This is a genomic window from Dolichospermum sp. UHCC 0259, from assembly GCF_009711935.1.
GTDB lineage: Bacteria > Cyanobacteriota > Cyanobacteriia > Cyanobacteriales > Nostocaceae > Dolichospermum.
Genome location: NZ_VIKX01000265.1, coordinates 1 through 49,970, shown reverse-complemented (window position 1 = coordinate 49,970; position 49,970 = coordinate 1). Strand labels below are relative to the sequence as shown.

The window sequence follows — 49,970 nt, the reverse complement described above, 5'->3', positions numbered from 1 at the left end:
CCTACTTCTACCTACCCTATAAACTCTCGAAAGTGGGGGGAGAGTGAAAAACTACTAAATTATAAAGTATAAATACAAGGCACGCTATTTATTGGATGGTTTTCTAGAAATATTTTTCATTCTATTCAAGAAATTAATATCATTTTCAATGAAAAATTTCTCGTTAGGATTTTCCGCATTTTCTAACGCTAAATTCAAATCTCTTTCTGCTTCTTCTAGCAATTGTCGGCACATTTCCCATGCTCTTGCCTTTGTTTTTGGATTGCTGTTACGATCTCTGCCTGCATCTATACATTTTTTTGCCATATCCATTTTTGCAGTTGCTCGTTTTTCTAATAATGTAGAATTATGAGCAAGATTAGGGTATTTTAACATAGATTCACTTGCAAATTTTATCACATCTTCTGGTTCACCTATCTTTTTAAGATTTACAACGGCTTTGGCAATTTGACCTTCTTCTATTTTACCAGACATAGCAACAGATAAGGCTCTATTTGCTAGGGTTTGATATTTAATATTGTCTTTATCAAAAGCAAGTATTTCAGCAATATTGATGAGTGTGCTGGGATTAACTAAGTAAAAATCTAATTTCTTCGTTTCCAGGAAATTATAAAGTTCATTGGGAAGTTTTAATTTAGCGATAACTTCACAATACAAATCTAATGATCTAAAATTGTATAAATCTTTTTCTAAGAGTGTTAAAACTTGAGTTTTAGCTTCTTGATACTTCTGTAAAATGACTTTGTCTTGAATTTCTTGTAATTCTCTAATAATTTGATGTCTTGGGTGTGCAGGAAGAATACAAGTTAGACTTTCAGGTTCAATTTCAAAGATTGGTTCGGGACATCCTTCTTCTCTCATTGTCCGAATAATTGTTGGGATACCCTGACCTTCTGATTGAGCTAATTGCAGTTTATTAAATAAGTAAGCAAAACTCTGATTCCTCCATTTAGGACTGGCTTTTCCTTGCAAAAACTTTTCCTTATCAACTCCCCAATGTAAAGTTCCTGGAGATTTAATTTCTACTCTGTCCGCAAATACTGTAATTCTAATTGGTTCAGGCACTTCATAATCACGGTGAACAATAGCATTAATTACTGCTTCTTGCAAAGCACGCATGGGATACTTAACCTGATTTGGTTTGCTGCTTGTTTTATCAAATGCAGTATAGGCTTGAGTATTTAATAGTTCTATGGATCTTTTAGCTTGCTCAACTATTGTTCCAGTTAAAATATAACGTTCTGCTGTTGGTTCACTGCGATCTGTACCTTTATATATTGATAAAATAGTATATGCTTCTGGGAACTTGGATGTAATACTTGTTTTTTTACCAAACATCAATAAGGTAAAATTTCTGGGGCGTAATATACCATCTAAATGTGTCCGCACAAACAATGGAGAAACCAATTCTGCTATTTGTTCTCTATCAGACAAGTAATCTTCTAATGATTTTTCAGGAAAAATTAATCCCATTTCCTGTATACTATCTCTAAATACAAGTACATCAATATCGGCTTCTGTAGCAGCATTATTTGTCCGTTTATCAAAATATTCTATTTTCTGTTTTTTGATTAATAATTGTGTTAAAATACCATTTCTTGCTTCTCTAGTTTCTCGACTAATACGAACATAATATGTAGAGGTTTGTCCGTCTCTATAAACGTGAGCATCAGGACTTGCCAAAACTATAAATACTAAAATTTTTGTACTGTTATTTTCTGGGTTTTCCCTTTCATCCACAAGGGGCGACAAAGCCGGATGAACATAATCCCGACAATGTTGAGTTACCTTACCTTCAATTTCTTTTAATTTATTGGCACTAAGTCCTGTATATTGGACTTTAGGAAAACCATACTCGTCCTTTATCTCTTTTGCTCCGCAAACAACATATCCACCACCAAAGTTGGAAATGTCGTTAGCAAATGCAGAAATAGTTTTTACTATTTCTTTGACTATATTAATATCATCTCCATTTTCCTTCCATTCTACTCTCTCGCTTTCTCTAACAGCAAGCTCTTTTAAATCTATGTTGAAGCTCATAAAGTGAAAATTTGATTTATTGTTTATTTACTATTATAGTTTTTTCACGCCTTTTGACAATTCAAACTTGATACATTGCATGAACATATCCACTTTATATCTACACTTAAATATCATAGAGCGATTCCTGCGAAGCGCTTCGCTATCGCCTTTCTCCAAAAAAACTTAAATCTACTATTGTGAAAAAACGAACTATGGAAAATAAAACATCCATAATTCGTTTTCAAAGAGAGTCGGTAGTAAGCCGGGTTCTGTTCTCTTGCGAGGGCAGTTATCTATCTGGGATGCTTGTTACCAAACACCTCTAGCGGCTCTTTTGACGCGGAACTGGTAAAAGACCAACCGTAGTTCCTCCGGCCTTGCTTCCAACCGGGGTTTACCGAGCCAACGCCTCTCGACGCTGCTGGTGCGCTCTTACCGCACCTTTGCACCCTTACCAACCAATAAATTGACTGGCGGTATCTTTCTGTGGCACTATCCTCACGATCGCTCGCACTGGACGTTATCCAGCAAGTTTGGTCTTTCGGAAGCCCGGACTTTCCTCAAACCAGTCTTAATGACTAATCTGCAACTGCCTACGCCTACTCTCTTCTTTCTTTATTTTACATTTGATTGCCTGAAAATCGCCAGATTCAGATCCCCGACTTCTTCAAGAAGTTGAAGATATTCAGATATCACTTTTTATTCCAAGGTAACGCATAGGTCCAAGGAAGCTTTTTAATCGTAAAAGGACAATTAATAATTGACACTGGAGGAACATTTGTTCCTGGTGCAATACCGACTCTCATTTCCGAAATTCGCAGCACAATTTGTAATGAAAATTCTAAATCTTTTTTGCCATCTATAAAGTCTTTGTATAACTTCTTTTGTTTATCATTCTTTTTGATGGCAGCAACATTAATTAAAGGCGAAGCTGGTTTATAGATTCCTGAGTCTTTATCTCTTTGAAAAACATCTTCTGCGGTAACATTTTCAGAAATTGTCTTTTTAGGAGCAATGATGGTCGGAACTTGAGGTATAGCTAAATCGCGGGTTAAATCTGGGGATTTGCGAATCACGCGCCGAGATTGCTTGGTATGTTCAACAACGAAAGAACTATTATCCCAGTCAACATATATGGCAATACTATCTGATTTATTTTCAATACTCATTGATAACTCTTTGAGATCAGTTTCTACTTTATCCAAACCATAAGTACCTGTTTTGAAGGAAATACCCACAGTGTCTTGGAGATTTTGTTCTTTCAACTGATCATCAACAGCACCTTTTTGGAAATCAACTTTTACTATATCGTCTATAGATTCAATCATGCGATTAAATGTCCAATAGACGGTCAGTATGTAAATCATCAAAATAATCAGATTTTGGTCACCACTTTGCATTTTTATAACCCTGATTTTCTACAAATTCTAAAATTGTAACATAGTCTAAACTATGATTTTTTTGATGAAATGGTATTTAACTTTTTTTATATCATCATTCAAACCATCGTTCCCTTTTACCGACTGCTAATTTAGCATAACAAGTACCAAATAACCAATAATTAGGGTGGAGTAAGCCAATACTCATACTAATTATTCTTCACAATTCATTTATGTATGTCTAATTATAGACGATATTAAAATATTTTTATTTTATCATGAAGAGGCGGCCTAAAAAAGCAACCATTTTTCAAGAAAGGTTATAAATTTAGTTCTTTATGAGCTATGTCTTATTGATTTATTGACAAATATAAAAATATCTCCTTTTGGAGAGATAACCATCTTTCATTTTGGCTAAAATTTTATCACTTTTATCTAAATAGGCAAGAAAAATATGTTGAATCTCATTTGGAGTGGCGTTGTTGTACTTTTCCTTCTTTGGTTGTTAGGATTTTCAATTCACATTGGTGGTAGCTTAATCCACCTACTTTTAGTTTTGGCACTAATTGGCGTTGCCTACAATTTATTTATAGGAAGACGTATTGTATAATCACAGTTGGGAATCAATTTGCTTTTCAGGAAAACTCTGACTCACAAGCAAGTTACGAAGTTTAGCTCAAATTTGTGATATGTTAATTCTCATGAAAGACAACTATCATAACGTTAGGGCTAAACTTAATCAGATCAACATTTTAGATTAGATAAATTTAATGGAAAATACATTGTTTGATCAAGTATTTCGGGATAGTGAAGGCAGAATTGTTATAGCTCAGATGCCAAATCTAACCCTGATTGTCTGGATTGTAGCTAGTTTATTAAAGATAGTTTTTACAACAGGTAAAATCAATCTAGGATTGGACTTAATAGCTTTTGGTTCTTTGTTTACTTGGGCTTGGGAAGAATTATTTCAAGGCGTTAATTACTTTCGGAGAGCATTAGGTTTGCTGGTGCTTATTAGTTTGATGGCATGGAAAATTACTCCATAGCATTCTCTCCTTTTTCTTTAACACCGCAACTGTCGCCATGAATATTAATATCATTGCGGGTTTAGTAATTATAGCTATTGTGAAAGTGTTAAACATCGGGTCAAAAGGAAATTTTAATGCACAGCAATTTACTATTCATTTAACTCGCGTGTTCCCAGTCGCTGAGTGATTCAGACTGTTGATTTTTCGCTTTAGTTTTGCGAACTGGTACTTTAGGAGTACCAATATCAACAGGAATAAAAGACTGTTTTTTCTTGGCAGACTTGCATTTTTCTGTATTCTTCATAACTATTTTTTACTTACTCAAAACTTTCACATCTATTTACATTATCGAATTTAATTGATCAAATCCCGGATAAAAAATTTAATTGATTATTGAAAATTTATCAATCTATAATATTTTATAATTTAGTGGGATTGGCTACAGAAAAACCTTGTTTTTTAGGCTGAATATTTCCTACGTCTACTTGAAATTTTATTTGATCGTGCATCTTACCACTTCTGGCTTCCAGCTTCCAATTACCAGGACGTAAATGCCAAAACATCCCATTAGTTGATTGTGTAGATAAATGCTGATCATTTATCCACCATTCCACAGGCTGATTTAATGTTCCAGCAGCTTTAAATTCTAATTTTTGCTGTCTATCTCCAGATGGATACAGCAGAAATAAATCCCCATTACGAGGAGAGATAATTCGGAAATTATCAGAATTAAAATGCAATTGTGGCTGTTTTGCTAACCATTGATCATACACAGGTGATAAATGAAAATCCGTAGATTTTTCATAAGCAATTTTATCTTTTACAGAGAAATATTCCTGAACTATGGAAGTACAGCTAGGTGTAGGTTTTAACCCTGTTGTCGCACAGATTGGCAATTTTATCATGCCCTCTGGAGGCGGAAAATCAGCCGGGGTTTGATGTTCATGCAGATGTAATATGATTCTGTTCCACAAAGGTGCAGCCCCCGTGACACCGGAAATCTGACGCATGGGTTCACCGTTGAAATTTCCCACCCAGGTAGCCACAGTATAATCACGGCTAAAGCCCACTGTCCAGGTATCACGATAGTTTGAAGAAGTTCCAGTTTTGACAGCGACGGGAAAGGGCAAATTTAACACTGAGTCTACACCAAAAGCTGTGGATCTGGCATAGCGATCGCTTAACATATCAATAATTAATCGCCAATTGCCGGAAACTGAACTTGGGGAAACGGAATTTGAAGAACTGTTTAATGTAGTTACCAATGGCGTATTTTTCCCCATATTAGCCATAGTTAAATAAGCCCTAGCCAGTTCCCACAAATTCACTTCACCACTACCCAAAGTCAAACCCAAACCGTAATATTCAGCATCTTGATTTAGATGTGCAAAACCCAACTCATGCAAGCAATTTAAAAAAGTTGCTACACCCACTTTTTCTAATACCTTTACCGCAGGTACATTTAAAGAATTTGCCAAAGCAACTCTGACTCTCACTGGACCAAGAAAGCTATTAGTATAATCTGTAGGACTATATAATTTGGCTCCCGGAATTGCATAATGGGTAGGAACATCTGGCAAAATCGTATGAGGACTAATTACTCCTTTTTCTAAAGCTAATTCATAGACAAATGGCTTTAATGTAGAACCAGGTTGACGTAAGGCTTGAACTCCATCATTTCGCCCGGATTTCACATCATTAAAATAATCAGGCGAACCGACATAACTTAAAACCTCCCCAGAGGAGTTGTCAATTATCACCGCTGCTGCATCATGGACATTATTAGCCTTTAAAGAGGAAATCACTTGTTGTACTTGTGCTTCCACAAATTGCTGTAAAGGGCGATTTATTGTCGTGCGAATAGGTGATGATTCTTGATTAGGTGTGTTGTTTTGTTTGGCTAACCAAAATAAAAAATGTGGTGCAGCAATAATTCCCTGTTGACGGGGTTGAAATATCACTTTTTCTTGAGATATTTGTTGCGCCTCTGCATCAGAAATATATTTTTCCTGTACCATTCTGTTTAAAACATATTTCTGTCGTTGCTGTAATCTTTTTTGATGTTGATAAGGATTAAAATAAGTAGGATTATTTGGAATTGCTGCTAAAAAAGAAGCTTGGGCTAAGTTTAAATCACTCGCAGGAATAGAAAAGTAAATTCGCGCCGCAGCTTCCACACCATAAATATTTCCCCCCATAGGTAAACGATTAATATAAGCAGCTAAAATCTCATCTTTACTCATTCCCGCAGCTAATCGCCAAGATAACCAAACTTCTTTTAATTTTGCGGTAAATGTCCGAGGTGAATTATCCAACATTCTCGCCAATTGCATCGTAATTGTAGAAGCACCGGAAACAATCTTTTTCTGATCAATTGCTATTTTTATCGCCCGAAAAATTGCTTTTAAATCTAACGCCCCATGTTGATAAAAACTACCATCTTCAGCGGCTAAAATTGCTTTGATAAATTGTGGTGAAACTTGATTTAATTTGACAACTGAGGTATTTTCTTGATCACTGGTTAATACAGTTCCTAATGGTAAATTGTTACGATCTGTAAACTCCATTGCTAATTGATGTTGAACAATATCTATACTATGAATAGGTGCAAAATAAGGACATAATCGGATTAATAAACAGATTAAAATGCCAGAGACAATAATTTTATTTAGTTTGTAGTTGCGCTTTAGCTTCAATAATTTATATGATTTTATCTCACGCAGAGTGGCTAAGGCACGAAGAGTAAGAGTTTTGAGGAGACGAGTTAGTAAATTCATAATAATGTTAAGAATTGTATAGTTTTTAGGAATTTGTCAGGCTAGATTAGTTATCTATATACACAGTAGCGAATTGTTGCTAATATTTTTTGCATTTATTTAATATGAAGATCATAAAAATCTTTAAGTTCCTGGTTATTATCACTCTTGTATTCGGAATGACAGGTTGTAATTTTATTGGGATTAAATCAGGTAATGAAAAATTACCCGCTGTTGAGTCATTAATCACGCCAAAGTTACCAAATTGGATAGAACAAATCAGTCCTGTGGGAGATGCGAAACCTACCAGTCAAATTCGTATTCGGTTTAAAGAAGCTTTAATTCCTGTTGAAAGTCTGGATAGTTCCCAGCAGCAAAGTTTATTAACTAAATTTGCGATTTGGCCTCCTTTACCTGGACAATTTCGCTTTTTAACTCCGCGTATGGTGGGTTTTCAAGCTGATAAAGCCATACCGAAAGCAACGCGAGTTAAGGTTACTCTCAAAGCAGGTTTAGCGGATTTAAAAAATCATCGTTTAAATCAAGATTTGGCTTGGACTTTTAATACTGAATCTATTCAAATCACTAATTTACCAGGAGTTAACCCGATTGAAAAAGCCCCGGTTGAACCAATTGATTTACAACCAAAGTTGCAATTTACCTCTAATTTAGAATTAGATTTAGATTCTGTGCAAAAGCATTTACAGTTAATTCCTGAAGGTAAAACCCAAGGTGTGGTTTTCAAGGTGGAATTAGCGAAGGAAGAAACACCAGAAAATTTAGATCCTTTAGAAAAATTTGATCCTTCAGTTAAGAATTGGGTTTATAATCTTACTCCTGTCCGAAATCTAGAGAAAGCCACAGCTTACAGGTTAAAATTTTCTCCGGGTATTCTTCCTGCTAATGGTAATTTACCCAGTCAGAAAGAATTTGTCAGTAAATTAGCGACTTATTCACCTTTAAAATTTGTGGGAGTTAAACCTTATGGAGAACCAGATTCAGGAGGAACTTATGGCAGATTTATTAAAGGTAGTCCTCAGTTAGAATTTAATAACATTTTATTAGCAGATTCTGTTAAGGACAATATTAAAATTCAGCCAGTACCTAAAAATATTGATAATGTTTTGCAAATTTCTGGAGAAGATAGAATTATCAGCATTAATCCCTATGCTTTAGAACCAGCTACCACTTATACAATTAATATTGAGAGAAATATTAAAGATAAATTTGGACAAACTTTAAATAAACCAGTCACAATTAAATATGATACTGGTGATATAGCTGGGAATATTTCAGCCCCTTCCGAGTTAAATATTTTTCCTACAGATAAAGACTTACAAATTAATATTGATACCATTAATTTACCAGAGTCAAAGTATCAAGCCGCTTATCGCATTGTTAAACCCACAGATTTAGTTTATACAAATACTGCTAATGATTTATTACCCGAACCTGCTAAATGGCAAGAGTTCAAAATTAGGAATAAGCAAAATCAGTCAGTAAATATCAATGTTCCCCTCAAAGAAAAATTAGGTAATCGTCAGGGAATGTTAGCCTATGGAGTGCAAGCGCGAACTCATAAATATCAAGAAGATGGTAAACAATTGTGGAGAGAACCAACAACTTATGGCATGGTTCAATTAACCAATTTAGGTGTCTTTTTTCAATGGTTTCCAGAATCGGGTTTAATTCGGGTTCATCATCTTAGTGATGGTTCACCAGTTAAAGCAGCAAATATTGAAATTTATCAATCAAAATTAGAGGATAAATTTCGTCCTCAACCTGTACCTTGTGCAACGGGAAAAACTGATGAAAAGGGAATTTTGATAATTGACAATAATCAATTAATACAATGTTATCCCAAATTGAAATCTAGTTTACCACAATTATTAGTAATTGCCAGTGAAAATAAAGATTGGGCATTTACTAGAAATGAAGAATATAGTGGTGCTTATGGTTATGGAATTGATGCAGGTTGGGAAACTGAAAAACCAGAATCAAGAGGAATTATCTTTTCTGATAGACAGTTATATCAACCCGGAGAAAAAGCTGCTTTTACTGCTTTTGCAAATTATTTAGAACAAGGTAAAATTCAAGAAGATAAAAATGCAGTCTATCAATTAACTTTAGTCAATACTACTGGGAAAAATATAGATTTAGGCACAAAAACAACTAACGAATTTAGTACATTTTCTTTAGAGTTACCGATTCCTAAAAATCAGCCTTTAGGGTTTTATACTATCAAAGCTACAGGTAACAAGGGACAAGAAATTTCGGGAGAGTTTCGGGTAGCGGAATTTAAACCTCCCAATTTTAAAGTTGATTTACAATTAAATAAAAAATTTGCAGTAATTGATGACAAAATTGATGTGCAAGTAGGAAGTAATTATTTATTTGGTTCCCCAGTGGAAGGAGGAGAAGCAAAATATTTTGTTACTCGTCAACAAACTAATTTTATCCCTCAAGGTTGGGAAGAATTTAGTTTTGGAAGACAATGGTTTTGGCCGGAAGAAAGTCCGAATGTGACTAATGATGTCTTGCAAACTAACACTAAATTAGATCCGAATGGGAAAAGTAATCAAACTGTAACTGTAGCTAAAGATTTACCCTACCCCATGACTTACCGGGTAGACGTGCAAATTAGGGATGTTTCTAATTTATCAGTTGCTAATTCCCAAACTTTTACCGCTTTACCTAATAATAGACTGATTGGTTTAAAAAGTAATTTTGTCGCTGACGCTGGTAAGGATTTTCCTGTAGAGTTTATTGTCACTGACGCAACGGGAAAACCTCTAGAAAATCAAAGAATACATCTGGAATTACAACAGATGAAATATAGCAGCGTTACCAAAATTGTTGAAGGTAGTAAAACTCCACAAAATCAAGTTGAATATCAAACTGTTGGGAAAACAGATATTACATCTAGGAATACTCCTCAAACAGTGAATTTCAAACCTAATGTATCAGGTTCATATCGCATTCGCGCTAATTTTAGTGATAGTAGAGATGAAATTACAGCCACAGATTTACCAATTTGGGTGACAGGAGAAAATCAAGTATTTTGGGGTGAAGAAGAAAAAGATAAATTAGAAATTAAATTAAATAAAAAAGAGTTTAAACCTGGAGATACTGCTACAGCTTTAATTCAATCTCCCTACCCAGAAGGAGAATTATATTTTGCGGTGATTAAAGATAAACCTCTCTATCAACAAGTGATGAAAATTAAAGGAGGTGCGCCCCAAATTCAGTTTACAATTACCCCAGAAATGTTACCTAATGCAGCAGTAGAAGCGGTATTAGTCAGACAAGGTAAACCGCTGAATCAAATAGAACCGGGAAGTTTAGAGAATTTAGCCAAAATTGGGTTTTCACCTTTTAAAGTTAACCTAGAAGATAAATATTTAAAGGTACAAGTTAACCCCGTTGAAAAATCTTTAGAACCGGGAAAAGAAACAACTGTAGAACTGGAATTAAAAGATAATCAAGGAACTCCCACCAAAGGACAATTTACTGTGATGGTGGTGAATGAAGCGGTGTTACAATTAACTGGTTATCGTCCGCCAAATTTGGTAGATACTGTTTATGCAGAACAACCAATTTCTACCCGATTTAGTGATAATCGTCGTGATGTTAAATTAGCACCATTAGCGCAAATTTTACCGAAAGGTTGGGGTTATGGTGGAGGTTTATCCAATGCTTTAGCAAATACTCGGATTCGTGAAGATTTTCAAGCTTTAGCTTATTACAATGGTTCGGTAATTAGTGATGAAAATGGTAAAGCGAAAATCACCTTTAAATTACCCGATAATTTAACCACATGGCGGATAATGGTTGTCGCTACAGATGGAAATTTGCGGTTTGGGAATGGTGACGCAACATTTATCACCACAAAGCCACTCATAACTAATGCTATTTTGCCACAATTTGCCCGTACAGGCGATCGCATTTTGGCAGGTTTATCAGTCACCAACACCACCGCAAACACTGGAAATCTGACTATTAACGGTGAACTTAGCGGTTCTCTCAACTTCGCGGAAAATAACCCCAAAACCACCACATTACAACCAAAAGCCGAGTCAGCAACCCAGGCTTATCGTTTCCCCATGATAGCGGGTAATATGGGCGAAGGTAAGGTGACATTTACCAGCCAATTAAATAATATCGCTGATGCTTTTACTGTCCCGTTGGAAATTAAACCTTTAGAAATTACTGAACAAGTTGTGGAAACTGGTGTGAGTGAAAGACAGGTAAAAATTCCCCTGAATATTGATAAAAATACCTTCCGCGAAGTTGGAGGTTTAGATATTCAATTAGCTAGTACCTTAATTCCCGCAATTAAAGCACCTGCAAAACAAGTTTTAGAAAATAATGATTTACCATTTGCAGAACCCGCCGCCAGTCAATTATTAATTGCTGCAAGTCTGCAAACTCTCACAGAAAAATATAATCAAACCTTTGCCGAATTTAATCCTCAAGAACAAGCAAAATTAGCAATTGCACAATTACAAAAATTGCAAATAGCAGATGGTGGTTTTGCAGCATTTCCAGGACAAGAAAAATCCGATCCTTGGGTTTCTAGTTATGCGGTAGAATCTTTAGTTAAAGCTAATCAAATCTTTCCTGATTTAGTGGATAGTAAAATTATCTCTAGTCTGAAAACTTATCTGCAAAATGTTCTCGCTAATCCTGGACAATATGACTTTTGTAAACAGAAACTCTGTAAATCTCAACTTCAACTAAATTCTTTAATTGCCTTAGCACAATTAGGAGATAAACGCAATAGTTTCTTGTCAGATATTTATCAACAACGTGATAATTTTGATCTAGTTACTCAAATCAAATTAGCCAGATATTTATATCAATTTCCTGAATGGCAAAACCAAGCCCAAATTATGCGAGTGGAGTTTCAAAAAAATATCTATGAAACTGGACGTAGCGCAGTTGTAAATTTACCCAAAACTTGGAGTTGGATGAGTTCAAATACTGTCACCCAAGCGCAAGCCTTACAGCTATTTATTGACCAAAAAACTAACCCAGAAATCATTGATAAATTACTGCAAAGTCTTCTCAATTTACGCAGAGATGGAACATGGGAATCTAGTTATAATAACGCCCAGGCATTCACAGCTTTAGTTGCATATAGCCAACTGCAACCTACACCACCTAATTTTATGACTACTGTAAAATTAGGAAATCAGCAATTAGGAGAAACCCGTTTTAATGGCTATCAAAATCCTAACTTACAAATAAATGTCCCCATGAATAAATTACCTCAAGGTAAACATGATTTATGGTTACAAAAATCTGGCAGAGGTAGATTACATTATTTAGTAGCTTACAAATATCGTTTACAAGGAAATCAACTAGGAAGATTTAACGGTTTACGAGTAACGCGAGAAATTAGTAAAGTTAATGAAGAGAAAATTATCCAAAAAACTGGAATGTATGCTTTTGATAAACCTTTAACCTTACAACCTGGACAAGTCTTTGATATTGGTTTAGAAGTAATTACAGATCATCCTGTAGATCATGTAGTCATAAAAGACCCCTTACCCGCAGGATTTGAAGCTGTAGATGATAGTTTTCAAACTGCGACACCAGTATTACAAGCAAAAGCCGATAATTGGCAATTAGGATATAAAACTATCCATAAAGATCGGATTATTTCCTATGCAAATCATCTAGAACCAGGAGTTTATAGTTTACATTATTTAGTTCGTTCTGTGACTCCTGGAACATTTATTTGGCCAGGTGCGGAAGTTCATCTTCAATATGCACCAGAAGAATTTGGACGCAGTGCAGATTCCACTTTAATACTGGAGGAAAGTAAGTGATCCTTTTATAGCTAAGAGGTTTCAGATAAGTTAGTCAATTTTTCCACTGCTTCCATTGCAACCCTACGCACCATATCATCCTTATTTTCCAGCCAGGGAAGAAGTGCTTGTAACATTGGTTCTGGAGGATTACCTAACTTGCTCAAAGCCTCAACTGTCTTGAGACACACAATAAATTCTGTATCTTCCAATCGCGCTAGTAGTGCCTGTAGCAGTGACTCTGAGGCTATGCCTAATTTGCCCAACACCTCAGCGGCTCTCATACGTACCCAATGATTCTCATCTTTCAGCTTTCCTATTAGCCTTTGTTGTACTAACTCTGAGGTATCACCTAACTTGGAAAAGGCGATGATAGCTCCATCACGTACTGAAGCCTCTTTATCTTCCAGGCGTTTTACCAATCCTTGTATTACTGTCTCTGAGGCATCACCTAAGAGACCCAAAGATATAGCAGCATCAAAGCGTACTCCAAAATCAGAATCTTCCAGCTTAACAAGCAAAGCTTGTATGACTGATTGTGAGCGATCGCCTAACTTACCCAAAGCTGAAGCAGCACGACGACACACTTGATACTCAGGATCTTCCAATTTAAGAAGTAAAGCTTCTATCACTGGCTGTGAGGCATCACCTAACTTTTCCAAGGCTGTAACAGCACTAAGACGCACGTGATACTCAGGATCTTCCAATTTAAGAAGTAAAGCTTCTATCACTAGCTGTGAGCAATCGCCTAAATTCCCCAACACTTCAGCAGCCTTACTACGAACTTGATAGCTATCATTTTTCAAACACAAAAGTAACTCTTGTTGCACTGCTTCAGAGGCATTACCTAACTTGGACAGAGCTTTAGCAGCACAGTCAGCTACCCCTACCCAATAATCATCATCTTTCAGTAATGTCAGTAACCCTTGTAGAACAGACTCTGAATTATTCTGTAAATTTTCTAATGCTCTAACCACCCAAAGACGTACACCAGGATTTTCATCTTTCAAAGCTATCAGTAAAGCAGGAACAGCAGATTTTGCAGCTATGCCAATTTTCCCTAATTCCTCGGCAGCACGTTTTCTATCCTCGACTTCTGGCACAAAAAGGTCATTAATTAAGCGGCGAATACGTCGCTTCATTTGCTCTGTTTTTTCCGCATCTGGATCTATTCCAGTCAGTTTACCCAGTTCCTCAATAACAAAATCAGGTACTTTTGCCTTTGATCCTTTTGCTAAACAACACTCTCTTACTGCAAGTAAAAAGCCCTTAATTTCTTCACCAGATTTACTATCTGCTTGTGCTAAAAACTTGTGCCAGGATTCTTCATTATCCCTAAAATTATCCTCGACTAAATATAGCCCAGCTAAATATTCAGCCAATGGATCTAAAGCAAAACCAATTGTTTTTTTATGTCCCTGCCTAATTAGACGGAGATTTTTTTCAAAATACTCAAGTGATTTTTCTGCATCTTCACCCAAGTCGTTAACTACAGATGTAAATTCTATATAACTTGGCTTATATTTCTGCTCCAAGCATTTCCAAGCAATTAACTTGGCATCATCAATAACTGTAGGATATGGCTTTCTAGTTTCCCTTTCCCCTTGCTGATTTAGCTTTTCTAAGTGATCAATTATTAAATCAGGAATGTTGTCAAGGGAATTTTCAGATGCAGAGAAATTTTCCTTAGCGTTAATCATCCGCTCTGCATATAGTTTAGCTAACAAAACTGTAATTGATTTTTTATCACCAACTATGCGTGCAAGTTGAGCGCACTCTTGTAAAAATTCCTCTTGTTCATCTTCAAAAAGATGCCATTTTTTCGATTCTTTCAAATACTGCTCAATAAAATATGCCAACTTTCCACCATCAAAGCACAGAGTTTCTATCTTCGCATCAATTCCTTTAAGTTTTTCTTCAATTCGAGAGGTAATTATCAAGGCATTAGCAGGAAATCCTCGACTATCTGGATTAATTTTTTTATGGGTTTGTTCACTCATTTCAGAAAAATGATCCACAATCAGCAAAATCCTGCGCTGACGTAAAAGTTGTTCTACCAGTAATTCATCAATAATCGTTTGCTCACTGTCAATTAATTCTTGAATCTCTCCAACAATTGCTTCCATCAGTGGCTTAATGCCCTCTCCAGATTGCAAATCAAGTTCGTCTTCTATCAAAACTGGCAACATCAAGTGTTTAGTCAGGCGTTTGGAATCATCTTTTTGTTCCATTGCCAATTTTGCTATTTGACAAGCAATTGTTGTTTTTCCTGAACCACCATCACCCCAAATTAGAACTCGTACACGCTTTTCTTTTTCAAAAGTTTTCCTCAAAGTTGCTGCTGTTAGTTCTTCAATCTCTTGTTGATTTAATTTCACTGGGAGAGAAACATAATCCTTGCGATCACCAACAGTTTCTTTTTCCAAAAATTTATTATAAAAAGTATCAATATATTTCTTAACCCAAGCATCCAGAACCATAGGACGGTATTTGAGCCAAATTACAACACCAACTGGTAGTTTGTACTCTGTTTCAGTAAATGGTGTTTTTGGAATCTTAACTTCAGCAGGTAGCCTTAGGAGTAAAAGAGGAAAAAACCGAAGCACTCCCAGATATAAAACCACAACAAAGCCAAGTAAAGATAGTTGAAAAGTCCAAGATAAATCCTGCTTTTTATCAGCATCAGATTTATCACCCTCTTCCTGCTTTTCTTCCTGATTTGATGGATTTGTGGTTTTTACATTAGTCGGTTGAATAGGTTGCGGTGTTGAAGGTAAATCCTGCTTTTTATTAACATCAGATTTATCACCCTGCTTCTGCTTTTGTTCCTGAATTGGTGGATTTGTGTTTGTTATATTATTCGGTTGAACAGGTTTCGGTATAGACTGGGTTGGTGTTTGTGCATACACTAGGCTATCATCTTGCCAAGTGTTTATTTTTATCCAATCATTACTTGTTAACAATAGGGGAAATGAACATCCCAAAAGGGCAATTTTCACCAATCCTAAGAAAGTTGGTCTAGCATTCTTGGTCATGAATAATACTTAAAAATTGGGCAGTTAGTCCAATTCTACAGTGATTAAAGCTGAATTTGCCCTTATGGGTGTCAAAAAATCTTACTGTACAATCTGATTCCGACAATATTGTTGCGTCGGTGTCACAGAAACAACTTCCACTTCTACAGGTTTTTCTGGAGTGGGGTTAATAATAAATTCACTTGGTCCTTGATGGGGTTTTAGAGTATTTCCCCAATCGTAGGTATAACCTAAACCAGACCAAGGATAATATTCTTTTTTAGCATTGGTGTAGGAATTGGTGTATATTGCCTTGACTACAGGACTACTATCAGGAACAGGTAAAGGTAAAAGATCACAACTAGAATCGTTAATTTCTCCATCAATACATGGTCTAGTTAAATCTTCCGCTTTTACCCACATTTCCACAAAATGGGTTTTGGTGGAATATTTATTTAAGATTAATCCCAAATACTGTTGTAACCGCAATGATAGTTCAACATTATCAGGAATATTGCTATCAATGGGTTGATATTTTTGACAAAATTCTTGAACTTGTGGTACTGCTGTAAACCAAGTTTGATAAGGTAGTGATTTCTTTGCACCTATTGGCCAATCTGTACTTGGGTTACTTGTGTATTTCCAAGTTGACATCAAATATTCTACTTTGCCATTATTTTCTCTCGATTTTACTTGGGGATTATTTGCAGATAAAGCCCAAAGATTATTAACTACTTCATCTGCTAGTGGTTCTTTGGCATCTTCAATACTATCTGCTAATGTTTTTGTTAGCAAATTATAAGTTTCTGGTTGATATTGCAATAGATAGTCATAGACATTTTGAGTTACTTCTAATTGGGCTAATTCTGCTTTGAGAATTGGAGTATTGTTGCTAGTAATTTCTTCGGCTAATACTCTATTTTGCCACCCGAAAACTAAAAAGGCACAACAAAGTAAGCCTACAAATAATTTGTACTGCCAATTTTTCATGGTTAATCACTTGGTATTTGGAGTTTTGTATCAAAACAGATTCTACATGAAGATACTATCGGTTTTGTAGTAAGAATTGTTAATAAATCATTAAAAATACTGAATTATGTATTATGAATATAGGAATAATATTTGATTTATGAAAATATACGTAGGGTGCGTCAGATATTACAAATCTGTTTGTTGATAGAATTTATGCAGTCTGACGCACCCTACAATACCTAATTTTCTCAAGAATCCAATATGAGTTCTATATAGGAATAATATTTGATTTTAAAAAAGATACTTAGGTTGTGTTAGCGACGATATAACGCACCATGATCAATGAAAAAGACGGAAATTGGCAATGAACAATAACCAATCAATTAGACGCTTACCTAATCAACGTTGGCAAATTGCAGTAACAAATGCCGAAGCTAGTTTAACATTAGCAAATTTAATGAATATTTCCCCCATTATTAGCCAATTGTTAATTAATCGGGGGATGAAAAACCCAGAAGATGCCAAAATATTTTTAGATCCTGAATCTCTGAATTTACCTTCTCCTTTGGAGGAATTTCCTGATTTAGCTGCTAGTGTGGAATTATTGGAAATGGCGATCGCCAATCAAGATAAAATAGCTATCTGTGGCGACTATGATGCAGATGGCATGACTAGCACTGCATTACTACTCCGCAGTCTCCGCGCGTTAGGTGCTGATGTTGATTATGCTATCCCCAGTCGAATGCACGATGGTTATGGCATTAATAACCGCATTGTCCAAGAATTTCATGATGAAGGTGTTAAACTAATTCTCACCGTAGATAATGGAATTTCTGCCGTTGAACCAATTACCAAAGCTAGAGAATTGGGTTTACAAGTTATTATCACAGACCATCATGATATTCCCCAAATATTACCCCCAGCTAACGCAATTCTTAACCCGAAACTAATCGCTGAATCTTCCCCTTATCGAGGTGTGGCTGGTGTGGGTGTGGCTTATATTTTAGCTGTTTGTTTAGCCCAACAATTAGGAGAAATCAAAGGTTTAGTACAGCCACTTTTAGCCCTATTTACATTAGGAACTATTGCCGATTTAGCCCCTTTAACTGGTGTGAATCGTCGCTGGGTAAAAAGAGGTTTAAATATATTACCAAAATCTACATTACCAGGAATACAAGCATTAATTCAAATTGCCGGAGTTCAAGCCAGCGAAGGAGAAAAAAAACAAAATCCCCCATCTTTAAAACCTGAAGATATTGGTTTTCGATTAGGACCAAGAATTAATGCTATCGGCAGAATTGGTGATCCCCAAATTGTGATTGATTTACTCACAACCGATGATTTTAGTATTGCACTAGCCAAAGCTATCCAGTGTGAACAAACTAATACTCAACGTCAACAAATGTGCGAAGAAATTGAAAAAGAAGCTATTGCTATTGTTGAAAATTTATATGTAACCTCTTTACAAAAAGACCGGGTATTAGTTGTTATTAAAGATAATTGGCATCATGGTGTTATTGGGATTGTGGCTTCTCGCTTACTAGAACGTTATGGTGTTCCTGTCTTTATTGGAACTTACGAAAATGAAAGCATAATTCGGGGTTCAGCGCGGGGAATTCCTGAATTTCATGTATTTGCAGCTTTAGATATTTGTCGAGATTTATTAGGTAAATTTGGAGGACACAAAGCAGCGGGAGGATTTTCTTTACCAGCAGAGAATTTACCAGAATTTCGGTTGCGGTTATCCGCATTTGCAAATCAGTGTTTAGAACCTCAACACCTGAAACCGCTTTTGAAAATAGATACTCAAGTTAATATTCACGAAATTAATCAGGATCTTTTCCAACAGTTAAATATTCTCCACCCTTGCGGTATTGATAACTCAGATCCAATTTTTTGGACTCCTAATGTTCAAGTGATTGAACAGAAAATAGTTGGTAAAGGTCACATTAAATTAACTGTATCCCAAACTATAGACAATCAGCGTCAAGAAATTAAAGGTATAGCATGGCGTTGGGGTGACTATTTCCCCTTACCATCAAGATTGGATATTGCTTACAAACTACGAGAAAATAACTTTAATGGCAAAACTACCATTGAAATGGAGTTAATCGGTGCAAAACTCCCAAATCACGTTCTTGAACTTTTCACTAATTCATCAAATCAATCACGCGCTAGTTTTGAATATAAACAGCGTCAATATACCTGTGGAATCTATGAAAATGGTATGAGTCGGGAATTAAGAGTTAAAAATTCTGAAGGTAAGGTTTTAGTCATGCGGCCAGAGGATAAATTTGGTCTGTTAGGTTTCAACCGTGACAATGCAGAACAGGTAAATTTATCTCAACCTGTCTATGAGGGAATTATTCAAACTGCAATTCAGGCTTTGTCTGCCTCTGCGATAACTTAAAAATTACAAACTCTTTTAAACGGGTCATTCAAGATTTTATTATCTTCAACGGGTAATTGGTGATTAGACAAAGCATTATCAATTACCAATTACCAATTACCAATTACCCAATTTACAGGTTGCCGTTGCGAAATGCTAGAAGGAAGATTACTATAGGCCCGGAAACCACGATTAGTCCCACGCAAGTTAATTGCAAGACGACTTCCCAATTGATGTTAGCTAAAATGTCCATTTTTCCTCCCAGTGATTTTAATGGTTTAAAAAGATTTAATAATTCAATCGCAAAACCCGCAACTCATCATATCTGTTTAGGGGATCTAAAATTTAATTTAGTTCACAAAATTATAGAAAAAGTCATAGAAAAGTAGAATAACAGGAATACTAGAAGGTTAAAAATATGGCTACTTGGCAATGTATATCTCAGTGTGGCGCTTGCTGTAACCTAACACCAGCAGATCGTCCAGACTTAGAAGAGTATCTTTCACCACCGGATTTAGAACTTTATCTCAGTATGGTAGGTGAAGGGGGATGGTGCGTAAATTATGATCATGGTACGCGGGAGTGTAAAATCTATTCTACCCGTCCCCGGTTCTGTCGGGTGGAAGCAGAGACTTTTGAAGAGATGTATGGAATTGAAGCGGAGGATGTCAACGATTTTGCGATCGCTTGTTGTCGTCAGCAAATTGAAGGGGTGTATGGCGATCGCAGTTTAGAACAAATCCGTTTTGATCAAGCTGTCGGTTTTTGATGATTCCATAATAATTTATGACTGGAAGAAACTAACAGCCATCATCCTTTTTCCGTCTGCGTGCTTCATAGGATTCTCGAAAACGAGGTTCATCAGGCAATAGTTCCATCGCTTTGCTATAAGCTTGAAGAATCTCAGTTTCAGATGTGCGTAATGAATTTAATGTTTTTGCCAAATCAAACCAACACCAAGCATTTCTGACTTTATCATCAGATAATTGAATTGCACGACGAAGTAATTCTACAGCTTCCCGATTTAATCGTCTTTTTGTGTGCATATCTCTATTAATTTTAGAGAGATTAATTTTAGTTTGGGCATACTCCTGAAGAGACTTAGGATCATCCTTGATAAATTCATAATTATCGGCAAAAATTCTATGAGCTTCCTGAAAACGCTTGGCACGTTTATATAAAATTGCCAACTCTACTGTATCACTAACTTGTATGGGTAAAGGAGCTTGTTCTAAAATTACTGAAGCTTCATTAAATTTTCTTTGATCTAAAAGAATTTTTGCTATAGCAGTGTAAGGCAAATGGCGATCCATAATAGTCAAGTCAGATTCAATATCCCTAAATAATTTCTCAGCGGCAATAAAATCTCCCGATGATGTTTTATATTCAATAATTTGAGCGATTAATGCTCCTGATTTGGGAACTTGACTCAGGGATGATTCTAAATTTAATATAGCTCTTTGTCGTTCACCTACAGCCCATAAATGAGAACTTTCTCTCAGTGCATGAATAACAATATATTGTGGATGTGCGGGTAATATTACGCGGAAGTAAGTTCGTGTTTCATCAAAATCAAAGATTGGATCTGGTGAACCATTTTCTGTCATCTTGCGGCGAATTTTCGGAATACCTGTGCCTCTAGCTTCTGCCAAATGTAAATCCTTTAAAAACTCTCCAATTCTCCGATTTCGATAAGGAACAGGAGGAATCATTACCCCTGGTTGAAAATGTCTCATTTCAATACCTTGCACTGGTCCAGGATAGCTAATAATCTCCAAACGATCAGGGTAAAGATATACTTTAACTGGTTCTGGAACGCCTTCATAGCTGCGATGGTAAACTGCATTCACTAAAGCTTCTTCCATAGCTTCATAAGGAAAAGCGACAGTTCTATGAGCAGTAGCTTGATTTGGAACTTTACGAACCATCCTTGTGCTGAAGTTATTCAAATAATCCAAAGCTTGACGAAGTTGATGATGTAATGGTCCTCGAAATATTTTTTCTTCTATTAAATTGCCTCCGGTATCATCACCAAATTGCACAATTTCAATTCTTGCACCACGAAAATATTGCTCTGGATTATCAATAAAGAATAATAAAGCAACATTTCTTGGTACTTCATGACTATTAATTGGTGCAGTAATTCGCAGATTTCGATATAAATCCAATTCGGGAATTACATGACTAGGTGAAACTAATTCACTCTTGATATCTGACAAAAAATTTCTGACCAGGGTTGGAGAAATTACATCAATAGACACAGCTAAATTCCGACGATCATCAAATGGAACTTTTGCAGCCATTTGCATTAATTGAGTCAATATTTCGCCTTTAGCTTCAATAGTTTCGCTTACTTGGCGAACGTAATAGTAGTTACCCTTATCATCATCACTCAAGGTTCTCATATCTTTTTTATCAATCACGATTTTCGGCGCTTGATATGGACGAACATCTCCAGCCGGAACCCAAATTACTAATATCTGTTTATCTTGATAAATTTCAGGAGAGATTACTGGCTGATATTCTGGGACAATTCGCTTGCAGTTACCACGAATCCATTTCTGAATTGCGTCTAAATTTTGTCCATCTAGTCCATGAGGAGGAAGAATAGGTTGAGCGTTTTTATCTTCGATGCCAATAATGATATATCCACCATTTAAATTAAAAAAATCATTAGCGAAGGCACAAATACTCCGAAGCAATATTTGTTTAATCTCCTCTGACCAACTTTTTTTAAATTCTATCCTCACAGACTCGACTGAGCGAGCGTGGATTAAATCATCAAGATTAATAGGTAATATATTCATACTTATTATAACTTTGGATATTGGGACAAGCAAATCTGGTCATACCAAATCACATTCTACAACTTAAAAATTTTTTCTATCTAAGTCAGTAGCGATCTACTTACAGCCGTAATTAGCTATTTATCTACGAGTAAGTAGTTAACTTGTACTTTGTTTATACTTGTTTATAGCTGTTTTTATTTTTACTCAATCTCACATTTTAATTCAGTCCAGTTGCAATTTATGACAACAATATGAGAAAATGAAAAGAATATGAAAACAAGTTAGAGACAAAAATAGCGCCTGTGAAACTTGATACTCCACCTGCCAGCATTTCCCACTTATCAGAAACTGAAAGCCAGCTACATCAAACTATAGTTAAAGATCATCCTCAACCAAAAGAATCCGCATTTATGGTCTTTGGGACAACCTTTATTACTATCTTTCTCGCAGAAATTGGTGATAAAACCCAACTTTCCACTTTGTTAATGAGTGCAGAATCTCATGCTCCTTGGGTGGTTTTTCTGGGTTCAGCGGTAGCATTAATAACTACTAGCCTACTGGGAGTATTATTAGGTGGCTGGATATCCACAAAACTCAGCCCGAAAACCGTCGAGAAATCAGCCGGGGTGATGTTGCTGTTAATTTCCGTTATGTTGGTGTGGGATGTGATCCAGGGTTAATAGTTGTAAATATTGTGAATTAGGGAATTATGAACTGGCATCTTTTAGGACTAAGCTTTGTCACGGTATTTTTATCAGAATTGGGTGATAAAAGTCAGTTAGCAGCGATCGCACTTTCTGGACAAGGACAATCTCGAAAAGCGATATTTTTTGGTACAGCAGGCGCTTTAGTATTGACAAGTCTCCTGGGCGCATTAGCTGGTGGTGCAGTGTCCCAATTTTTACCTACACGCATTTTAAAAGCGATCGCTGCCGTCGGTTTTGCCATCCTCGCCATCCGTCTATTATTACCCAAAAGTGACGAGGAATAATTCAAAAAGCAAAAAACTCTGACTTTAAGCTTCCCGCCAACACCAATTTAAAAGCACACCTCCTCCAACCACCTTTAAGACTTCCAACAGAAAATAACCGCTGTGCAATAAATTCATTGTTGGTGGCATTGCATCACGAGGGAGTAAGCTAAAATTAGCCGCCATAGCGCACATTTGGGGAGTTAAGAAATAAGTATCTAGAAATACGATTATTAACAGAAGTCCAGATAAAGCAATGCTACCCAAACGCCAATTAGATTGAGTTTTGCTAATAGCTAACACAGCAGTTAAAACCACAGCAGCAGACAATAATTCTAAACGATTAAAATTCCCAAAAACCACATAACCGACTGTAGAAAAATTTGCTTCATTCATCATCCCAGCAACGGCAAGACTAGGCATAATTACCCAATCTAAAACCAGACTAGCACTCAACCAAAAGCCCAAAGTCAACAGAATAGCTGTTTGCCAAGTTGACCTTTTCAAATCGAGGTTAGAAATAACGTTCATAAGAATAATTGCTTTGTTGTATTCTTAGAGTCTAACTAAAACAATGATTTTGACAACAAATATCAATTAACTGTTACAAACAAAAAAATAGAGTTATTAAAGCCGTTTCAGACGATTTTGTAAACAAATTTGAAGTTTAATTAACAAATAATTCACAAATCTGCAAAACTTAATGTCTCTACGTCCAGAAAATCCAATTCAATAGACTGATTATTTTAGTATTGAGGATTTGTTAATTTTAACCAATAGTCTTTTGTTGTTGATATAATTGCTTAAACAAAGCTTGCTGTCGTTTATGATCAACAATTGGCTGGGGGTAATTTGTTCCGTAGTAATCTAACGGGGGAATTTTCCCAGTTACCAAATATTCTGGAGATACATAACGCAATTCAGGTATCCACTGACGAATATATTCCGCTTCGGCATCAAATTTTTGGGTTTGACTGGCAGGGTTAAAAATCCGTAATGGTTGAGGGTCCATACCACTAGAAGCACTCCATTGCCAGCCTCCATTATTAGCAGATAAATCACCATCAATGAGTTTCTGCATAAAATATTTTTCTCCCCATTGGGGATTAATAATTAAATCTTTAGTCAAAAAACTGGCAACAATCATTCTACATCTGTTGTGCATCCAGCCGGTTTCATTTAATTGCCGCATGGCGGCATCTACTATAGGATAACCTGTTTTCCCTTCACACCAAGCTTGAAAATACTTTTCGTTATTTTGCCAAGGGAATGTTTTAAAAGTGTCTCTATATGCACCCTTAGCTAGTTCTGGAAAATGGTACATAGCGTGTTGATAAAATTCCCGCCATGCTAATTCCTTTTGCCATGTTTGGATACTGGCATTTACTTCTTCACTGTTACTATTTGCTAAGGCTTCTATTGTAGCTTGCCAAATATTTCTAATGCCAATAACACCAAATTTCAAAGCAGCACTTAATTGAGATGTACCATCAATTGCGGGGAAATTCCGCTGTTCTTGATATTCATTAATAGCAGATTTAGCAAAATTATCTAATTTTTCTTGTGCTGCTAATTCTCCTGGAGAAATTATTAATTCTGCATCCCAAATAAAACCTAAATCTGCGGCAGAAGGTAAATTAATAGTTCCTGTGAGTTGAGAAATTTCTTGTTCTTCTGCTGTTAAATTTTCCAGATTTGCTAAAGTTTTAACTGGTTTAGCTTTAGGTTTAGTAATCCAATTTTTCCAGAAAGGAGTATAAACAGTATAGGGAGTTTTCGCACCACTAAAAATTTCCGTTGGTGAATGTAATAACTGATCCCAATTGTCGTTAAGAAATTCAATTCCTTGATTTTTCAAAGCTTCAATTACTGCTAAATCTCGTGTTTGGGAATAGGGTTCAACATCCCAATTCCAAAATACGGCTTTTGCTTTTAATGCTGTTGCTAATTTGGGAATTGCAATCACCGGATCATTTTGTAAAATTAATAATTGACTACCTGCTTGCTGATATCTTTCCTGAAGAGATTGCAAACAGCCAATCATATACTTTACCCTAACGGGGGCAATATTATCACTTTCGAGAATTTGGGGATCTAGACAAAATACACCTACAATCTTCGCACTTTTTTCTCTAGCCGCAGCTAGTCCTGTATGATCAGAAATGCGTAGATCTCGACGATGCCAAAATAGAATTAAATCAGACATTGAATATTAATATAGTTCTGATGTACTAAATTATAGTATACCAATTTTGTGCAAAGCTGCCCAGAATAATTATCATCTGTATTTATCCGCGTTCATCTGCGTTCATCTGCGTTCAATTATTCTTAAAATCTTACTTCACCCAGCTTCATTTTAAATTAGTGTCACACCAAACTTGCACAACCCGACCTGTAACTTCTTGTCCAAACCAAGGAGTATTATAAGCAAGTGTCTGGAGATTTGCTTTGTTTACATTCCAAGTTTGCAGCGGATTAAATAAAGTTAATTCGGCTTTTTCACCGGGTTGAATTGCTTTAATTTCCTGTTGTAAACAAGCTGCTGGTTGATGACTCAAAACGCGCCATAATTCTAAAGCTGTAAATTCCCCAGTGGTGACAAGATTTTGCCAAAGTAGGGGTAATGCTAATTCTAAACCAATTGCCCCTGGTGGTGACTCTCCAAAGGCTTGGACTTTTTCTTCATAAGTATAAGGTGCATGATCAATAGCGATCGCATCTATGATCCCAGTTCGTACAGCATCCCGCAAGCATAACATATCTTGGTGATTTCCCAAGGGCGGATCTAAATGCAAAGATGTGTGATAATTTCTGATAGCTGTTGTATCCAGTAAAACGTGCATCCAGGTGGTACTAGCGGTAATGGGCAAACCTTGAGCCTTGGCTTGAGCAATTAATTCTACACCACGAGCAGTAGAAACACGCATGATATGGACTGGTGTACCAATATCCGCGACTAATTCTAATAATGCGGCAATTGCCGTTGTTTCCGCACTAACTGGAATGGGAGATAAGCCTATTCGCAAGGCTTCTGCACCGTCTCTGATTCTACCATTAGCTGCCAAATGGCGATCGCAAGGCCAAAAAGCCACAGGTTTGCCAAAGGGTTGAAGATACTCCAAAACCCGTCTGACTATCCCCAAATTGTCCCAAGGTTTAGCATCAGTAAAACCCACAACCCCCGCTGTAGCTAAATCTGCCAACTCCGTTAATTGTTTACCTGCTATATCTAAGGTAATTGCCCCCCAGATATGCAAATGGGGAGAAGCTTTGCCTCTATCTCTCTGTTGCTGTAACTGCGCCACTAAAGCAGGTTTATCAATGGGTGGTGATGTATCTGGTAAAACACCCACTCTAGTAAAACCACCCGCTTCGGCCGCCTGTAAGAAAGAACTTAAAGTTTCTCGTTCTTCAAATCCAGGTTCGCCGGAATGACTATATAAATCAACTAATCCCGACCCAAGAATTAAGCCTTGACAATCACGAATAGAGGTATCGTCACTAAAATCTCTAATTTGTGGGGCAACAGTTTGGATATAACCATCAATAATTAATACATCTGCTACAGTGTCAGTTTTTTGGACAGGATCAATTACTCTTACTTGTTTTAATAGTTCTTTAGTCATTGGTCATTAGTCATTGGTCATTAGTCATTAGTCATTGGTCATTAGTCATTGGTCATTGGTCATTGGTCATTGGTCATTGGTCATTGGTCATTGGTCATTGGTAATTGGTCATTGGTCATTGGTAATTGGTCATTAGTCATTGGTAATTGGTCATTAGTCATTGGTAATTGGTCATTAGTCATTGGAAAAATTCTTTCTCACTCCCTCTACTCCCTCTACTCCCCTACTCCCCCTACTCCCTCTACTCCCTCTACTCCCCCTACTCCCTCTACTCCCCTACTCCCCTACTCCCTAAACCAGGAGGTTATAAGAGGTAAATACAGATTTACAATCTTTGCAGCAAATTCAAGCCATGCGAATCAGTACCACAGGTGCTAAATAAATTAAATTTTTCCGCTAATTGTTGAACTTCCTCAGTTTCTACCACACTAGGTTTCCAAGGTTTAGGGTTATTGTAAGCGTAGAAAGTCTCAACCCCATCAATACCATCACCCGCAGCCGCAGGAATCAGGTCAAAATGCGATCGCCTATACCGGGCTGGGTGAGCAAGTACAGCTAATCCTCCCGCTTCATGAACAGCTTTAATAACGTTAACTGCTTGATAAGGCTTGCCTGTACTCGGAATTTTTTGTAAATATGGCTGCATACTGGGATGTTCTGACTCAAAAGCATAAGCCAGAATGTGAACTTCATTATCCAGCAGATTGGCATTAATTTCTACACCACTCCATAGATATGGAGTATGAGCATCAGGATTACGCCATTTCCAATCTTCTAACCAAACCAGGGCTGCTTGGTAGCCACTAATACTATGATGATCAGTGATAGCTAGACCTTTTAAACCAATTGCGATCGCTTGATCCATCAAATCACCCGGTTCTAGTTTGCCATCCGAGTGAACCGTGTGCATATGAAAATTAAATAACTGAGGACAACTTTGTGCATCAATGCGTTGGAATACTTGCTTTAGTAGTTCCTTAGAAACAGTAGTCCGGGCAAAATTTATAACCATAACCCCTCTACACAAAAATTACATTCTTCTCAAAACACCAACACGCCACACTTATAAACGAGATATAACCAATACCACTAACCCGTAAATACAGATACTTCCTCAACTGCACCAATTGATTTTTGCAATATGTTAAGACTACGTTAGCAAATATTAACGCTGATGGCGATGAGTATTTTTGATTACTTCCATCAAGAGAATATAAATTTTGCGTATAGTTTCTATCTGTTTACCGCCATTGTTACCACAAACCTCTCAATTCACCTGCTCCATTGATCACCTCACCAATTACATTAGCAGAGATATCCTGAGATTGAAAATGAGTAATTACCTGTTCTGCTTGCTGAGGTGGAACTAATAACACAAAGCCAATACCCATATTGAATGTATTATACATAGCCTCAGCACCTACAGAACCAGCCGCAGCTAACCAATGGAATACAGAAGGAATAGTCCAACTATCAGGGATCATTTTCATCCCTTGACCATTACTTAAACATCTTGGTAAATTTTCTGGTAAACCGCCCCCAGTAATGTGAGCCATTCCATGAACTTCTAAACCTGATTGCAACGCAGCTAAAACAGATTTCACATAAATGCGTGTAGGCGTGAGAAAAGTTTCCCCAATAGATACACCATTTAATAAATCTGGGGTATCAGTCCAAGCAAAACCACCATCACTGACAATTTTTCTCACCAAACTCAACCCATTACTATGGACACCTGAACTAGCTAGACCTATAGCTACGTCTCCCACCTGCACCTGAGAACCATCTAACATTCGGCTTTTTTCCACAATTCCCACACAAAAACCAGCCAAGTCGTATTCACCAACTTGATAAAAACCGGGCATTTCCGCCGTTTCTCCCCCCAGTAAAGCTGAACCCGCTAATTTACAACCATTAGCTATCCCCGCTACCACCTGAGTTAATTGTTCCTTATCTAACTTACCTGTAGCCACATAATCTAGAAAAAACAGCGGTTCTGCACCCGATGTCAACACATCATTAACGCACATCCCCACCAAATCTATGCCTACGGTATCATGACGGTTGAGAATTTGAGCTATTTTCAGCTTTGTCCCCACACCATCTGTCCCCGAAACCAAAACCGGTTCTTTGTAACCTGTGGGGAGTTGAAAACAACCACCAAAGCCACCCAGTCCCCCCAAAACCTCTTTTCTAAAGGTGCTGTGAACCAAATTGCGAATTTGATCTACAAAAGCTCTACCTGCTTCAACATCAACGCCTGCATCCCGATAATCCATGCCTAACTACACCGTTATTAATTCATAACTTCAGGTTATTATTATCACACAATTTAGCTTCTAAAACCTCTTCTGATCAGCAATACCTTGTCCAAACCGAAAAAGTCTTGATTTGTAGGTTGGGTTGAGGTACTAGTACACTGCGGCGTAAATAAGATGACTATTAGAAACCGTTTCACATGACAGTGTGAACAGATTATAGCTCAAAGAACATAGAAAACTAACACACCTTCAAAGAGCTAGTCTGAAATACATCCTGTAAATCCTTAAATCCTGATATAACTACGCTATCAGACAATGATTATGAATGTAAGTCTTCAAGCTATGATTTTTTTCGGTCAACCTACTTATACTAAATTAATTATAAGGATTTTCTGTAAAATAGACTTATCTCAATTTAACTTAGGTTGCTTATGAGTTCCCGTCGTATTCTCAAACCCGGTGAATCCTATACTTTTAGCCGATATTTTGAATTATCCTTTACCATTGATGATATCTTAGCAGAATTAAACTGCACGATTGAAAGGCAAGATTTAATATTACCTGAATCTTCAGAAACTTTAAACTTACAGTTTTTACAGCACCAGATTCAGCGAAATTTATCTCACATAGATTTAGTGAATGAAACTGCTAGACGGGAGGCTTTAATAAGTCCAATTTTGTTTGAGGTATGCGATTTAACTAATCAGCGACTTAATATAGAATATTCAATTGCAGTCAATGATTATTTAAAAGGAACTCTAGATTATTATATTGCAGCACCTCAAAATCTCTTAGTTATTGAAGCTAAACAATCAGACTTAGTCAGAGGATTTACTCAACTTGCTGTTGAATTAATTGCACTTGATGAATGGACAAAATCTACTTCCGATCTTATTTATGGAGCAGTTACAACTGGTGAAGATTGGCGTTTTGGAATTTATAATCGCACAAATCGTCAAATAATTCAAGATCAGAAACGCTATCGAGTTCCAGAAGATTTATCAACACTTGTGACAATAATTATAAGTATTATTTCTGGATAACACATTATGAAAACATTCACTATTGGTCATTCCAATCATACAATTGAAACATTTATAGAACTGTTACAACAACATCAAGTAACAGCCTTAGCTGACGTGCGTTCTAGTCCCTATAGTCGCCGATTTCCTCAGTTTAATCAATCAGTATTAAAAGCAGCTTTGAAAACCGCAAATATCGCTTATGTTCCCCTGGGAGATAACTTAGGCGCTCGTCCCCGTGATAGAAACTGTTATGTAGATGGTATGGCTCGTTATGATTTAATTGCCGCAACAGAGGCTTTTAAAATTGGGTTAAATCGTCTAATTCAAGGTTCAGAAAAATATCAAATTAGTTTAATGTGTGCTGAACAAGATCCTATTGTTTGTCATCGAGCTATTTTGATTTGTCCACATTTGAAAAATGCTGGTTTGGAAATTCAGCATATTCATAAAAATGGAGATTTAGAAACAAATGAAGATTTAGAAAATAGGGTATTAAAACAAAATAATTTATATAAAGTTTTGGCTGATTTGCAAAATCCTGTTAAACAGCTTTCTCTATTTGATTTACAACCTATACAAATTCTAGAAAAACCCCTTTCCCGTGCCGAGTTAGTAGAAAAAGCCTATCAATTACAAAGTGAAAAAGTAGCTTATACAGAAATCACAGATAATGATGATGAATGAACAAATTAATTTATTTACTATTGGCTTTACCCAGAAAAAAGCCGAGCAGTTTTTTGAGACTTTAATAAAAGCAGGTGTAAAGCGAGTTATTGATACTCGATTAAATAATGTTTCCCAACTTGCGGGATTTGCAAAAAAGCCAGATTTACAATACTTTCTCCAGAAAATTGGCGGTATTGAATATATCCATATTCTTGATTTAGCTCCCACAAAAGATATTCTAGATGCTTATAAAAAGAAAGAAATAACTTGGGATAGCTATGAACAGAAATTTAATCATCTGATTACACAGCGACAAATTGAAAAGAAATTATCTATAGATATCATAGATAAAAGTTGTTTATTGTGTAGTGAGTTAAAACCCCATAATTGTCATCGTCGGTTAGTAGCTGAATATTTGCAAATTAACCTAGAAAAAAATATCAAAATTCATCATCTTTAAGTATAATATCATTTAAGGTGCTAATTAAAGTTTAACAATGCTGACGTTTGATATTATTTGTCTTGCTAAATCTACTAAGCATGGCGGAATTTGTCTTGCAGGTATGAAAACCGATGGTACAGGGTGGTTGCGGCCAGTTTCTAACAAAAAAGATGGAACTCTATATCCAGAACATTACAAGGATAGGAATGGTAGAGAAGTCCAATTATTTGATGTTGTTAAAATTCCTATAATTAGACATGAACCAAAATGTTATCAGCCAGAAAATTATCTGATTCATTATAGTTATAAATGGCAGATTTTAGGACAAGCTACTTTAGAACAAGTACGAACATTAATTAAACCAGGAATTGAGAAAAATTCTTCTGAACCTAAATTATTAGGTAATTTTGAGAAACGTATCCGTTATGAAGATTTACAAATATCCCCGATTAAATCTTCATTGACAATGATAAATCCAGAAGAATTAAAATGGCAAGTTAAATATAATTCTTCAAACAAGAAAACTTGCAGATGTCTTTTTTATTTATGTAATCATTTTTATGATTTACCAATTACAGATCCAATTTGGATAGATAAACTTGATTTTTTAGAAGAAGGAATGTATTCCTGTAAAGAGGTAATCGAAAAACTCAACTTGGAGAATTTTGAACCTGATAAATTTAGATTGACAATTAGTTTAAGTGAACCTTTTCAACCTTCATTTCAAAGTGAGGAAATATTTTGTTATAAATTAGTGGCATCTGTTCTTAATGTTACAGATGTTGCTAAACGTTTAGGATGGAAATAAGTGAATTTTATATATTCACAAACTTCTCCAATTCAAGCAATCGCTTTTAGAGGGTGTATTTTCTCAGCATTAAAATTTCGTTTGGGTTATAAAAATAAAAACAAACTGATCAAAAAGGCACTGAGAAAAAGAGCTACGAAAATAGCATATTCAACTCTACGACTAAAAAATCCTACAGCAGCAATCAAAGCTATTACTAGGGCAATAATGCCAATGTATTGCTCTTTTTCTAACCCATAAGCAATTAGTGAATCTGTACCTGATGATGGATTTTCTTGAATTCTATTGGGAGAAATTTCTGGTTCTGGCAACTCTTGGATGAATAAGTTCATAAATATATTTACTTCTGATAATATTTTTAATTTGTGAATATTTTATACTTGCTAAAATTAGAAATAAAATCATAATTACAGTATCTTACACTTCATTATTTCTCAGAAATAGATTAAAAAACACTATCTGAGGAATGATTTATTAGTGAATTTTAATTTCATCTATATTTGTGCTGTTAATTACGATATCAATTATTTTTCAGAGATAAAATGTGTTTCTAAGCAGTTGATAACAACCAACAAATGTATTTTTAATGACTGTGTAGCTACCGTTTCAAAAGTAACTCTCAAAAGTATTTTTTACCATTTTAGGTATTGATAATGACTTACAACTCAGAGGAAATGCAGCAGATTCTCGAAGTAGCTTTTAGACAAAAGCAAAAGGGAGAATATACAAGAGAACAAATTATAGAAATAGCCTCAGAATTAGGTGTTTCTTTAGAATCGCTACAAGCGGCGGAACAAAAATGGTTAAAAAATAATGTAGAAGTAAAAAAAGAGCAAATGTCTAATAGTCAACAACGGAAAGGTTTCAAATCTCACCTATTTACTTTTTTGGCAATTAATGGTTTTTTAGTGATATTAAATCTGGTGGTAAGCCCTGGATATTTTTGGGCAATTTATCCTATGTTAGGATGGGGATTAGGTTTATTACTGCATGGAATGAAGGTTTATATTAGTAATACCTAAAATAGATACCCGACTTCTGCAAGAAATCGGGTATCTTATCCCCTTTTAATTTAAGATTTACTAGAGCGCTCTTCTGGGCTTGATAATTACTCAACTATATTCACTATTGTGGAACTAGCTAATGTTGGTGAGGTGAAAATTTGCGAGTATAAGTTTCTAGGTTGTTGACTCGCAACAACTGGTAAAACTTGACGAGCATGAGCCGCAACTTCCACTGTTTTGACATCATAGGTTTGTGTGATCATCTTAGGATAAAAACCAATACCGATGATGGGAACTAATAAGCAAGCAGTGATAAACAATTCACGGGGCTTAATATCAAGAACTACAGCATCTAAATGTAAGTCTTTGTGTTGATTACCGTAGAAAACTTGACGCAGCATGGAAAGTAAATAAATGGGTGTCAAAATCACGCCAACTGCTGATAAAAAGATGACTACAATTTTGAAGCTGGAACTGTAAACATCGCTGGTAGCAAAACCTAAGAACACCATCAATTCACCGACAAAACCACTCATACCTGGTAAAGCCAGAGAGGCCATTGAACCCATAGTAAAGAGAGCAAAAGTTCTGGGCATTACTTTAGCTATACCGCCCATTTTATCCATTATCAAGGTGTGAGTACGTTCGTAGGTTACACCTGAGAGGAAGAATAAACTAGCAGCAATTAAACCGTGAGAAACCATTTGTAATACAGCACCGCTGATACCGATTTCTGTATAAGATGCAATGCCAATTAACACAAACCCCATGTGGGCAATTGAAGAGTAAGCCAAACGGCGTTTGAGATTGGTTTGAGCGAAGGCACAACAAGCACCGTAAACAATATTAACTACACCTAAAATCGCTAAAACTGGCGCAAAGGTAACATGAGCATCAGTTAACATTTCTACGTTGAAGCGAATTAGGGCATAACCACCCATCTTTAACAATACGCCTGCTAATATCATTGAACCGGGTGCGGATGCTTCACCATGAGCATCAGGCAACCATGTGTGTAAAGGGAAGATGGGGAGTTTGACACCGTAAGCGATTAAGAAACCTGCATATAGGGCTAATTCTAGGGTTTTGGGATATTCTTTCATTCCCAATTCGGTCATGTTGAAGGTGAAGTTATCACCATGGAAAGCCATTGCAAAACCAGCTATCAGTATAAATATAGATGCTGCGGCGGTATAGATAATAAATTTGGTAGCTGCGTAACGGCGGTTTGCTCCTCCCCAGATGGCAATTAGCAAGTAAACGGGTACTAACTCGATTTCCCACATTAGGAAGAACATTAACAGGTCTTGGGCGAGAAATACCCCTAATTGGGCGCTGTACATTATTAACATCAACGCATAAAATAAACGCGGCTTGTTGGTTACTTTCCAAGCCGCGAATACTGCGAGTGTGTTAATAAAGCCTGTGAGAAGTATCAGGGGCATTGATAAACCATCAATGCCTAGAGACCAGTTAAAGCCAATTTGGGGTATCCAAGGATAGCTTTCTGTCATTTGTAGGGCGGAACTTTGAAAGTCGTAATTCTGCCAAAGGGCAAAAATCATGAGTACAAAGTCTAATAATGCCACTCCCAAACCGTACCAGCGGACCGTTTTACCCTCTTTATCGGGAATAAGAGGAATTACAAGGGCTGCCACTAAGGGCAGGAAAATTATGGCTGATAACCAAGGAATTTCTATGGCATTCATCACTGTTGACAATATATTTTTGGTTTTGCTTTTGTTTACATTATATTAAGGAATCGTTACGTCTGTAAACGATTTCTTATGAAGATTTCCAATTTGAAGGACAGATAGTAATAAATACTTACTAAATTAGTCTGCGAGTCTATTCTAAATGTAAATTTTTGCAACGTCAACAAAAAAAACAGCGACTAATATCGCTGTTTGTATTTATAATGGGCAGCTTAAGGATAAATTGAATTTTTATCAAAGTTATCTCTGTTTCTTAAACGATACGGTTGACAATCATCCATACATCTCCATCTGATCTGACGAAAGGGACGGAAATGGTCTTAAAGCCTGTAATGAAAGGTTTGTAGTAAACTTGCCAATACATGGGACTAAGTTCATCGGCGCAGGTTTTGAGGAGTTTAATTTCTTTGGCTAGTTCCCCAGCTAGTTCATTAACTCGTTCGGCATGAATTTGAGCAATTTTTTTGGCTTCTTCTAGCTGTTCTTGTTGTTGGGAGATGCGGATAGACATTGGCAAATACCGATTAAGATGGGCTTTTCTTTGTTGTATTTGCTTTTCTAGGTAATATATGGCATCGTCTATGCCTTTAAGTTCGGCAGACAGTTGGACGTTTTCTCTGGCTTGACGGCGGTAAGCTTCAACTATGGCTAGGGGTGAGTCGTTTTCACCGGATTCTACATGATGATTAGTCAGTGCAGCGCGTTCTTGTTGGAGTGATTGGATTTGAGATTTCAGTGCTGCTATTTCTGACTGGATTTTTTCCATATATGATGATTGGTGATGGGTAATTGGTAATTGGTAATTGGTAATTGGTAATTGGTGATGGGTAATTGGTAATTGGTAATTGCTATTGATCAACCAAATTACCAATCCAAAATCTAAAATTTAGAATATACTAATCCTTCAATTTTCAATCATCTGGTCTATCTTCGGTGAATTGATCAATTGCCTCTACCATGCCTTCTGAATAGGGTTCAAGGACTGTGAAACAAGCATAAAGATCAGCAAGTGCTTGGGAAAATTCTTCAGAATTAGGATCAGTATGTTTGATGGCTTGAATTGCTTGAATTGCTTTTTCTAGCTGGGGTTGATATTCATTCAGAAATATTTCTAATCGTTCATAAGGATTTTTATAAAGTTCTATCATTTACTTAATCTCCTTTCTAATTTCGCAATATTTTGGCGACAATTTGCCACTGTTTTCTCCCAATGGGCAATTAAACCTTGATCTTGTCCTTCTGTTGGTTTCTCCTTTTCTTTAGCAATTTTTTCGAGATGTTATTCTCAGGCTTGATGTTGTCCTTTTAGTTTTTTGCGGGTTTCCTGATTTTTACCCATAATTCTAATTTTAGTCTTCTCCTGACTAATTTAATTGTTATTAGTGGGATAGTGAAGCGATCCGTAGGAATCAACCAGAGTTTTATGGTAAGGACAGCAGTGATAAATACTTGTCGTGGTAGAATAATGCGATCGCATCAAAATTCCAACGCAGTAAATTTTCAACCTGTAAAGTCGAACAGTTGCCAAGCCGAATCCAAATAACTTTGGGTGGATTCCCAAATACTAAGCTGAGGTCGTGCATATCCGCGTCTTTTGAGACAATCATCAAATCATTGGACTTTGCATAATCCCAAACTATTGGATCGATAGTTGATTTCATGTCAACATCTCGAACGTGGAGGGAATTTGGAAAAAGGTCAGTCAAACGGAGTGGCAATTTGGGAGAGAGATTTTCATCAAAAAGTAATTTCATGCGGATATTGGCACAGTCATAAACCGACGCTCCCGGTCAGCCGCATAAGCGATACAGGCTTTAAAATCTTCCCGCGTTAGATCAGGAAAGTCTTCAAGTATCTCTGCTTCTGTCATATCAGAAGCTAGGTACTCAAGCACTTCATAAACAGTTATCCGCAAACCCCGCACGCAAGGCTTACCACCGCGTTTATTTGCTTCAATCGTGATGTAATCTCGGTAGTTCATAATTAATCGGAGAAAATTAAATTTACTCGTTTGTTTCTATTTTAGGGGTAGAAGCCTTTATTTGTTGAGTTTTCTTTTGTCAATCTAATCTACAAAGGCGGCGATCGCAGTATTTTTTATTACTGAACTGATAAAGCATATTCGGCATCAGCATTTGAAATATGAATAGGCTGTTCAAGTCTGACAATATAAGAAATAAACTCTATACTCTCACCATTCTCAAGTTTAAATGCTCGAATTACATTAGTCATTATGTCCTTTTGTTCATCACTCAAATCATCAATAATTAAAAGAAGGCGTTTCTGAATCAAGGTATGAAAATAAAAATCTAATAATCTGAAATACTTGTCATTTAGTAGTTTAGCGATTCCTACGGAGCGCTTCGCTATCGCTAATAAATCGAAATCATACCCGAAATCAGTAACGCCCTTTTCTTATTACAAAATTACCGCCCCTTGCGGATCTAGGGGGAGCGATCGCACAATTGAGTTCATACCCATTGTCGTCCAGGCATTTGCCATTGCTGTTTCTACCAATTTTGCACAATTTGTATCTACTAAAGCTAAAAGTGTGGGGCCTGCGCCACTAATTACCATGCCATACGCACCAGCAGCCACAGCCGCCGCCTGAACCGCATCATAACCAGGAATTAAGGATTGGCGATAGGGTTGATGTAATTTATCTTGCAAAGCGGCTGTTAACCATTCTTCCCGATTCGTGGCTAAACCCCGCAATAATAAACCCAAATGAGAAATATTGAAAATTGCATCAGCACGACTGACTTCTGTAGGGACAACCTTTCGTGCTTCGGCGGTTGATAGCTCAAAATTAGGAATTGCTACCACTGGAACTATATCTCGATGCCAGAGAATATCGCAAATTTCCCAACCTTTTTTGCTGGTAGCAGCCAGACGACAGCCACCTAATAACGCTGGTACTACATTATCAGGATGTCCTTCCATTGCGATCGCTAATTCCATCACCTGTAACTCAGACAACGGCGAACCAGCTAACTCATTGGCAGCAACTAACCCCCCAACAATAGCAGTCGCAGAACTACCCAAACCTCGCGCTAAAGGTACACCCAACTTAATTTCTATTTTCACCGCTGGTGGTGTTTTCTCTATATGTTTATATAAATTTATAAACGCCTGATACAAAAGATTAGTCTCATCAGTTTGTACCTTTGCTGCTTCTAAACCGGAAACTTGAATAATTAACTCATCTGCATCAAGAATAGTAAACTTAAATTCGTTATACAGCTTTAAAGCTGCACCTATACAATCAAATCCTGGTCCCAAATTCGCCGTCGTCGCGGGAACTTTCACAGTAATGCTAGAAACTACAGACATTGAAGTTAATTGACAATTCCAATATGAACTACCCCATTTTACTTCCTTATACGAAATTTAAGATATGGAATAAGATATCAAGAATTATTAAACGCAGATAAACGCAGATAAATTCGGATGAATTGATGGATTTGATGATTCTGTGCAGTCTTACATACAAATCATAATAACTTAAAGCCTTTGTCTGATTTTCATAAAAGCTGCACCTGTCACTAAAGCTGCAATTTGTCCCCAATAACTAACGCTAGAGAAGGAACTACCACCCGCCATATTTAAACTCCCTATACCATAAAATGACTGCTGGATAAACCACCAAAATAAATACAAAATAGCTGGTACTTCTACAGGGATATACAAAACCAATAAAGTCAAAACCGAATATATCTTTGCCTGGGGAAACTTGATCAGATATGCACCTAAAATAGATGCGATCGCTCCATTAGCACCAATAATAGGAATGGTTAAATCGGAGGATAGAATAATTTGGACAATGCCACAAAAAAAGCCAGAAGTTAAATAAAGGAGTAAATATTGTTTATGTCCTAAAATACTTTCTACCGTTTTTCCAAATACCCATAAAAACAGCATATTTCCTAAAATTTGGCTGAAACTGCCGTGCAGAAACAGCGATACAAGTAAAGAAAGTAGCCGCCAAAATACAATTACCCAAGCCGCAGAATTATAAAAAAAAGCGTTAGCAATTGCAATATTTATTTGAGATGGAATAATTCCCCAATTATTAATTAAATTTCCTAATTCATTACTCCAATTTAATGTAATTTCCCAGAAAAATATGACTACATTAATCCCAATCAACCAATAATTAATAATAGGCTTTTGCCAACTGCGAATATTATCATCTATAGGAATCATCTTGATTTTAACATTTGAGTTACTGATTTTTAACTACTAATTAATATTTTTCCCCATCTCCTCATTTTTGTATGGCAATATTGTCATAATGTAACACAATAGTCAAATAGGCTCAGGAAATGCTAGGAAACACCCTTGTAGGCAGATACCAAATCACCAATTACCTGGGAGGTGGCGGATTTGGTGAAACTTATGTTGCTAATGATACTCAATTACCAGGCTCTCCTCAGTGTGTAGTTAAGAAACTCAAACCTCAGTCTACGGATATTGCCACTTTAGAAGTAGCTAGGAGGTTATTTGATACAGAAGCTCAAGTTTTATACAAATTAGGAAATCACGATCGCATTCCCCAACTTTTAGCTTACTTTGAAGAAAATGCCGAATTTTATCTGGTTCAAGAACTGATTATTGGTAATGATCTCAGTCAAGAATTAAAATCCGGTGTAATTTTTACTCAAGATCAGGTAATTTCTCTCTTACAAGAAATTTTAGAAATTTTGGATTTTGTCCATCAACAAAAGGTAATTCATCGTGATGTTAATCCTCGAAATATTCTCAGACGAGAACAAGATAATAAACTAATTCTAATTGATTTTGGTGCAGTCAAACAAATTACGACAAAATTGGTAAATTCTCCAGACATTACTAAATCTACTGTGGCTATTGGCACACCCGGTTATACTCCTGGAGAACAAGCACAAGGAACACCAAAATTTAGTAGTGATATCTATGCTTTGGGGATTATTGCTATTCAAGCTTTAACTGGATTATCACCTGATCAATTAGAGAAAGATGTGGAAACAAATGAAATTATTTGGGAAAAATTTGCCACCGTCTCTCCAGAATTTGCCCAATTTTTAAATCAGATGATCTGTTATGATTTTCGTCAACGTTTTGCTTCCGCAACAATAGCATTACAAGCTTTACAAGAATTAAATAAAAACACATCGGGAACAATCATTATTTCCCCTGCTACCTTACCAAATCAATTAAAAAATCCCAAAAATAACCAAAAGATATTCTGGAAATTCCTATTAGGAATATTTGTTTTAGGTATTGGTAGTTTCGGCGCAATATTTATGCTGAATCGCCTGAATAATGAAAATGCTATAGAATTATATAATCAGGGTAATACTCTCATTCAATTACAACGCTATGAAGAAGCCTTAGCAACTTATGAAAAAGCCATAGATATCAAACCTGATTATCCTCAAGCTTTATATGGTCAAGGGAAAGCATTATTTCAATTAAAGAAATATCAAGAATCTTTAAAAGCTTATGATCAAGCCATTCAAATTCAACCCAATTATTTAGAAGCTTGGACTAATCGAGGTTTTGTTTTAGTCAGACTCCAACGTTATTCAGAAGCAATTGCTACTGTAGATAAAGCTTTACAACTCAAAAATGATGACCCTCAAGTTTGGCAACTTAAAGGGGATATTCTTATCAAGAAAAATCAATATAATGATGCAATTAAAGCTTATGAACAAGCGATTAATTTGCAATCTGATAATCATGAATTATGGTACAAAAAAGGATTAGCATTGCAAAACCTTAAACAATATGAAGAGGCAATTACGTCCTACAAAAAAACCGTAGAATTAAAATCTGATCATGAATTAGCTTGGTACAACTTGGGTAATTGCTTAGTTAATTTAAATCGTTATGAATTGGCTTTACAAGCTTATGATCAAACAGTGCAGTATAATCCAAATAACTCCGCAGCTTGGTTATCAAGAAGTAATATATTAATGACATTACGCAGATATCCAGAAGCAATTGATTCCTTTAGCCAAGTGATTGAAATCAATCCTCAACAATATCAAGCTTGGTATAATCGAGGTTGGGCATTACATCAAGTTAAACGCTATCCAGAAGCAATAGAATCTTATAAAAAAGCTATTAGTTTAAAGGGAAATGATTATTTAGTATGGTATAATTTAGGGAACACACAATACAATTTACAAAAATATCAAGAAGCGATCGCCTCCTATAATAAAGCCATCCGTTATCAACCCAATCATTATGAAAGTTGGTACAGTAAAGGCAATGCCTTGTTAAATTTGCAACAATACCAACAGGCGATCGCCTCCTACGACAAAGCCATAGAATATAAACCAGACTACCAACAAGCCATAGAAGCCCGCACCAAAGCCCAAAACACCCCAAAATTCCCCCCCAACTTCTAATTTTGGGCGCAGGCCCTGCGCCCCTACCTCCTCCTTAAAAAAACCTGAAACTTTACCAAAATCCAGGTAAAATCTAAAATACAAATTACAAATGATCTTTTGAGAAATCTCAAGTTCTGTTAACTTGAGTCAAAATTATGGACGTATTAGAACTAAAACGCGAAATCGAAACATTGTCTAGCCGCCTGGGTAAAACCCAGGACTATCTTTGACGTACCCGCACTCAAAGCCAAAATTCACGACTTAGAACAAATTTCCGCCCAAACAGAATTTTGGGAAGATCAAACCCAGGCACAAAACACCCTACAAGAACTCAATGATCTAAAATCCCATTTAGATCAGTATTATCAATGGCATTCTCACTTAGATGATACCAGAGCAGTCCTTGAGCTATTGGAACTAGAAACCGACACAGCACTATTGCAAGAAGCGGAATCTACCATTAACAAACTCAATCATGACCTAGACCAATGGGAACTACAACAACTCCTTTCCGGCACTTACGATGACAAAGGCGCAGTCCTGACAATTAACGCCGGTGCTGGTGGGACAGATGCACAAGACTGGGCATTTATGCTCATGCGGATGTATACCCGTTGGGCAGAAGATCATGGTTACAAAGTTGCCCTAGCCGAAGAATCAGAAGGTGACGAAGCCGGAATCAAATCCGCCACCCTAGAAATTACCGGACGTTATGCCTATGGTTACTTACGTTCCGAAATGGGTACTCACCGTCTCGTGAGAATTTCTCCCTTCAATGCTAACGGCAAAAGGCAAACCAGCTTTGCCGGCATCGAAGTCATGCCGCAAATAGATAACACCGTCAAATTAGACATACCAGAGAAGGATTTAGAAATTAGCACCACCCGTTCTGGCGGTAAAGGTGGACAAAACGTCAACAAAGTAGAAACAGCAGTCCGCATAGTTCACCTCCCCACAGGTCTAGCAGTCCGGTGTACAGAAGAACGTTCCCAACTGCAAAACAAAGAAAAAGCGCTCGCCCGTCTCAAAGCGAAATTATTAATTATTGCCAAAGAACAACGCGCCCAAGAAATTGCCGAAATTCGCGGTGATATGGTTGAAGCTTCCTGGGGTAATCAAATCCGCAACTATGTATTTCATCCTTACCAAATGGTGAAAGACCTCCGCACCAACATCGAAACCACAGCCATTACCGATGTTATGAATGGTGAACTGGATATGTTTATTCAAGCCTATCTGCGGCAAGAAAACCAGATAGTTGATGCCTAACTTAGATCCCCGACTTCTTTGAGAAGTCGGGGATCTTTGCTATATTTCCCTGACACAGGTTACAGTAAGAAAAGAGATGATAATGAATTAATTATGGACAAATCTCCTGGAACAGAACCTCAACCCAGCTATGTTAAACTCGCTATGCGAAACATGGTCAGAAAAGGCGGCACTTCCCTCAAACACTTTGCGTTAACTGCCGTAGGACTGTTATCTGTCCTCGTCGGGTTGGCATATCTTACCCGCTAAGTGAGGAAAACTTGTGCCGCTACAGGTTGAATTATATTTAGAAAATTGCTTTGATGAATCTTCCCCAATTCCTCCGGAAACTTGGGAAAACTGGTTTTGGCAATGGTTAGAAATTCTTGAGGATTACTTGCCAACTGCACCTAGTTATGAAATCAGTTTGCGTTTGACAACCGATACAGAAATTCAAACTCTTAATTCCCAATATCGTCAACAAGATAAACCTACAGATGTGTTAGCCTTTGCATCTCTAGAAGCAGATTTACCACAAAGCGAAGAAATGCTGGTTTCTATGCCTTTGTATTTAGGTGATATTATTATTTCCATAGATACAGCAAAACGTCAGGCACAACAGCAAGAACATAGTTTGTCTACAGAGTTGGCTTGGTTAACGGCTCATGGTTTACTACACTTGTTAGGTTGGGATCATCCTGACGAAGAGAGTTTGATAGCAATGTTAAAGGAGCAAGTCGTATTACTAAAGAAAATAGGTATTATTATTAACTTAGAGTTGTAGATATATCTTGACAACTGCAAATTTTGGTAATTACCTTATAGTGTGGCTGATTTAAAATAGCCTACAATTACCTCACAGTTGATCTGGTTATAAAAATCGGTAAAATCTCACTCTTTTACATACCCTATTCTTCTCTCTATGCCCCCAAAAGTCTCATCATCACCAACCAATAATAGCTTACCAACGCTTGTGTCCAAAGATAGGGAACTTTCCTGGCAGATTGCCTCTAATCTATTTGTTAGTTTTAAGTATGCTTGGGCTGGAATTACCTACGCTTTTCAGACTCAAAGGAATTTTCGGATTCATGTAGCCGTCTGCGCCTTGGCTATTGGATTAAGTGTATTTTTGCAGTTAGAAACAGTAGAAATATCGATCATTGCTGTTACCAGCGGTTTAGTTTTGACCTTAGAGTTAGTGAATACTGCTATTGAGTCAATTGTAGATTTAACGGTCAAACAGTCTTATCATGAGTTGGCAAAAGTCGCTAAAGACTGTGCTGCTGGTGCTGTACTTGTTTCTGCTTTAGTCGCATTATTAGTTGCCTCTACATTAATATTGCCTCCTTTAGCAACATTAATTCTGTCTATTTTTTAAATGGTAGATTGTGAATAGTAGAGACGTTTTCAGGGAACATCTTTGATATTTTTAAATAAAATTAGGTAAAAATTGTGATATTAGTCATTGATAACTACGATAGTTTTACGTATAATTTAGTACAATATTTGGGGGAATTAGCAGTAGATTTCCCAGTTGCCGATGACCTGCAAGTGGTACGAAACGATAAAATTACTGTAAATGAGATTAGGGCATTAAACCCCGATGCAGTGGTAATTTCCCCCGGTCCTGGTCGTCCAGATGATGCGGGAGTTTCCCTCAATGCGATCGCTCACTTAGGAGATAAACTACCGATTTTAGGCGTGTGCTTAGGACATCAAAGTATTGGTCAGGTTTTCGGTGGTAAAATTGTCTCCGCCCCAGAATTGATGCACGGAAAAACCTCTTTGGTCTCGCACACAGGCATAGGAATTTTTCAAGGTTTAGAAAATCCTTTAACCGCTACCAGATATCATAGTTTAGTTATTGAACGCGAAACTTGCCCAGAAGTATTGGAAATTACAGCTTGGGTAGAAGATGGCACAATTATGGGCGTGAGACATCGGCAATATCCTCACATTCAAGGAGTCCAATTTCATCCGGAGAGTGTCCTAACTGCTTTGGGTAAGGAATTACTGAGAAATTTTTTGCGAACTTTGTAAGGCAGTATTCTTATGAAACGACGACAATTGATAGGCTACGCTGGAGCAGGTTTAGTAACGGCTATAGTTACTAATTTAGGTGATCAAGTTCCCGCAAATGCCCAATCTAGTGGGGTATCAATTCAGTGGTTAGGCCATACCTGCTTTTTATTGACCAATGGTAACGTCAAAATTCTGATCAATCCCTTTAGCAATTTGGGCTGTACAGCTAAGTATCGTCCCCCAAATGTTAAGGCAGATTTGGTGTTAATTAGCAGTCAATTATTAGATGAAGGGTCAATAGATCAACTACCAGGAAATCCCAAATTAGTCTATCAAGCGGGTGTCTATGAGTTTAAAGGTGTTAAATTTCAGGGAATTACCACAGACCATGATCGTAAGGGTGGAAAACAATTTGGGCAAAATATAGCCTGGAAATTGAATCAAGGCGGAATTAATCTGCTGCATTTAGGAGGTGCTGCTGCACCGATTACCCTAGAACAAAAAATTCTTATGGGTCGTCCTGATGTATTATTTATTCCTGTTGGTGGCAGTGATAAAGCTTACAATCATCAAGAAGCAAAACAGGCAATTGATGTCTTAAATCCTAAGTTAGTTATTCCTACCCATTATCGGACTCAAGCGGCTGAAAGTGGCAAGTGTGACATTACTCCAGTAGATGATTTTCTGACTTTGATGCAAAGTGTGAATATTAATGTCCGCCGGAGTAACAATGATTCTGTATTAGTTAATTCTCAGAGTTTGCCAGAAAAAACGGAAGTTCAACTTTTGAGTTACAAGTTTTGATTCCTTGATTGATTGTAGGTTGGGTTAACACAAGGAAACCCAACAAATTTTCAACTAAAATTAAGTGAAAAGATGACTTGGTATGGAGCAGATACGATGATGAGAGTTTGGCTTATATGTTTTTTTATTCTGTTTGCTTTGGCGGAATTTTTTAAGTGGTTACGAGGTTTTTCTGTTCCTGTTCCGTTACCAATATATATTTTAGGTGGGGTATTTTTAGCAGTTGCCTCTAATTATGATAAAATATTTGGCTATTATGTCAGTAATGCTAGTGTAATTACACCTGTGGAAACATCCCAGGAAATACCTAAGTTGGAGTCAGGAGTCAGGAGTCAGGAGTCAGGAGTCAGGAGTCAGGAGTAAAAAGAAGGAAGAAGGAAGAAGGAAGAAGAAAGAAATACAGAAGTACATAAGAAGAAAATTGGTACCTGCTTGTTGTCTGCATCAGGACGATATGTAGATATTGCATGAGAAAATGAATAAATTTGTATATATAACCCACATAAAACATAAGATTTTTGTTAAGCTTACTGGAAAATTAAAGGTTGAGTAGCTTTTAAGACAGAAAGAAGTAGCAAATACTACGAATTGTATTGAATGAAGACAAATATCGTAGACGCAGAGGGACGAAAATAAGTGTTCAGAAAATTGACTATCATTGGGTGTTTAACTCTATTTTTACTGATAGGGTTGTTAACCGGAAATGCTTGGGCAGAAACCTCAGCGGCTGTATCTGATCTGAATACAGGTGATACAGCATTTATGCTGATTTCATCAGCCCTGGTATTGCTGATGACACCGGGATTAGCATTTTTTTATGGTGGGTTTGTGCGATCGCACAATATTCTCAACACATTAATGATGAGTTTTGTGTTGATGGCGATTGTGGGAGTTACCTGGGTGCTTTGGGGTTATAGTCTTTCCTTTGCCCCTGGTTTACCCTTCATTGGTGGTTTACAGTGGCTAGGGTTAAATGGTGTTGGTGTAGAAACCACAGGTTATCTACAAGGTTCAGCCCCTACGGAAGTGGTTTCCTATGCGGGGACAATTCCGCACCAAGCATTCATGATCTATCAAGCCATGTTTGCAATTATCACCCCAGCCTTAATTTCGGGAGCGATCGCTGAACGCATGAGTTTTCGTGCCTATTGCCTATTTGTAGTCCTGTGGTCAACCTTTATCTACACACCCCTAGCTCACATGGTTTGGGCAAAGGGCGGATTCTTAGGTTTATACGGTGGGATCGGCGCTCTCGACTTTGCTGGTGGTACAGTCGTGCATATTAGTTCCGGTATTTCGGCACTGGTAGCCGCAATTGTCCTTGGGCCTCGAAAAAACTATCCAGATCGTCTTAGCCCTCCCCATAACGTCCCCTTTATATTGTTAGGTGCGGGCTTACTGTGGTTTGGTTGGTTTGGCTTTAATGCTGGTAGTGCCTTATCCGCTGGCACAGTAGCCACAGTAGCCTTTGTTTCTACCAATACATCAGCCGCAGCCGGAGCGTTGATGTGGTTGATTTTAGAAGCTACATTACGAGGAAAACCCACCGCAGTTGGCGCAGCCACAGGTGCAGTCGCCGGTTTAGTGGGAATTACCCCAGGTGCAGGGTTTGTCACTCCTGTAGCCGCAATCTTAATCGGTTTCATTACCGCTGTCGTCTGCTTCTATGCGGTCAGTTTCAAGCACAAATTGCGGGTTGATGATGCCCTAGATACCTATCCGGTACACGGTGTGGGTGGGACTATCGGCGCGATTTTAACAGCTATCTTTGCCACAACTGAAGTGAATAGCGGTGGTAAAGATGGGGTATTGCGCGGTAACTTCGGTGAATTATTTGTGGAACTAGGAGCGATCGCTTTAGCCTATATCATTGCTGGTGTAGGAACTTGGATCATTCTCAAAATTATTGCTGCTACAGTTGGTTTACGAGTCCCAGATCAAACTGAAGATCAAGGCTTGGATATCAACGAACATGGGGAAGAAGGTTATAACTCCGAGTTTGCAGATCGGATATCTAATAAGTAGGGTTAGCTGATAGCGAAGCGTGGCGTAAGCCATAAAAGTCTTTTTCTGGGGCGCGGAATGTGGGATCATCTTCATCCCGCTTTTATCCCCTGAATTTCTTGAAATACTCAAAAATCCTCTCTTTACCGGGGATTTGAGATTTTATGCAAACGAGAATAGATTTTTTCATGCAAATTCTTTGAGCTAAATGGTTTCAGTAAAACGTCTTCAGATGTCAGGAAATTTTGCCCGTTGGGAATTGTTGTTAAATCAGATCCAGCCATGAAAATCAATGGAATATTCGCTGTTTCTACATCTTGACGCAGTTTGGTAATAAATGTCCAGTAAATTTCATAACTAATTTCATAACTATGGAGATAATTACTTGAATAACCACATAAAATTAGCATAGGCTTTTCTTGTTTAGCTAAAACATATCCTTCGTCTAATGATGTTGCCGTAATTGTACAAAATCCATGTAAATCAAGTGACTCTGCTAAAAGCTCTAATAGAACTATTTCACTTTCAACCACTAGAATCTTGTCCATTTTGTCTGCTACCAAAGATAAAGTTTATTTCTGCTATAAGCTAAACAAAATTTGTGAATTATCTGTGAATACAGCAAAAAGTAGGAGGCAGAGGGCAGGAGGCAGGAGGTAAAGTCTGTTAAAATTGAGGTTAAAATCAATAATATAGAAATTAAGTTAGATAGGGAAAAAGCAGTAGCAAAGATGCAAAATATAGAATTTTTTGAATTATGAACTTGTTTTTCTATTGTTACTTCTCTTTTGTTACCAGTGGAGAAGCGATCGCATTTGCTTAACTAAATCCGGGGCTTTGAAGGGTTTCGTAATAATTCCAGTAATGGCAAGTTCTGTAAATAAATTCTTCTCAGTGCTTTGAGCTTTAGCAGTTAGTAAAATAGTGGGTATAAATTGTAATACAGGATTTATCTGCATCTGTTTAAATGTAGAAATTCCATCCATTTCTGGCATCATCACATCCAACAGGATAGCATCGGGAAGTTCTGCCAAAGCCATAATTATTCCTTCTTTCCCAGAAGATGCAAGCAACACTTCCCAGCCCGCAATAGCTTTCAGAGAAATCTGCACAATCTGACGAATACCTGGCTCATCATCAATAATTAAAACCCGTTTATTCACTATTCCTAACCTCCTCAATTGGCAGAGTAAAGTAAAAAGTGCTACCCACTCCTAAAACACTTTCTGCCCAAATAGTACCACCATGCTGTTCCACAATATTACGACAAATAGCCAGTCCTAAACCAGTTCCACCTTTATCACGGGAGTCAGAAGCATTTACTTGGTGAAAACGTTCAAAAACACTTTCCAAACTATTACTAGGAATACCTCTGCCCTGATCTTTGACTGTAAAAAGTAAGTGGGAACTGGGGATTGGGGATTGGGGACTGGGGACTGGGGATTGGGGATTGGGAGAGAATTTTCTCCTCTGCTCCTCCACTCCTCCGCTCCTCTGCTCCTCTGCTCCTCTGCTTTTTACCTCTACTTTTAAATAGACATTTGCACCTGGGGGAGAAAATTTAATAGCGTTGCTGAGAAGATTAATTAATAGTTGTAATAGACGATCTGGGTCAGCATAAATTTGGTAAGATGCAGGTGTAGAATGAAGGATGATACCCGCTAGAATTGCCATATCTTGCATTTGAGCGATCGCACTATTGATCAAGTCAGCAGTGTTAAAAATAGATTTTTCGAGACTAATTTTACCTGATTCTAGTCTTTCTAAATCAAGAATATCATTAACTAAACGAACTAGGCGATCTACACCTTCTGTAGCGATTTCAATAGTAACTTCACCTTCTGGAGAATTGGGATCTATAATTTTGTCGTGGAGTAAACTTAACCCCGCTTGCATAGACGTTAAAGGAGTTCGCAATTCATGACTGACAATAGAAATAAACTCACCTTTCATGCGATCCAGTTTATACCGTTCTGTAATATCTTCGCCAATGCTAATAGTACCAATAGCTCTTCCTTGTACATCTCGCAATAGGGTGTTACTCCAAGATATCATTCGTTCTTCACCTGATTTAGTTAAAATGGGATTTTGATAGTGAGGATAAAAGTTCTTTTCTATTTCCTCTTCAAAACGATTTTTTAATAAATCTTGTTTACTTGGGGGTAAAAAATTATTAAACCAGTTTTTCTCTAAAACTTCAGCTTCTGTGTAATCAGTAATTTGTAAAAAGAAAGGGTTCACATAATCCACATTACCATTAATATCTAAACCAATTACTATTAATTGAACATTATCAAGTAGTGAGTTCCAGCGACGATTTGATTCTTTAAGAGTGGCTTCAATTTTCTTTTGTTCTGTAATATCACGAGCGATAGTAGATAAATATTGTGTATGATTGCTGCCAAAAGTTTGAGCAATCAGCACTTGAGAAATAGGTATTTCCCGTCCTTCATGGTTTAAAAAGGCTGTTTCTCCCACCCAAACGCCATGTCGGATTGCGGCGGGAATGCCCTGATTTTGAACAATTTCTAAAGCCCACTGGGGATGGACATCCGCAATAGAAATGTGATTAACTGGTGCATTATCGGCTAAAGCTAAGAGACGACGACCAGCTTTGTTAACATATTCGGTTTTTTGGGTATCAAATCTAACGGTAGCAATCATATCGGAAGTAGCATCTATAATCCCTATCAGTTTTTCGCGCTCTAATTCTAGGCGTTTGCGATCGCTAATTTCGATAATAATACTACCGATTGCAACTGGTTTTGTTGTTTCTCCAAGGTAGTTTTTCACTCTCCCCCCACTTTCGAGAGTTTATAGGGTAGGTAGAAGTAGG

46 protein-coding genes and 1 other RNA gene are annotated in these 49,970 nt (G+C 37.0%); 21 read left to right on the top strand and 26 right to left on the bottom strand.

Features of this window, described 5'->3' with window-relative positions; translation table 11 throughout:
• Positions 1-84 precede the first annotated feature (84 nt).
• The 3 genes from FJR05_RS22500 to FJR05_RS22490 form a co-directional block, all read right to left on the bottom strand.
• On the bottom strand, positions 85-2,040 hold the full coding sequence (locus tag FJR05_RS22500) for an ATP-binding protein (protein WP_168646168.1): 1,956 nt from the start codon (positions 2,038-2,040) through the stop codon (positions 85-87).
• Positions 2,041-2,264: 224 nt separating this feature from the next.
• Positions 2,265-2,629: RNase P RNA component class A (gene rnpB, locus FJR05_RS22495), an RNA gene on the bottom strand.
• Between the two features lie 85 nt (positions 2,630-2,714).
• Positions 2,715-3,422, bottom strand: coding sequence for a hypothetical protein (locus FJR05_RS22490; RefSeq protein WP_168646167.1), 708 nt, complete (start codon positions 3,420-3,422; stop codon positions 2,715-2,717).
• 433 nt (positions 3,423-3,855) lie between these two features.
• On the opposite strand from FJR05_RS22490, the gene FJR05_RS22485 reads away from it, so the two are divergent.
• Both FJR05_RS22485 and FJR05_RS22480 read left to right on the top strand, forming a co-directional pair.
• Positions 3,856-4,011, top strand: a complete 156-nt coding sequence (locus FJR05_RS22485) for a lmo0937 family membrane protein (protein ID WP_168646166.1) — start codon at positions 3,856-3,858, stop codon at positions 4,009-4,011.
• Positions 4,012-4,171: 160 nt separating this feature from the next.
• Entirely contained in the window at positions 4,172-4,447 is a 276-nt protein-coding gene (locus tag FJR05_RS22480; RefSeq protein ID WP_168646165.1) for a hypothetical protein, read from the top strand.
• A 139-nt stretch (positions 4,448-4,586) separates the two neighbouring features.
• Here FJR05_RS22480 and FJR05_RS22475 read toward each other — a convergent pair whose 3' ends face one another.
• Together FJR05_RS22475 and pbpC are read right to left on the bottom strand one after the other, a co-directional pair.
• A complete protein-coding gene (locus FJR05_RS22475; RefSeq protein ID WP_168646164.1) occupies positions 4,587-4,733 on the bottom strand; it encodes a hypothetical protein in 147 nt (48 codons plus the stop codon).
• A 115-nt stretch (positions 4,734-4,848) separates the two neighbouring features.
• Entirely contained in the window at positions 4,849-7,206 is a 2,358-nt protein-coding gene (gene pbpC / locus FJR05_RS22470) for a penicillin-binding protein 1C (RefSeq protein WP_254447020.1), read from the bottom strand.
• Positions 7,207-7,310: 104 nt separating this feature from the next.
• On the opposite strand from pbpC, the gene FJR05_RS22465 reads away from it, so the two are divergent.
• Complete coding sequence (locus FJR05_RS22465) at positions 7,311-13,019, top strand: alpha-2-macroglobulin (protein ID WP_168646163.1); 5,709 nt, start codon at positions 7,311-7,313, stop codon at positions 13,017-13,019.
• Positions 13,020-13,030: 11 nt separating this feature from the next.
• Here FJR05_RS22465 and FJR05_RS22460 read toward each other — a convergent pair whose 3' ends face one another.
• Positions 13,031-16,033: a HEAT repeat domain-containing protein gene (locus FJR05_RS22460; protein WP_168646162.1), complete on the bottom strand. Its 3,003-nt coding sequence runs from the start codon at positions 16,031-16,033 to the stop codon at positions 13,031-13,033.
• Between the two features lie 81 nt (positions 16,034-16,114).
• Positions 16,115-17,002, bottom strand: a complete 888-nt coding sequence (locus tag FJR05_RS22455; RefSeq protein WP_168646161.1) for a hypothetical protein — start codon at positions 17,000-17,002, stop codon at positions 16,115-16,117.
• A gap of 346 nt (positions 17,003-17,348) precedes the next feature.
• Between FJR05_RS22455 and recJ the strand changes: the two genes are divergently transcribed.
• Complete coding sequence (gene recJ / locus FJR05_RS22450) at positions 17,349-19,394, top strand: single-stranded-DNA-specific exonuclease RecJ (protein ID WP_168646160.1); 2,046 nt, start codon at positions 17,349-17,351, stop codon at positions 19,392-19,394.
• 112 nt (positions 19,395-19,506) lie between these two features.
• Here recJ and psb30 read toward each other — a convergent pair whose 3' ends face one another.
• Entirely contained in the window at positions 19,507-19,626 is a 120-nt protein-coding gene (gene psb30, locus FJR05_RS22445) for a photosystem II reaction center protein Ycf12/Psb30 (protein WP_168646159.1), read from the bottom strand.
• 165 nt (positions 19,627-19,791) lie between these two features.
• On the opposite strand from psb30, the gene FJR05_RS22440 reads away from it, so the two are divergent.
• The gene (locus FJR05_RS22440; RefSeq protein ID WP_168646158.1) at positions 19,792-20,142 is read left to right on the top strand and encodes a YkgJ family cysteine cluster protein; all 351 of its coding nucleotides are present in this window, start codon (positions 19,792-19,794) and stop codon (positions 20,140-20,142) included.
• A 31-nt stretch (positions 20,143-20,173) separates the two neighbouring features.
• Here FJR05_RS22440 and FJR05_RS22435 read toward each other — a convergent pair whose 3' ends face one another.
• On the bottom strand, positions 20,174-22,180 hold the full coding sequence (locus tag FJR05_RS22435) for an RNA-binding domain-containing protein (RefSeq protein WP_168646157.1): 2,007 nt from the start codon (positions 22,178-22,180) through the stop codon (positions 20,174-20,176).
• Between the two features lie 284 nt (positions 22,181-22,464).
• Between FJR05_RS22435 and FJR05_RS22430 the strand changes: the two genes are divergently transcribed.
• Together FJR05_RS22430 and FJR05_RS22425 are read left to right on the top strand one after the other, a co-directional pair.
• The gene (locus tag FJR05_RS22430; RefSeq protein WP_168646156.1) at positions 22,465-22,842 is read left to right on the top strand and encodes a TMEM165/GDT1 family protein; all 378 of its coding nucleotides are present in this window, start codon (positions 22,465-22,467) and stop codon (positions 22,840-22,842) included.
• Between the two features lie 29 nt (positions 22,843-22,871).
• Positions 22,872-23,153: a TMEM165/GDT1 family protein gene (locus tag FJR05_RS22425; protein ID WP_168646155.1), complete on the top strand. Its 282-nt coding sequence runs from the start codon at positions 22,872-22,874 to the stop codon at positions 23,151-23,153.
• Positions 23,154-23,177: 24 nt separating this feature from the next.
• Here the strand turns inward: FJR05_RS22425 and FJR05_RS22420 are convergent, their stop codons facing one another.
• The 5 genes from FJR05_RS22420 to purM all read right to left on the bottom strand — a co-directional run bounded on the left by FJR05_RS22420 (position 23,178) and on the right by purM (position 29,037).
• On the bottom strand, positions 23,178-23,663 hold the full coding sequence (locus FJR05_RS22420; protein ID WP_168646154.1) for a hypothetical protein: 486 nt from the start codon (positions 23,661-23,663) through the stop codon (positions 23,178-23,180).
• 238 nt (positions 23,664-23,901) lie between these two features.
• Complete coding sequence (locus FJR05_RS22415) at positions 23,902-25,338, bottom strand: FAD-binding domain-containing protein (RefSeq protein WP_168646153.1); 1,437 nt, start codon at positions 25,336-25,338, stop codon at positions 23,902-23,904.
• Between the two features lie 145 nt (positions 25,339-25,483).
• Positions 25,484-26,758: a dihydroorotase gene (locus tag FJR05_RS22410; protein ID WP_168646152.1), complete on the bottom strand. Its 1,275-nt coding sequence runs from the start codon at positions 26,756-26,758 to the stop codon at positions 25,484-25,486.
• 325 nt (positions 26,759-27,083) lie between these two features.
• The gene (locus FJR05_RS22405; RefSeq protein ID WP_168646151.1) at positions 27,084-27,770 is read right to left on the bottom strand and encodes a PHP domain-containing protein; all 687 of its coding nucleotides are present in this window, start codon (positions 27,768-27,770) and stop codon (positions 27,084-27,086) included.
• A gap of 241 nt (positions 27,771-28,011) precedes the next feature.
• Positions 28,012-29,037, bottom strand: coding sequence for a phosphoribosylformylglycinamidine cyclo-ligase (gene purM, locus FJR05_RS22400; RefSeq protein WP_168646150.1), 1,026 nt, complete (start codon positions 29,035-29,037; stop codon positions 28,012-28,014).
• Between the two features lie 413 nt (positions 29,038-29,450).
• On the opposite strand from purM, the gene FJR05_RS22395 reads away from it, so the two are divergent.
• From FJR05_RS22395 to FJR05_RS22380, 4 genes are read left to right on the top strand one after another with little or no spacing between them, the layout of a single operon-like run.
• On the top strand, positions 29,451-30,062 hold the full coding sequence (locus FJR05_RS22395; RefSeq protein ID WP_168646149.1) for a hypothetical protein: 612 nt from the start codon (positions 29,451-29,453) through the stop codon (positions 30,060-30,062).
• Positions 30,063-30,068: 6 nt separating this feature from the next.
• On the top strand, positions 30,069-30,728 hold the full coding sequence (locus FJR05_RS22390; RefSeq protein ID WP_168646148.1) for a DUF488 family protein: 660 nt from the start codon (positions 30,069-30,071) through the stop codon (positions 30,726-30,728).
• Positions 30,715-31,170: a DUF488 family protein gene (locus tag FJR05_RS22385; protein ID WP_254447019.1), complete on the top strand. Its 456-nt coding sequence runs from the start codon at positions 30,715-30,717 to the stop codon at positions 31,168-31,170. Before FJR05_RS22390 ends, FJR05_RS22385 begins: the two co-directional genes overlap by 14 nt.
• A 37-nt stretch (positions 31,171-31,207) precedes the next feature.
• Positions 31,208-31,960, top strand: coding sequence for a hypothetical protein (locus tag FJR05_RS22380; protein ID WP_168646147.1), 753 nt, complete (start codon positions 31,208-31,210; stop codon positions 31,958-31,960).
• 86 nt (positions 31,961-32,046) lie between these two features.
• Here FJR05_RS22380 and FJR05_RS22375 read toward each other — a convergent pair whose 3' ends face one another.
• Complete coding sequence (locus FJR05_RS22375; RefSeq protein WP_168646146.1) at positions 32,047-32,292, bottom strand: hypothetical protein; 246 nt, start codon at positions 32,290-32,292, stop codon at positions 32,047-32,049.
• A gap of 321 nt (positions 32,293-32,613) precedes the next feature.
• On the opposite strand from FJR05_RS22375, the gene FJR05_RS22370 reads away from it, so the two are divergent.
• On the top strand, positions 32,614-32,982 hold the full coding sequence (locus tag FJR05_RS22370; protein ID WP_168646145.1) for a 2TM domain-containing protein: 369 nt from the start codon (positions 32,614-32,616) through the stop codon (positions 32,980-32,982).
• An 86-nt stretch (positions 32,983-33,068) separates the two neighbouring features.
• Here FJR05_RS22370 and FJR05_RS22365 read toward each other — a convergent pair whose 3' ends face one another.
• The 8 genes from FJR05_RS22365 to FJR05_RS22330 all read right to left on the bottom strand — a co-directional run bounded on the left by FJR05_RS22365 (position 33,069) and on the right by FJR05_RS22330 (position 38,885).
• Positions 33,069-34,673 carry an NAD(P)H-quinone oxidoreductase subunit 4 gene (locus tag FJR05_RS22365; protein WP_168646144.1) on the bottom strand — a complete coding sequence of 535 codons (1,605 nt, stop codon included), beginning with the start codon at positions 34,671-34,673 and terminating at the stop codon, positions 33,069-33,071.
• A gap of 259 nt (positions 34,674-34,932) precedes the next feature.
• On the bottom strand, positions 34,933-35,445 hold the full coding sequence (locus FJR05_RS22360) for a hypothetical protein (RefSeq protein ID WP_174783822.1): 513 nt from the start codon (positions 35,443-35,445) through the stop codon (positions 34,933-34,935).
• 145 nt (positions 35,446-35,590) lie between these two features.
• Positions 35,591-35,827: a hypothetical protein gene (locus FJR05_RS22355; protein WP_168646143.1), complete on the bottom strand. Its 237-nt coding sequence runs from the start codon at positions 35,825-35,827 to the stop codon at positions 35,591-35,593.
• A gap of 273 nt (positions 35,828-36,100) precedes the next feature.
• Positions 36,101-36,433, bottom strand: coding sequence for a DUF5615 family PIN-like protein (locus FJR05_RS22350; protein WP_168646142.1), 333 nt, complete (start codon positions 36,431-36,433; stop codon positions 36,101-36,103).
• Entirely contained in the window at positions 36,430-36,660 is a 231-nt protein-coding gene (locus FJR05_RS22345; RefSeq protein WP_168646141.1) for a DUF433 domain-containing protein, read from the bottom strand. The genes FJR05_RS22350 and FJR05_RS22345 overlap by 4 nt, the downstream gene beginning before the upstream one ends.
• Positions 36,661-36,779: 119 nt before the next feature.
• The gene (locus FJR05_RS22340) at positions 36,780-36,971 is read right to left on the bottom strand and encodes a hypothetical protein (RefSeq protein ID WP_168646140.1); all 192 of its coding nucleotides are present in this window, start codon (positions 36,969-36,971) and stop codon (positions 36,780-36,782) included.
• A 126-nt stretch (positions 36,972-37,097) separates the two neighbouring features.
• Positions 37,098-38,012: a homoserine kinase gene (gene thrB / locus FJR05_RS22335; RefSeq protein WP_168646139.1), complete on the bottom strand. Its 915-nt coding sequence runs from the start codon at positions 38,010-38,012 to the stop codon at positions 37,098-37,100.
• 171 nt (positions 38,013-38,183) lie between these two features.
• Positions 38,184-38,885: a rhomboid family intramembrane serine protease gene (locus FJR05_RS22330; RefSeq protein ID WP_168646138.1), complete on the bottom strand. Its 702-nt coding sequence runs from the start codon at positions 38,883-38,885 to the stop codon at positions 38,184-38,186.
• A 119-nt stretch (positions 38,886-39,004) separates the two neighbouring features.
• Here FJR05_RS22330 and FJR05_RS22325 point away from each other — a divergent pair, with 119 nt between their 5' ends.
• The 9 genes from FJR05_RS22325 (at position 39,005) to FJR05_RS22285 (ending at position 47,155) form a co-directional block, all read left to right on the top strand.
• A complete protein-coding gene (locus FJR05_RS22325) occupies positions 39,005-41,074 on the top strand; it encodes a serine/threonine-protein kinase (protein WP_168646137.1) in 2,070 nt (689 codons plus the stop codon).
• 137 nt (positions 41,075-41,211) lie between these two features.
• Positions 41,212-42,325 (top strand): peptide chain release factor 2 gene (prfB, locus tag FJR05_RS22320; RefSeq protein ID WP_168646136.1). Its coding sequence is split into 2 segments (ribosomal slippage): positions 41,212-41,283 and positions 41,285-42,325, totalling 1,113 coding nucleotides; the frame shifts between segments, so codons are not numbered across the junction.
• Between the two features lie 93 nt (positions 42,326-42,418).
• Positions 42,419-42,574: a DUF3285 domain-containing protein gene (locus FJR05_RS22315; protein WP_168646135.1), complete on the top strand. Its 156-nt coding sequence runs from the start codon at positions 42,419-42,421 to the stop codon at positions 42,572-42,574.
• 13 nt (positions 42,575-42,587) lie between these two features.
• The gene (gene ybeY, locus FJR05_RS22310; protein ID WP_168646134.1) at positions 42,588-43,088 is read left to right on the top strand and encodes an rRNA maturation RNase YbeY; all 501 of its coding nucleotides are present in this window, start codon (positions 42,588-42,590) and stop codon (positions 43,086-43,088) included.
• A 138-nt stretch (positions 43,089-43,226) separates the two neighbouring features.
• On the top strand, positions 43,227-43,682 hold the full coding sequence (locus FJR05_RS22305; RefSeq protein ID WP_168646133.1) for a diacylglycerol kinase family protein: 456 nt from the start codon (positions 43,227-43,229) through the stop codon (positions 43,680-43,682).
• 74 nt (positions 43,683-43,756) lie between these two features.
• Complete coding sequence (locus FJR05_RS22300; RefSeq protein WP_168646132.1) at positions 43,757-44,344, top strand: aminodeoxychorismate/anthranilate synthase component II; 588 nt, start codon at positions 43,757-43,759, stop codon at positions 44,342-44,344.
• A gap of 12 nt (positions 44,345-44,356) precedes the next feature.
• A complete protein-coding gene (locus FJR05_RS22295; RefSeq protein WP_168646131.1) occupies positions 44,357-45,130 on the top strand; it encodes an MBL fold metallo-hydrolase in 774 nt (257 codons plus the stop codon).
• 99 nt (positions 45,131-45,229) lie between these two features.
• Positions 45,230-45,493 carry a hypothetical protein gene (locus FJR05_RS22290; protein WP_168646170.1) on the top strand — a complete coding sequence of 88 codons (264 nt, stop codon included), beginning with the start codon at positions 45,230-45,232 and terminating at the stop codon, positions 45,491-45,493.
• A 273-nt stretch (positions 45,494-45,766) separates the two neighbouring features.
• Positions 45,767-47,155: an ammonium transporter gene (locus FJR05_RS22285; RefSeq protein ID WP_168646130.1), complete on the top strand. Its 1,389-nt coding sequence runs from the start codon at positions 45,767-45,769 to the stop codon at positions 47,153-47,155.
• Between the two features lie 122 nt (positions 47,156-47,277).
• On the opposite strand, the gene FJR05_RS22280 is transcribed toward FJR05_RS22285, so the two are convergent.
• The 3 genes from FJR05_RS22280 to FJR05_RS22270 all read right to left on the bottom strand — a co-directional run bounded on the left by FJR05_RS22280 (position 47,278) and on the right by FJR05_RS22270 (position 49,927).
• Positions 47,278-47,682, bottom strand: a complete 405-nt coding sequence (locus tag FJR05_RS22280; RefSeq protein ID WP_168646129.1) for a PleD family two-component system response regulator — start codon at positions 47,680-47,682, stop codon at positions 47,278-47,280.
• A 243-nt stretch (positions 47,683-47,925) separates the two neighbouring features.
• On the bottom strand, positions 47,926-48,300 hold the full coding sequence (locus FJR05_RS22275) for a response regulator (RefSeq protein WP_168646169.1): 375 nt from the start codon (positions 48,298-48,300) through the stop codon (positions 47,926-47,928).
• Positions 48,290-49,927 carry an ATP-binding protein gene (locus FJR05_RS22270; RefSeq protein ID WP_168646128.1) on the bottom strand — a complete coding sequence of 546 codons (1,638 nt, stop codon included), beginning with the start codon at positions 49,925-49,927 and terminating at the stop codon, positions 48,290-48,292. Before FJR05_RS22270 ends, FJR05_RS22275 begins: the two co-directional genes overlap by 11 nt.
• Between the last annotated feature and the right edge of the window lie 43 nt (positions 49,928-49,970).

Coding starts and splice junctions, on each gene's coding strand:
- FJR05_RS22500 (WP_168646168.1), bottom strand. CDS start 2,040: ATGAGCTTCAACATAGATTTAAAAGAGCTTGCTGTTAGAGAAAGCGAG.
- FJR05_RS22490 (WP_168646167.1), bottom strand. CDS start 3,422: ATGCAAAGTGGTGACCAAAATCTGATTATTTTGATGATTTACATACTG.
- FJR05_RS22485 (WP_168646166.1), top strand. CDS start 3,856: ATGTTGAATCTCATTTGGAGTGGCGTTGTTGTACTTTTCCTTCTTTGG.
- FJR05_RS22480 (WP_168646165.1), top strand. CDS start 4,172: ATGGAAAATACATTGTTTGATCAAGTATTTCGGGATAGTGAAGGCAGA.
- FJR05_RS22475 (WP_168646164.1), bottom strand. CDS start 4,733: ATGAAGAATACAGAAAAATGCAAGTCTGCCAAGAAAAAACAGTCTTTT.
- pbpC (WP_254447020.1), bottom strand. CDS start 7,206: ATGAATTTACTAACTCGTCTCCTCAAAACTCTTACTCTTCGTGCCTTA.
- FJR05_RS22465 (WP_168646163.1), top strand. CDS start 7,311: ATGAAGATCATAAAAATCTTTAAGTTCCTGGTTATTATCACTCTTGTA.
- FJR05_RS22460 (WP_168646162.1), bottom strand. CDS start 16,033: ATGACCAAGAATGCTAGACCAACTTTCTTAGGATTGGTGAAAATTGCC.
- FJR05_RS22455 (WP_168646161.1), bottom strand. CDS start 17,002: ATGAAAAATTGGCAGTACAAATTATTTGTAGGCTTACTTTGTTGTGCC.
- recJ (WP_168646160.1), top strand. CDS start 17,349: ATGAACAATAACCAATCAATTAGACGCTTACCTAATCAACGTTGGCAA.
- psb30 (WP_168646159.1), bottom strand. CDS start 19,626: ATGGACATTTTAGCTAACATCAATTGGGAAGTCGTCTTGCAATTAACT.
- FJR05_RS22440 (WP_168646158.1), top strand. CDS start 19,792: ATGGCTACTTGGCAATGTATATCTCAGTGTGGCGCTTGCTGTAACCTA.
- FJR05_RS22435 (WP_168646157.1), bottom strand. CDS start 22,180: ATGAATATATTACCTATTAATCTTGATGATTTAATCCACGCTCGCTCA.
- FJR05_RS22425 (WP_168646155.1), top strand. CDS start 22,872: ATGAACTGGCATCTTTTAGGACTAAGCTTTGTCACGGTATTTTTATCA.
- FJR05_RS22420 (WP_168646154.1), bottom strand. CDS start 23,663: ATGAACGTTATTTCTAACCTCGATTTGAAAAGGTCAACTTGGCAAACA.
- FJR05_RS22415 (WP_168646153.1), bottom strand. CDS start 25,338: ATGTCTGATTTAATTCTATTTTGGCATCGTCGAGATCTACGCATTTCT.
- FJR05_RS22410 (WP_168646152.1), bottom strand. CDS start 26,758: ATGACTAAAGAACTATTAAAACAAGTAAGAGTAATTGATCCTGTCCAA.
- FJR05_RS22405 (WP_168646151.1), bottom strand. CDS start 27,770: ATGGTTATAAATTTTGCCCGGACTACTGTTTCTAAGGAACTACTAAAG.
- purM (WP_168646150.1), bottom strand. CDS start 29,037: ATGGATTATCGGGATGCAGGCGTTGATGTTGAAGCAGGTAGAGCTTTT.
- FJR05_RS22395 (WP_168646149.1), top strand. CDS start 29,451: ATGAGTTCCCGTCGTATTCTCAAACCCGGTGAATCCTATACTTTTAGC.
- FJR05_RS22390 (WP_168646148.1), top strand. CDS start 30,069: ATGAAAACATTCACTATTGGTCATTCCAATCATACAATTGAAACATTT.
- FJR05_RS22385 (WP_254447019.1), top strand. CDS start 30,715: ATGATGATGAATGAACAAATTAATTTATTTACTATTGGCTTTACCCAG.
- FJR05_RS22380 (WP_168646147.1), top strand. CDS start 31,208: ATGCTGACGTTTGATATTATTTGTCTTGCTAAATCTACTAAGCATGGC.
- FJR05_RS22375 (WP_168646146.1), bottom strand. CDS start 32,292: ATGAACTTATTCATCCAAGAGTTGCCAGAACCAGAAATTTCTCCCAAT.
- FJR05_RS22370 (WP_168646145.1), top strand. CDS start 32,614: ATGACTTACAACTCAGAGGAAATGCAGCAGATTCTCGAAGTAGCTTTT.
- FJR05_RS22365 (WP_168646144.1), bottom strand. CDS start 34,673: ATGAATGCCATAGAAATTCCTTGGTTATCAGCCATAATTTTCCTGCCC.
- FJR05_RS22360 (WP_174783822.1), bottom strand. CDS start 35,445: ATGGAAAAAATCCAGTCAGAAATAGCAGCACTGAAATCTCAAATCCAA.
- FJR05_RS22355 (WP_168646143.1), bottom strand. CDS start 35,827: ATGATAGAACTTTATAAAAATCCTTATGAACGATTAGAAATATTTCTG.
- FJR05_RS22350 (WP_168646142.1), bottom strand. CDS start 36,433: ATGAAATTACTTTTTGATGAAAATCTCTCTCCCAAATTGCCACTCCGT.
- FJR05_RS22345 (WP_168646141.1), bottom strand. CDS start 36,660: ATGAACTACCGAGATTACATCACGATTGAAGCAAATAAACGCGGTGGT.
- thrB (WP_168646139.1), bottom strand. CDS start 38,012: ATGTCTGTAGTTTCTAGCATTACTGTGAAAGTTCCCGCGACGACGGCG.
- FJR05_RS22330 (WP_168646138.1), bottom strand. CDS start 38,885: ATGATTCCTATAGATGATAATATTCGCAGTTGGCAAAAGCCTATTATT.
- FJR05_RS22325 (WP_168646137.1), top strand. CDS start 39,005: ATGCTAGGAAACACCCTTGTAGGCAGATACCAAATCACCAATTACCTG.
- FJR05_RS22315 (WP_168646135.1), top strand. CDS start 42,419: ATGGACAAATCTCCTGGAACAGAACCTCAACCCAGCTATGTTAAACTC.
- FJR05_RS22305 (WP_168646133.1), top strand. CDS start 43,227: ATGCCCCCAAAAGTCTCATCATCACCAACCAATAATAGCTTACCAACG.
- FJR05_RS22295 (WP_168646131.1), top strand. CDS start 44,357: ATGAAACGACGACAATTGATAGGCTACGCTGGAGCAGGTTTAGTAACG.
- FJR05_RS22290 (WP_168646170.1), top strand. CDS start 45,230: ATGAGAGTTTGGCTTATATGTTTTTTTATTCTGTTTGCTTTGGCGGAA.
- FJR05_RS22280 (WP_168646129.1), bottom strand. CDS start 47,682: ATGGACAAGATTCTAGTGGTTGAAAGTGAAATAGTTCTATTAGAGCTT.